Origin of the sequence: Edaphovirga cremea, from assembly GCF_003332275.1 — a bacterium.
GTDB classification, from domain to species: domain Bacteria; phylum Pseudomonadota; class Gammaproteobacteria; order Enterobacterales; family Enterobacteriaceae; genus Edaphovirga; species Edaphovirga cremea.
Genome location: NZ_QOVA01000010.1, coordinates 1 through 57671 on the forward strand (window position 1 = coordinate 1; position 57671 = coordinate 57671).

The 57671-nt window shown below is 50.6% G+C and carries 35 protein-coding genes, 1 tRNA gene and 4 pseudogenes (1 of these 40 running past the window's edge); 20 read left to right on the top strand and 20 right to left on the bottom strand.

Annotated elements, in window-relative coordinates; translation table 11 throughout:
• On the bottom strand, nt 1-1032 hold a 1032-nt coding region (locus DRI82_RS14610; RefSeq protein WP_114194739.1), incomplete at its 3' end, for an IS1182 family transposase.
• 192 nt (nt 1033-1224) lie between these two features.
• Between DRI82_RS14610 and DRI82_RS14615 the strand changes: the two genes are divergently transcribed.
• Both DRI82_RS14615 and DRI82_RS14620 read left to right on the top strand, forming a co-directional pair.
• On the top strand, nt 1225-1827 hold the full coding sequence (locus DRI82_RS14615; RefSeq protein ID WP_157968080.1) for a tyrosine-type recombinase/integrase: 603 nt from the start codon (nt 1225-1227) through the stop codon (nt 1825-1827).
• Between the two features lie 222 nt (nt 1828-2049).
• Nucleotides 2050-3068: pseudogene (locus DRI82_RS14620) on the top strand (IS630 family transposase).
• Nucleotides 3069-3115: 47 nt separating this feature from the next.
• On the opposite strand, the gene DRI82_RS14625 reads toward DRI82_RS14620, so the two are convergent.
• A complete protein-coding gene (locus DRI82_RS14625) occupies nt 3116-3607 on the bottom strand; it encodes a hypothetical protein (protein WP_114194655.1) in 492 nt (163 codons plus the stop codon).
• 348 nt (nt 3608-3955) lie between these two features.
• On the opposite strand from DRI82_RS14625, the pseudogene DRI82_RS14630 reads away from it, so the two are divergent.
• Nucleotides 3956-4547 (top strand): annotated as a pseudogene (locus DRI82_RS14630) (tyrosine-type recombinase/integrase).
• Nucleotides 4548-4590: 43 nt separating this feature from the next.
• Here the strand turns inward: DRI82_RS14630 and DRI82_RS14635 are convergent.
• The 4 genes from DRI82_RS14635 to DRI82_RS14655 form a co-directional block, all read right to left on the bottom strand.
• On the bottom strand, nt 4591-4932 hold the full coding sequence (locus tag DRI82_RS14635) for a hypothetical protein (RefSeq protein ID WP_114194656.1): 342 nt from the start codon (nt 4930-4932) through the stop codon (nt 4591-4593).
• A gap of 842 nt (nt 4933-5774) precedes the next feature.
• Nucleotides 5775-7598 (bottom strand): ATP-binding protein, encoded by a 1824-nt coding sequence (locus DRI82_RS14645; protein WP_114194658.1) that lies wholly within the window; start codon nt 7596-7598, stop codon nt 5775-5777.
• Nucleotides 7595-8785, bottom strand: coding sequence for an SIR2 family NAD-dependent protein deacylase (locus DRI82_RS14650; RefSeq protein ID WP_114194659.1), 1191 nt, complete (start codon nt 8783-8785; stop codon nt 7595-7597). The genes DRI82_RS14645 and DRI82_RS14650 overlap by 4 nt, the downstream gene beginning before the upstream one ends.
• 420 nt (nt 8786-9205) lie before the next feature.
• Nucleotides 9206-9607, bottom strand: coding sequence for a hypothetical protein (locus tag DRI82_RS14655; protein WP_114194660.1), 402 nt, complete (start codon nt 9605-9607; stop codon nt 9206-9208).
• A gap of 253 nt (nt 9608-9860) precedes the next feature.
• Between DRI82_RS14655 and DRI82_RS14660 the strand changes: the two genes are divergently transcribed.
• Entirely contained in the window at nt 9861-10898 is a 1038-nt protein-coding gene (locus tag DRI82_RS14660; RefSeq protein ID WP_114194661.1) for a hypothetical protein, read from the top strand.
• Nucleotides 10899-11287: 389 nt separating this feature from the next.
• On the opposite strand, the gene DRI82_RS14665 is transcribed toward DRI82_RS14660, so the two are convergent.
• From DRI82_RS14665 to DRI82_RS14675, 3 genes are all read right to left on the bottom strand, one after another.
• Nucleotides 11288-12295 carry a hypothetical protein gene (locus DRI82_RS14665; RefSeq protein WP_114194662.1) on the bottom strand — a complete coding sequence of 336 codons (1008 nt, stop codon included), beginning with the start codon at nt 12293-12295 and terminating at the stop codon, nt 11288-11290.
• A 655-nt stretch (nt 12296-12950) separates the two neighbouring features.
• On the bottom strand, nt 12951-14195 hold the full coding sequence (locus DRI82_RS14670) for an aromatic amino acid transport family protein (protein WP_114194663.1): 1245 nt from the start codon (nt 14193-14195) through the stop codon (nt 12951-12953).
• A gap of 57 nt (nt 14196-14252) precedes the next feature.
• Nucleotides 14253-15533 carry a 4-aminobutyrate--2-oxoglutarate transaminase gene (locus DRI82_RS14675; RefSeq protein ID WP_114194664.1) on the bottom strand — a complete coding sequence of 427 codons (1281 nt, stop codon included), beginning with the start codon at nt 15531-15533 and terminating at the stop codon, nt 14253-14255.
• Between the two features lie 121 nt (nt 15534-15654).
• Here DRI82_RS14675 and pdxR point away from each other — a divergent pair, with 121 nt between their 5' ends.
• Nucleotides 15655-17133 (top strand): MocR-like pyridoxine biosynthesis transcription factor PdxR, encoded by a 1479-nt coding sequence (pdxR, locus tag DRI82_RS14680; RefSeq protein ID WP_114194665.1) that lies wholly within the window; start codon nt 15655-15657, stop codon nt 17131-17133.
• A gap of 109 nt (nt 17134-17242) precedes the next feature.
• On the opposite strand, the gene DRI82_RS14685 is transcribed toward pdxR, so the two are convergent.
• The 3 genes from DRI82_RS14685 to DRI82_RS14695 form a co-directional block, all read right to left on the bottom strand.
• The gene (locus DRI82_RS14685; RefSeq protein ID WP_245956851.1) at nt 17243-20275 is read right to left on the bottom strand and encodes an autotransporter outer membrane beta-barrel domain-containing protein; all 3033 of its coding nucleotides are present in this window, start codon (nt 20273-20275) and stop codon (nt 17243-17245) included.
• A gap of 536 nt (nt 20276-20811) precedes the next feature.
• Complete coding sequence (locus DRI82_RS14690) at nt 20812-22131, bottom strand: ferredoxin reductase family protein (protein WP_114194666.1); 1320 nt, start codon at nt 22129-22131, stop codon at nt 20812-20814.
• 59 nt (nt 22132-22190) lie between these two features.
• Nucleotides 22191-22946: a carbonic anhydrase gene (locus tag DRI82_RS14695; protein WP_114194667.1), complete on the bottom strand. Its 756-nt coding sequence runs from the start codon at nt 22944-22946 to the stop codon at nt 22191-22193.
• An 836-nt stretch (nt 22947-23782) separates the two neighbouring features.
• Here DRI82_RS14695 and pldA point away from each other — a divergent pair.
• Nucleotides 23783-24661, top strand: coding sequence for a phospholipase A (gene pldA / locus DRI82_RS14700; RefSeq protein ID WP_114194668.1), 879 nt, complete (start codon nt 23783-23785; stop codon nt 24659-24661).
• A gap of 113 nt (nt 24662-24774) precedes the next feature.
• Here the strand turns inward: pldA and DRI82_RS14705 are convergent, their stop codons facing one another.
• Nucleotides 24775-26319 carry an alpha/beta hydrolase gene (locus tag DRI82_RS14705; RefSeq protein ID WP_114194669.1) on the bottom strand — a complete coding sequence of 515 codons (1545 nt, stop codon included), beginning with the start codon at nt 26317-26319 and terminating at the stop codon, nt 24775-24777.
• 198 nt (nt 26320-26517) lie between these two features.
• Complete coding sequence (locus DRI82_RS14710; protein WP_114194670.1) at nt 26518-26985, bottom strand: outer membrane lipoprotein; 468 nt, start codon at nt 26983-26985, stop codon at nt 26518-26520.
• Nucleotides 26986-27465: 480 nt separating this feature from the next.
• Between DRI82_RS14710 and DRI82_RS14715 the strand changes: the two genes are divergently transcribed.
• The 12 genes and pseudogenes from DRI82_RS14715 to DRI82_RS14770 form a co-directional block, all read left to right on the top strand.
• Nucleotides 27466-28443, top strand: a complete 978-nt coding sequence (locus DRI82_RS14715) for a metal ABC transporter substrate-binding protein (protein WP_114194671.1) — start codon at nt 27466-27468, stop codon at nt 28441-28443.
• Entirely contained in the window at nt 28443-29333 is an 891-nt protein-coding gene (locus tag DRI82_RS14720; protein ID WP_114194672.1) for a manganese/iron ABC transporter ATP-binding protein, read from the top strand. The genes DRI82_RS14715 and DRI82_RS14720 overlap by 1 nt, the downstream gene beginning before the upstream one ends.
• Nucleotides 29333-30199, top strand: a complete 867-nt coding sequence (locus DRI82_RS14725) for a metal ABC transporter permease (RefSeq protein ID WP_114194673.1) — start codon at nt 29333-29335, stop codon at nt 30197-30199. Before DRI82_RS14720 ends, DRI82_RS14725 begins: the two co-directional genes overlap by 1 nt.
• On the top strand, nt 30196-31044 hold the full coding sequence (locus tag DRI82_RS14730; RefSeq protein ID WP_114194674.1) for a metal ABC transporter permease: 849 nt from the start codon (nt 30196-30198) through the stop codon (nt 31042-31044). Before DRI82_RS14725 ends, DRI82_RS14730 begins: the two co-directional genes overlap by 4 nt.
• 141 nt (nt 31045-31185) lie before the next feature.
• Entirely contained in the window at nt 31186-31815 is a 630-nt protein-coding gene (locus DRI82_RS14735; protein ID WP_114194675.1) for a response regulator transcription factor, read from the top strand.
• 3 nt (nt 31816-31818) lie between these two features.
• Nucleotides 31819-33357 carry an MASE1 domain-containing sensor histidine kinase gene (locus tag DRI82_RS14740; protein ID WP_114194676.1) on the top strand — a complete coding sequence of 513 codons (1539 nt, stop codon included), beginning with the start codon at nt 31819-31821 and terminating at the stop codon, nt 33355-33357.
• Between the two features lie 89 nt (nt 33358-33446).
• Nucleotides 33447-34757 (top strand): MFS transporter family glucose-6-phosphate receptor UhpC, encoded by a 1311-nt coding sequence (uhpC, locus tag DRI82_RS14745; RefSeq protein WP_114194677.1) that lies wholly within the window; start codon nt 33447-33449, stop codon nt 34755-34757.
• A gap of 60 nt (nt 34758-34817) precedes the next feature.
• Entirely contained in the window at nt 34818-35849 is a 1032-nt protein-coding gene (locus DRI82_RS14750) for an ABC transporter substrate-binding protein (protein ID WP_114194678.1), read from the top strand.
• 82 nt (nt 35850-35931) lie between these two features.
• On the top strand, nt 35932-38010 hold the full coding sequence (locus DRI82_RS14755; RefSeq protein WP_114194679.1) for an ABC transporter permease: 2079 nt from the start codon (nt 35932-35934) through the stop codon (nt 38008-38010).
• A gap of 16 nt (nt 38011-38026) precedes the next feature.
• On the top strand, nt 38027-39100 hold the full coding sequence (fbpC, locus tag DRI82_RS14760) for a ferric ABC transporter ATP-binding protein (protein WP_114194680.1): 1074 nt from the start codon (nt 38027-38029) through the stop codon (nt 39098-39100).
• A 184-nt stretch (nt 39101-39284) separates the two neighbouring features.
• Nucleotides 39285-39360 (top strand) — tRNA-Asn (locus tag DRI82_RS14765).
• Nucleotides 39361-39521: 161 nt separating this feature from the next.
• Nucleotides 39522-39855, top strand: a pseudogene (locus DRI82_RS14770) (Arm DNA-binding domain-containing protein); the annotation flags it as partial.
• Between the two features lie 144 nt (nt 39856-39999).
• On the opposite strand, the gene DRI82_RS14775 reads toward DRI82_RS14770, so the two are convergent.
• The 3 genes and pseudogenes from DRI82_RS14775 to DRI82_RS14790 all read right to left on the bottom strand — a co-directional run.
• On the bottom strand, nt 40000-40332 hold the full coding sequence (locus DRI82_RS14775) for a type II toxin-antitoxin system PemK/MazF family toxin (RefSeq protein ID WP_114194681.1): 333 nt from the start codon (nt 40330-40332) through the stop codon (nt 40000-40002).
• Nucleotides 40333-40590 carry an AbrB/MazE/SpoVT family DNA-binding domain-containing protein gene (locus DRI82_RS14780; RefSeq protein ID WP_029991546.1) on the bottom strand — a complete coding sequence of 86 codons (258 nt, stop codon included), beginning with the start codon at nt 40588-40590 and terminating at the stop codon, nt 40333-40335.
• A gap of 352 nt (nt 40591-40942) precedes the next feature.
• A pseudogene (locus tag DRI82_RS14790) lies at nt 40943-41047 on the bottom strand (helix-turn-helix domain-containing protein); the annotation flags it as partial.
• A gap of 602 nt (nt 41048-41649) precedes the next feature.
• Between DRI82_RS14790 and DRI82_RS14795 the strand changes: the two are divergent.
• Nucleotides 41650-42066 carry a winged helix-turn-helix domain-containing protein gene (locus tag DRI82_RS14795; protein ID WP_114194682.1) on the top strand — a complete coding sequence of 139 codons (417 nt, stop codon included), beginning with the start codon at nt 41650-41652 and terminating at the stop codon, nt 42064-42066.
• A gap of 45 nt (nt 42067-42111) precedes the next feature.
• A complete protein-coding gene (locus DRI82_RS14800; protein WP_114194683.1) occupies nt 42112-42759 on the top strand; it encodes a helix-turn-helix domain-containing protein in 648 nt (215 codons plus the stop codon).
• A 231-nt stretch (nt 42760-42990) separates the two neighbouring features.
• On the opposite strand, the gene DRI82_RS14805 is transcribed toward DRI82_RS14800, so the two are convergent.
• From DRI82_RS14805 to DRI82_RS14815, 3 genes are all read right to left on the bottom strand, one after another.
• Nucleotides 42991-44166, bottom strand: a complete 1176-nt coding sequence (locus DRI82_RS14805; RefSeq protein WP_114194684.1) for a beta-barrel domain-containing protein — start codon at nt 44164-44166, stop codon at nt 42991-42993.
• Nucleotides 44167-44171: 5 nt separating this feature from the next.
• Nucleotides 44172-46421 carry a type I secretion system permease/ATPase gene (locus DRI82_RS14810; RefSeq protein ID WP_114194685.1) on the bottom strand — a complete coding sequence of 750 codons (2250 nt, stop codon included), beginning with the start codon at nt 46419-46421 and terminating at the stop codon, nt 44172-44174.
• A 221-nt stretch (nt 46422-46642) separates the two neighbouring features.
• A protein-coding gene (locus DRI82_RS14815) for an Ig-like domain-containing protein (protein WP_170138716.1) crosses the window boundary here: on the bottom strand, nt 46643-57671 show its 3' portion. It continues 22931 nt past the right edge of the window; 11029 of the gene's 33960 nt are visible here — the last part of the coding sequence; the start codon falls outside the window, past its right edge; its stop codon occupies nt 46643-46645.

Genomic DNA, 57671 nt, shown 5'->3' on the forward strand with positions numbered 1-57671 from the left:
CACATAAACATCCTTTTCCCGGTCATACCTGAACATTGAGCGGTTATAGAGACCTTTGCGTTCCGCACCAGAGGTGTCACCCTTTGGCACCAAAGCCACTGCTCCGCTATCCAGGACTGCTTTGATATCGCTACGGCTGTAATTACCTTTGTCAGCAAGTACGGTTATATCCACTCGGTCAACGGCTTCCTGAGCCAGTGTTGCCACAGAACCAAGTTGGCCCCGATCCGTTGTGTTGGTGACTTCATGAGCAACAATCAGATGGTTCTTCGTATCCACAGCTGTTTGCACGTTGTAGCAAACTTGCCGGTTCATGTTATTTGTCTTCATCAACCGGGAATCAGGGTCAGTTAAAGACAGTTGCTTGTCTGGCTGTTGCCCGACTGCTTGTTGGATCTTCTGAAGCTCCCGTAAGCGCTTTTGCAGCCATGCCAGTTTAGTCGCTGTTAACTTTGTGCTGGCATCAGGCTCCGTATTCTTGTCGGCTTCATCCAGCTTATTTAAATAATGAGTGATGCTTTGCTCAACCCGCTTAATATGATCTTTGGCTTTCTGGGGTGTGAAGTTGTTCGGTTTGCTGTTTACCGCCTTGAACTTGCTGCCGTCGATGGCAACAACCACACCGGTGAACATTTGCATCTGCCGACACAGATCAATAAAGGCCCGGCAAGCATTCTTGATACCTTTACCGTTATTTTTTCTGAAGTCGGCAATGGTTTTAAAGTCAGGCGTTAATCGCTCAAGTAACCACATCAGTTCAACGTTCCGATGGGCCTCTTTTTCTAACCTGCGGGAAGACTGAATGCGGTTCAGGTATCCATAAATGTACAGCTTCAGCATTGTTGCGGGGTGATATCCGGGCCGCCCGGTCTGCTTTGCATTAACTCTCTCGAAGCCAAGAGAATCAAGCTGTAATCCATCTACAAATATATCAACCACTCTGACAGGGTTATCTTCAGTGACAAAATCATCCAGCGCTTCAGGGAGCAAAGTAACTTGATGTCTGCCTTGACCTTTAATGTGGTGGGTCATATCTGCACCAGCAATGTTTATTCGTATGCTTTTAATTTTATTAAAAAAGGCAGGTCGCCGCATGGGTTTATCAAGAATGGTTGAACATATAAATTCATTGCTTAGACCAAAAAATGATCAGCAGTTTTCACACAGCCTGCGCTCTTGAGGGACAGTCATAATCAAATCTCCCATACCTCAGGAGGTTTGATTATGAACACGTCACCGTGGAACAAAAATCGTATCATCGGCCAAAAAAAGCCGCTTCAGATATCCCAAATCAGGGGGATCTGGATCAGACTTGAGCTGGAAGATAAAACGCGCGATTTGGCTCTGTTCAACATGGTTTTGGATAGTAAGCTTCGGAGCTGCGATCTGGTTAAGCTTAAAGTATCAGATGTTGCATATGGCAGTTCTGTTTCAAACAGAGCAACAGTGTTGCAACAAAAGACTGGTAGCCCTGCTCAGTTCGAGTTAACCAAAGGGAGAAGAGAAGCAGTTGTAGCACTGATAAAGCTGTGCAATCTGCACAGTAAAGACTACTTGTTCCAATCCCGGGTCGGTTCTTGCCAACATATCTCAACACGACAATACAGCCGTATTTTTCATGGATGGATAGCAAGGCTGGGTCTCGACGATTCACTGTACAGCACACATTCCATGAGAAGAACAAAACCTTACCTGATATACAAGAAAACCAAGAATCTCCGTGTGATCCAACTCCTGTTGGGCCATAAGAAACTGGAGAGCACAGCCCGTTATCTGGGCATTGAAGTCGATGATGCGTTAGAGATATCTGAATCGATTGAAGTCTGAGCTTATCGGGGCTGCAACAGCAGTCCTGTGCCAGAAGCGGACATTACAAACTAGGTAACGGGTATACATCAAGAGACCCTCACTGCCATTCGGATGTAATCCATCAGATATCGAGTATGCTAAATAGCTGTTCCAAATAGTAGATCACTTTGAGGGAACTCAGTCCGATTTAAACGATCTGATCAATCGCTGAATATCCCAAACCACCAACCGGACTGATTTATGCCGATCATAGCACCAATATCCGATGCCGAAAGGTCTCTGATGCAAAAAACCATCCATAAAACAGGCGACAAGAACCATGCTCGCAGACTCACCGCTATGCTGATGCTCCATCGTGGTGACTCGGTCAGTGATGTCGCCAAAACGCTTTGCTGTGCGCGTTCATCCTTGGGGCGTTGGATTAATTGGTTCACACTTTATGGGCTTGAAGGTCTGAAATCATTGCCCCAGGGCGCGCACGACGCTGGCCATTTGAGCATATCTGTGCGCTGTTACGTCAGTTGATTAGGCATTGACCGGCAGATTTTGGTTATCAGCGCTCTCGCTGGAGTACTGAGCTGTTAGCGATAAAAATCAATGAGATAACAGGTTGCATTTTGCATGCTTCAGCGGTTCGCCGCTGCCGGACTTGTCTGGCGAAGAGCAGCACCGACGCTACGAATTCGTGACCCGAATAAAGAAGAGAAGATGGCCGCTATCGCAGAAGCTCTCACCGACTGTAGCGTCGAACATCCGGTATTTTACGAGGATGAAGTCGATATCCATCTCAACCCCAAAATAGGGGCCGACTGGCAACAACGCGGTCAACAAAAGCGTGTTGTCACGCCTGGGCAAAACGAAAAATATTATCTGGCTGGTGCGTTGCACAGCGGCACGGGAAAAGTGAGTTACGTCGGCGGGAGCAGTAAAAACTCGGGGTTATTTATCAGCCTATTAATGCATCTTAAGAGTACGTATCGGCGGGCAAAACAATCACACTGATCGTTGATAACTACATCATCTACAAAAGTCATAAAACGCTTTGCTGGTTAAAGAAGAACCCGAAATTTATTGTTATTTATCAGCCGGTTTATTCGCCGTGGGTGAACCACGTAGAACGGTTGTGGCAGGCATTGCATGACACGATAACCAGAAATCATAGTTGCCGTTCGATGTGGCAATTACTGAATAAGGTACGGCACTTTATGAAAACGGTAAGCCCATTCCCTGGAGGGAAGCACGGTCAGGCAAAAGTGTAGCGGTATTAGGATCAGCTATTTAGATACTCGTCAACAGAAGTTGTCATTCACTTGCAATACTTGTTGTTCAGTTCATTAAATGATTTTATCTGTGAGTGATATTCATCAATTAAGAAACTATCATCTGATGAGTAAGCAATGGGGCGACGTGAATATTTGACGTTTAATATCAGATGATATGGCTCTGCTGAAATAAATCGAACTCCTATTTTCCGGTTAAGTTTTGTTTGTCCGGAAATGACACCACATACATAAGCCCCTTCCTCAAATTGATGTGTATTCATTTCGGAGAATGAGATTGGTTTCGAGAAATCAATATCACTATCACAGAAACCTACCATCATTTTCTTTTTTTGGTCATTCAGAGGATCTTTTGCAAGAAAGTTCTTGAATAAATCACAACTAGCCGGAGAGCCGGCCCCCTTTTTTAGAAACTCAATTACAGATGGCTTAATTTGTTCATATTGATGTTTATCTTGACCGTAAGACATTGGAACTAAGGATAATGGAATTAACACTGACAGGATTTTACGTCTCATGAGTTTGCTTCCTTGAAAACAGTCCATATTACATCGGAAAAAGCTTCAAGAACATTAGCTATCTATGATTTTCTGGCATGTAGAACCCCAAATTTACTTTGTAGTGTTATCTATAGCATTACGTCCGCTTTTCGCTCAGGCTGTGTGAAAACCCTGGCCAAAAACTGAAGTGCGCGCGTTTACGCAAAATCTGAAATTGACCGACTGGTAAGTAGAGCCGAATTTTACGTATGAGCGCGGTTTTCAGCGCTATTTTTGGCAGTCTCTGCGACCAAAAACGTTTTCACACAGCCTGCGCTCATGAGAGACAATCATAATCGAATCTCCAATATTTCAGGAGATTTGATTATGAATACGTCACCTTGGAACAAAAGCCGTATCATCGGCCAAAAACGGCCACTTCAGATATCTCATATCTGGGGGATCCGTATCAGACTCGAGCTGGAAGAAAGAGTACGTGATTTGGCTCTGTTCAACATGGCTTTAGACAGTAAGCTACGAGGCTGTGATCTGGTTAAGCTGAAAGTGTCAGATGTTGCGTATGGCAGCTCTGTTTCGAGCAGGGCGACAGTGTTGTAGCAAAAGACCGGTAGCCCTGTTCAGTTTGAATTGACTAAGGGCACCAGAGAGGCTGTAGCTGCATGGATAAAAATGGCCCATCTGCGCAATACCGACTATCTTTTCCAGTCCCAGGTCGGTTCTTCTCAACACATCTCTACCAGACAATACAACCGCATTTTTCATGGATGGATTGGAAAGCTCGGTCTGGATGATTCGCTATACAGTACGCATTCTATGCGTAGAACCAAGCCATAAGAAAACGAAGAATCTGCGGGTGATTCAACTCCTGCTAGGTCATAAAAAACTTGAAAGCACAGTTTGTTACCTGGGCATTGAAGTCGATGACGCATTGGAGATATCTGAGTCAATTGAAGTTTGAGTTTGTCAGGGCTGCTGATGCAGCCCTGTGCCAGAAGAGGACGTTATTGCGTGCATGAAGGATCATACTCCCAGTGAGATTCATCGCTATAAATCGTACCATCGTCATCCATTACTTGGGCGTTGAGACACTTTGCAATTTTCAACATTTTTCTATACAGATGCGTGTCTGGCCACTTGGCGTAAATATTACCTGCGCTCCAGTCAAGCCATGGCTCCTCATACAGTGAGGGCCCTGACCAAAGTGCGTGATAATCGCCGTTTTTAGTATCTATACTTAATTCATCATCGCTATTGATGTATGAAAGCCATTCATCAGATGTTATTTGGGCTTCGTCATTATCTGCCCAAAACTCAGCTCTTGTGATGTGAAATTCAACGCCCATAGTATCCTCTAAACACAATTTCAGATTGTGATTTCGCCTAACTGACTGCCGTTGTGATTTAACCCTCATACACTAACATAGAGACTTATTATGAATGACTATATCTCGCTCGAAGCTGCCCGAAGTCCTTGCTACGGCAGCTTCGAGCGAGGAGTTGACGCTCATGACATCCTTTCGCTTTCGTGATTAGAGGCCTGGGATCAGTCCATAAATTCCTTATAGGTGTCTGACAAACCTGTAGCGATTCATGTTCCGTACTACCTTGTAGAGGTATGAATGCAATATCCATGACATCGCATTTTGGACGATGTCAGAATGAGGGAGAATATCTGCTTACAGGAGTAATAAATGTCTCATTCTTCATCGAGAAAGAGAGTTTTAGATACAGCAAGGCCCTTGGCGAACAGAGCTTCTCACGCAAGAAGTTGCGCTAACCATGTGTCAAACAGGTTGGGAATTACCCGCATTGAGCTTTTGATAAAAGTGGAGGAAGATACCGGGTCAAGTCTGGTATCACCGCTAACTGAAGAAGATCTGCTGAAAGCGTTCCATTATATGGAGAACCTTTAGCTGAAGGCCGCCATGAGCGCAGGCTGTGTGAAAACGTTTTTGGTCGCAGAGACTGCCAAAAATAGCGCTGAAAACCGCGCTCATACGTAAAATTCGGCTCTACTTACCAGTCGGTCAATTTCAGATTTTGCGTAAACGCGCGCACTTCAGTTTTTGGCCAGGGTTTTCACACAGCCTGAGCGAGGTGCGGACATTAACGCCGCAATTTGCTGCGAGTATAGCGAGTCCGACAACATTACCTTGTTAAAGCTTTGCTTGCCGACAATATTGAATTACTCACCCGAAGTTCCACACCATCGATTTACGACTTCCATCAAATCAGCTTCTTGGGTCGCATCATTCGACCACCCACTTGCGAATTTAATATCGTTAGAATTGGGCAATTTATCAGGTGATAACTCTCGAATTCTAATCCTGCTTGGAAGTGCTGCGGCCTCCCCAACAAAAATAGCCTCTCGTCTTGTAAGGGCAGATAACATTTTAGTTAAACCGCTCAAACTGTCAGGCAAGAACCTAGAGACATGCTCTTGATCACTAGAATTCGACAATCTAAGTACTATCCAAGAGTTACACTGGGAGAGAACAGTACTTTCAACATCAGATGGTCTTTGTGAAATAAGCCCCAGCCCTAATCCATATTTACGCCCTTCTTTTGCAATACGTCGAATAGCATCTTGAGCCTCTTTGTATTGTGCTTCACCATGGTTTGGCACGTAGCGGTGCGCTTCTTCGCAGATAAATAATATGGGATCTTTCTCTCTTTCATCCCTTGTCTGCCAGAGTTTGTATTGAAAAAGAAGGCGGGATATTAATGCGGTTAATGGTCCAGCCACCTCATTTGGCAGGCCTGATATATCTATGATACGAATATCTTTTCCATTTGCTTCACCGACAAACTGCGCCAATATATCCTGTAGCTTAGGAGAATCAGCTTCACTATATTCTTTTAGCAAAAAACTAAGCTGGGGATTTGAGCGAAGGACTTTGAGTTTTTTAAGTATGTTATCGATTTTATCGCGACCTGATGATGCAGCTAACTTTTCCTGTTTCCCTTCTTTGCGCCCTTGCACCTTGTCTATGTACTTAACAAACTGCGTCAATTTGAACGGAACGGGCTTGTCTCTATCAAAATTCAAAACCTGATCTTCATTTACACCATCAGCAAATGCGGCTTCTAATCCGCCGTTTGGTTCAGCACCTACATCCTGTACGTAGCCCGCCTCTAGTAATCTAGAATAGGTAATTGCTTCATAAACAATATTATTTTGAGAGGTAGCTTCGTGTTCTGTTTTACCAATGATTAACGATCTCAACTCATCACTAGACATAAGCCAATAAGGCAACTTCAATAGCTCTGCCTCATCCTCCACTGCAGATGCGTCATTATACGCACGGAATACTTTTGCCCTATTGCCAAAAGCACTAGCATATTCACCGTGGGGATCAATCATGACAATTCTTGGCTTTAACGTGGTGCCTCTAGGTCGGTGATCTAGAACAGAGTGTAAAATTGATGCCACTGTTCCTGATTTCCCTGAACCTGTAGACCCTAATATCGCAAAGTGATGTCCAAACAGTTTATCAATATTCGCTCTGCATACCGCATTGTTGCCACCGATGTAATTCCCAATTGGAACCATGGGTGTAATGGCTTCATCTTGAGCATTTGATTCTGCAGCTTTATAAACAGCCTCTAGTTCATCGTTTAGGCAAATATAGGCGCTTTGTAATGGCAAGGGGTAAGTTTCAACACCGCGAGAAAATTCAAGTCGAGAATTCTTGTTAGACCAGACTCCCTGACCAAAGAGGTCTGCCTCTAAGATACGAGCATCATCTGCTGCGTTAATGAGTTGGTTGCTGTCTTCAGTAATCAACTCAGATCTCATTTTAAGAGACCGAACAAAAGCAAATAGCAGCTTTCTACCAAAATGCACTTTAATGATACTGCCCATTTGCCCTACAGGATAAACTTGTCCGTCAACGGCACGAATCAGTTCATTAACACTCTCATCGATCTCTATGCGTAAATTATTGCCAGACACCTCAATAATTTTACCTACCTTTAGTTCTTTCCGTGATTGAAAAATATTACTCATGGAACATCTCCTGTGCTGATGAACTGCGTTAAGCCATCAAAACGCCACCATATATACTTGCTAGTATCAAATTCAGCTAAAGGAGTTGTTGAATTATGGTAAATACCCAGTTCGCCTGCGACATACACTCTAGAACTAATTTTCGGACATCTCAGCCAAGCGTCTAAAGTCTTATTAATAACAATTCCATCTTTTGGCGACTCTTGAACAAATGCAATAACCGTCGTTTGGTTGGACTCGCTTCGCAATGCGCTTTCTATTTCAGCATTAATATGGTCATCGCCAAAACTATAACCACAAGTAATTAATGTATTTTGCTGTCCACTCATTAAGGTTTTTCTTAAACCCAAGAATAAGCTGGCGAATGGGTCTTTCTGCGTTTCAACATATTTTGTTGCCTGAGGGTAAATCATTATATTTGCGGGGTTTGACAAGTATTTAGTTCCATATCTTGCACGCACTAGACCTAAGTCGTCATCTCTGTGCCAATCTATCGAACCATGTAATTTATATAGATGGTACGTATTTGAATCCATAGCTGCATTCGAGAATTCATTTTCTGAATTCCAAAAACCTACAGCTCCACCTGAAAAGCCATCACATACTATTTTTTTGTATAGAGCTAAGGCGTCCTCAAGCAAAGCATCGTAATTAGTAGTAAAAATTGTAGTTTTTGAGCGTTGTTCTAGATTTGATTTGCTAATCAATAATGCCTCTATAAATTTACAATGAGGCTCTATTTCAACTATTGGGTTTGCTGCGCTACCAATCTCCTCCTCTATCGCGCGATCAGCATTAGCAGCGACGTATCCGTATCTGACAATCCCGCCAATAGCCTTGATAATTTCTAGATACAGCCGCCTTAGCTCTTCACTGGTATAACTATTAGCGCCAATATATGCAGACTGCCTCCTTGAACGATCAGCAATAGCTAAAAGGTCACCCAAATGACTCAAGTAGTGTTCAACATGGCAGTCATCAGATAGATCTGCTTTTAAAGCAGCCAAAATTTCTTTTTCTTTGTCCCCGGAATCTTCTTCGATAATTCGCTCAACGCGACTGGTCAATGGATACATTAAAGGTATTTTTGAACCGAAACTTATCCCAGCACCAAAAAGCCAGTTTTGTCTACTTTGGGAACTTAAAAGCTGCTTTATGTTTTCCAACCTATTATCAAATTCTTCCATAAGTTTCTCTTCATTTATTGCGGTTTGGAATACTTAATCAGGCACATACGTGAGTATGCTTTAACGCTTATTCAACGGGCCGACCCGTACTTAAACATGGATTAACCTGCATTTGTACATTTAATGCACAGAACACTACATTGCTTCTTTCAAACTTACAACAACTTATCGGTACAGCTGATAGCTGTGCTAGCGACAAAAAAGGTTAACCCGACTCGACTTACACGCGATGGCGGCATCTAGATACGAAAACTATGTACATTAAAAAGCATTAATAGACTGGCAAGGGGTAAGGAATGTCTGCTTTTGGCACCAAGCGGACAGCCTCGGTGAGCATGATGTCAACCCTGAGCGAGGTGCGGAGATAACAAACACGATAGAGCCTCAAAAACGCATATCATACCTATATGAATGCTGCATTTAGTCAAAAACATGCATCTCTTCCAACTGCTCCGTTTTCATTTCATTGCAGGAAGATAAAAATTTATCTTTAAAATCTAATGGCGGAGATTTTAGTTGCTGCACTGCCTCTTTATTTACTTCCAATTCCCGTAATTGTGCAATTGTATTTCTTCGAATCGAGGAGAGAAATTTATCACCTGCTGTCTTTTTATTCTTCTCCAGATAATTAGTCAGTATTATAGTCGATGTTTGGATGGCTTTTTCCTCAGAAAAACCCAAAGTAAAGCGGGAGTTGATGACCTCGTATTGAAATAGACATGCTGCTTCAGCCATTTGTTTCGCTTGTTCCCTCGGGGTTTCCTGACGTCCCCACGACTGGGAGGTGATGAGCAGCATGAGTATTAATAATCGTATTTTCATGCGAATAATCCATGTCCATTGGTAATATGGTATTTAAACCTATTCAGACGGACCTTGGCAACGTCTGCTTTTGGCACTTAGCCACCTTAAGGGAAGGTCTCCGGCAGTTATGAGCGAGAAGGAGACATCTTGCCACCTTCATACCCTAGACGGCAGAGAGTACTGGCAGATGGCTGAAAAAACAGATTAACTACCTTACTAAGTCCTTGCTAATGTATTTTAGGCTAATCATTTTGATACTTGGAAGCTACCAGTGACAAACGAGAAAGCATTACCGGCGCTAGATGCAGAAAAATTGCGTGAAAATTCCCTACTCTCTATACAGCTTGGTATAGAAGATTTTGAGCTATCCCAGCGAAAAGTTGAAGATGGTGGAAATCCAGCACGAGCACTATCTTCTGTAAGAAATCTTTTTGCAGGAATGCTTCTCCTGTTCAAGTACAAAATCGCAACATCTGTTGATGAACCGGAGGATGCCTATACCCTGATATATAACCCACCGAAAATACTTCCTAGATCTGATGGTAATGGTGGCGTTGAATGGGTTCCTGATGGCAATTTTAAATCCACTACCATTGATACAGAAGCAATCAAGCAGAGGTTCAAGGGTTTTAATATTGAGGTGGATTGGAAAGCGATCAAGCAACTTCAGGATTGCCGGAATGGCCTTGAGCATATGCCTCCAGAAAATACTTTGGGTGAGATTGCTGGATTTGTTGCGGATCTTTTCCCTGTACTCAGTGACTTTATTACACAGCAGCTTGAGGAAGCTCCATTCCCATTACTAGGTAGTTCTTGGGAAATCATGCTTAAACATAACACCCTTTACGAGGCTAAACGCAAAGAATGCAATGAATCATGGTCTTTTGCTGGCATCCCTAAGCACATGGAACGTTTCCTGCAAGAATGCAGATGTGACATGTGCCACTCAGATTTACTTGCTGCTTCAGACGAAAGTCTTGACGGTGGGTGCAGTGTCGAAAGTAACGAAGACGAATTTAAGTATAGGTGCCTTGCCTGCGGATTTGCGGACCTTATCGCACCATTACTCATGCAAGCACTCAATGATGAACACGATTATGACTGGCGAAGTGGTGAGGACTCGAACATTGAGGATTGCTTCCAGTGTGGACACGGCACATTTTTAATCGCAGAACAATTATGCGTTTGGTGCGGCGCAACTTTAGACCATGAGGAATGTATTTTCTGTGGTGAGCATTTGAAACAAGACGATCAAGATAATGGTGGTTTATGCGGCTATCATTATCATCTTCATACAAAAGATGACTAAGCAGTAACAGAAACTAACTTTATATGTATTAGTCGCGACTTGATCTGATAGTGCTCTATTGTGGGCCACGATGAAATCCGATAGTCGGTTATGAGCGCAGACTGTGTGAAAACGTTTTTGATCGCATAAGTTGCCAAAAAAAGAGCTGAAAACCGCGTCCCTACGTAAAATTTGACTCTGCTAACCAGCCGATCGATTTCAGATTTTGCATAGCATTATGCACTTAAGTTTTTAGTCCGGGTTTTCACACAACCTGAGCGAATAACGGACAGAAGAATGTCTTACAAAATAAACTGGCTCAGAACGCTGCCGAGTTTATATGTGTACTTTGCCGGAAGCCGCTCAAGCGATACAATCAACACGGTTACATATATTTTGCAATTGAATGGTCAATTGCGCTTTTCTAAGTCGGTCAATGCATATCTCCCACGTTCTGCTACTGATTGAGATGTGTCAGAAGCCAGTATATTTGCCAGTTTAAATGCTTCATCACCAATATTATCCAATTCTTTTATAAGCATTTCACCAGCTATACGCCGAACCATAGGGGAACGGTCGGTTGTCGCCATCCTCAAGTTCTCAATAAAGGGAGTTGTAGTAGATATTATTCGTTCTTTTAAAACAGGAAGGCGTCGCCTTATGCCGTGTACTTTGTCAACCCACTGCCATGTCAGCCCCTCAGCCCAAACAAATTTACTTTCAAACTGACAACGATAAGCTTTTGCCCGCAGGGAGGGTTGAACTGATGTTTCTGCAATCTCAGCTAAAAAGTTGTCTAAAGCTGTCGTGCGCCCAGCTTGCACAAATATTGTAGCGACAGGCCCCGAAGAGGATATTAGAAGGCGTTTTTTTAATGCCTCAGTTACTTTCTCCATTAAAATAACTTTCATAAGCGCTTCTTTCTCGATATCTCCCATTCTCCCCCAAGAATCCCAGTAGGGGAGTGTTATAAACAAGACATCAACAATAAATTCAGGGTCTGATGCTTCAGCAATTAATGGCAGAGCATCACATGCTGCAGCTCTTACCTGCGGAACCCAGTCATTTAGTTTTCGTACAACTAAAGCTAATAAAAAACTATTTGGCGCCCCACCTGATAGTGTCCTTAATGCTCTTTCCCGTCTGAAACCATCGGCGTTACATATGTCCATCCATCTGAGTGACCCGACCTGGTGGATCTCATTACCACTTTGTTTCGGACTGTATTTTCGAAGTGAATAGAAAATCTCTGCTCGAATTAAACGTTCCCAGTCATCGAGGCTTTTTAAGGACAGCTTTGAGGTGACAGCGATAAACTTGGATATATCTGGTCTTATTCTTTGATACAATATATCAAAGGTGAGTGATTTTTTTACAGATTCAATAACTTCCTGCTGAAGACTATCCTGCGGTAACATGAGCCAGCTTCCTTTATAAAATTTTATCGGCTCATTCCTCTATAAAGTGACAAAGGATCAAAGTCAACAAGCATTTGCCTACTGGATTTTTCTTTGTATATGATTCCCCTACTAAAAGGGGCTAAATTCCGTAAGATAATAGACTGCATAAGTAGACTCGGTCTGGACCTTCCAGACCTATGTAAGTCCAGACCATATGTCCGCTTCACGCACTGAGCCTGACAGTCAGTTCTGATTGGACTGAGAGTAACAAGGCTGCCAGATTAAGTACGAGTCAGTACGCCTAACATGAAAACATTTCGTGTCGTCTAACAGAGCCTCAGTCTCCGCCAAGACTATCTCAGTAGTCTCTTCATGACGCAAAAAACACCGGATATTCACTGTAGTGACCTCATCAAGATGAGATGCTCATCGCATTTATAGCGACCAAAAGTTTTAGGGGCTTTATTGGGGGCTTCGTTTTAAAATTTAATAAATAACCATAATAAATTCAATCAAATAAATCCTCGACTCCAGTCAGAAGCCAAATTCAGAAAATTCCGCTTAGGCAACCAAGCAGGCTTCTTGCATCTCTACGGCTTCACAAAAAACATCACTGACAATGACATTGCCATTCTGCGATTTAGAAACAGCCATGTTTTTTAAAGACGATCACTCACCAGCCAGTAGGCAAATAACCAAACAGTGACGCAATCGCATAGACCGCACTTCCCAGATACAGCAGCACAATGCTCACCTGCAACAGCGGATGCGTGATCCAGTTACACTGCCAGAGCGGTACCCGGTCGCCATGTTTACGGGCACCTCGCAAAATCAGCATCGGCATGATCGACAAGATCACGCCGCTGAATACACCGGCGAAATACAACGCATTGACGAATGAAACCAGGCCGCTGTAGGCCAGCGCGAACGGTGGCAAGACGACCACCAGCAACACACCGAAGCGGCGCAACGGTCGCTCGTCGTCCCCCAACCTGAACTTATCGAAAATATTGCTCACGAAACTGCCACCCAGTCCCCAGTAGGACGTCAGCATCGCACACAGCGCAAAGATATTGGCAGAGAAGAAAGCCCATTGACCAAGCGCCTGTCCCCACGAAATCGTCGCCACGTCAGAAATATTACCCAGCCCACTGAGTGCTATCACCGACATCGGCACCACGGCCAACAGCACAAAAGTCGTCACCATCCCGACAATAATCGCCTTGGGGAGTTGTTCTGGCTTATCCGCAAAACCACGCGCCATCTCAGGCACAATATATTGGGCAGAGAAGCAGAACACCACCACGCTGAACACGGGCACCATAAAGAGCCAATCGCCGTCAAGCAGGTTGCGCATCTGGGTGGTCTCTTGCAATAGCGTCGCGATGACCAGCGCACTCAGCATGACTACCATTCCGATACTGATAAACTTTTCGCCACGGCCAATGGCCTTCAAGCCGAGATACAATACCAACGCCGCCGGGATGAAAAACAGCAGGCTGCCGAGCGCGGGTGAAATGCCGAGCAGGGACTGCAATAACTTGCCGCTGCCGGACATATAGGCGGTAAGCGCGCCGACACTATTGACGCAAACTGAAGCGAACATCACCCATGAACCAAAACCGCCGACATAGCGCCGTGCCAAACCGCTAAGCTGCAGATGTTCTCGGGTACGAAGGGTGGATTCAGCGACATACAGCATCGTGATTGTGGTCAGACAGCCGACCAGCACCAACCAGAATAGCAAAGGTAAATAACCGGCTTTACTGGAAGCGTACGCGATGGAGAGCACGCCAGCACCAATGTTGGTACCGACTATCATTGCTACCCCTTCAAGAAAAGTCAGTGATTTGGCGGGTGCAAGTGTCCGTTCCCCTGCGGCAACCGCCGGGGAAATGCAGATGTTTTCGGAAGACATATATCATCCTTTGATACCCGGTAGGTTTGCTACCGGGAAGGGTTAACGTCCGGAGGATTAATTGCTCAAATCGATACGGGTCAGCACGCGGGAAAGTATTGCCAGCGCCTGCTTAAACTGGGGATCAGGAATGGTCAGCGGATACAGGAAACGGATCACATTGCCGTTCACCCCACAACTGAGCAGCAGCAACCCTGCTTCCTGTGCTTTCTGCTGTACGTGACGAGTAAACTCAGGTGACGCTTTTCCCGTAGCCGGATCGTTAAACTCCACCGCCACCATTGAACCCAATGCGCGGATATCAACAATCGCCGGGCAGTGATGGCGTGCCTGTTGCAGGACTTCCACCAAATGTTGCCCCAAACGCTGCGAGCGCTGACACAATTGTTCCTCTTCGATCACCTCCAATACCGCCAACGCAGCGGCAACAGCCAGCGGGTTACCGGCATAAGTCCCGCCAAGCCCACCCGGTGCCGGGGCATCCATCACCTCAGCGCGGCCCGCCAACGCTGACAGCGGCATCCCTCCCGCGAGACTTTTTGCCATCGTGATCAGATCCGGTTGCACGTCGTAGTGATCCATCGCGAAAAACTTGCCGGTGCGGGCAAACCCGGTCTGCACTTCATCCGCAATCAACAGAATCCCATGTCGATCGCACAACGCGCGTAGTGCCTGCATGAATTCTGCTGGGGCGATAGTGAAGCCGCCCTCACCCTGCACTGGCTCCAGCACAATCGCGGCGACCTGCGTCGGATCGATATCCGCTTTAAAAATGCGCTCCAGGCTGTTCATGGCGTCTTCTGAGCTGACGCCATACAATGCATTCGGATACTGGCCATGGAAAACCGAGCCAGGGAACGGGCCAAAACCCAGTTTGTAAGGAGCCACTTTGCCGGTCAGTGCCATGGTCATGTAGGTGCGGCCATGAAAACCGCCGCCGAAAGTGATCAAACCGGGACGACCGGTATAAGCACGGGCAATTTTGACTGCGTTCTCAACAGCCTCTGCGCCTGTAGTGAAAAAAGCCGTTTTACACGTGCCTTCAATGGGCGCTAGCTGATTGATACGCTCTGCCAGCGTGATATAGCTTTCATAGGGAACAATCTGGTAAGCAGTGTGGGTAAAAGCCTGCAATTGTTTTTCAATCGCGGCGATCACCTTCGGATGACGATGCCCGGTATTGAGCACGGCAATACCAGAAGCAAAATCAATAATTTCGTTACCTTCCACATCCCACAACGTGGCATTTTCTGCCCGATCTGCGTAAAAATCACACATCACGCCAATCCCTCGCGGGGTGGCGGCCAGACGACGTTGAGTCAGTTCTGCGTTTTTCATTCTGTTCTCTCCGTACAGGGTTAATTGTTATTTTTGTTCACAAATATGAAACAACATCATTTGTTTATACAGTGTACGGCCCTATAATCGAGTGCCAATCACGATTAATTGAGGGATCCAATTGCGCTCATTGAGTGGTGATCTATTATTGCAGCGACTCGGCGAACAGCCTGATGACAAGCTGCATCTGCGGCTTTACAACGCGATCCGCACCAGCATTCTGGATGGCAGCCTTGCCCCCTCAAGCCGCTTGCCGGCATCACGCGAATTGGCGCGAGAGCTGGGACTCTCACGTAACACGGCCTTAACCGTTTATGAACAATTACTGGCGGAAGGTTATGTTTTTTCGCGGCAGGGAAGTGGCACATTCGTTGTTGAAACGACACCCGACAGCTTTTTATCCACAACCAACCCTCCGATCGGTGCAGAGGGTGAGAAAAGGAACGCAGAACTGTCAGAGCGCGGGAGTGCGTTATTGCATCATGCCAGTGCCAGTCCGAAACAATGGGGCGCATTTATCCCCGGCGTTCCCGATGTCAATGCCTTCCCACACCCTATCTTCAGCAAGATCCAGGCTCGTATCAGCCGCCGTCCTACACCACAACAACTGACCTACAGCAATCAGGGAGGTAGCCCGGAACTTCAGCAGGCATTGGTGGAGTATTTACGTGTCGCGCGTTCGGTGCGCTGCTCACCGGAACAGATCCTGATCACCGAAGGTATTCATCAGGCTATCGATCTGGTGACACGTATGCTGTGTAATCCGGGAGATGACGCCTGGATCGAAGAACCGGGCTATTGGGGAATACGCAACATCCTGCGCATGAACGATGTGAATATTTGCCCACGGGAAGTGGATGAGGCGGGTATGGTGCCACCGGAACATCAAACAGATGCGCCACGGCTGATCTTCGTTACCCCTTCGCACCAATATCCGCTGGGCCCGGTGATGAGTCTGGCCAGGCGGCAACATTTGCTGGCGCTGGCGCGTCATGGACGTAGCTGGATTGTCGAGGATGATTATGACAGCGAGTTCCGCTTCTCCGGCCAGCCTATTCCTGCGTTGCAGGGGCTGGAAGCTGATGCACCCGTGATCTATATCGGCACCTTCAGCAAAACGCTTTATCCCGCGCTGCGGCTGGGTTACGTCGTGCTGCCAACACCACTGGTGAGCGCGTTGAAAACTGCCCACGCCGAACTTTACCGCGGCGGCCACCTGTTGATCCAAACCGCGCTGGCGCAATTTATTCAGGAAGGCCATTACACGGCCCACATCCGCCGCATGCGGCTGCTGTATGCCAAGCGTCGGGCTTTCCTTACCTCGCTGATTGAACAACATTTGGGTAAACAGGCCCTGACTGAATTCAACAGCAATGCCGGTTTACACCTGATTCTCAATTTACCCAATGATGCGGATGATGTGGCGATCGCCGCGGCGGCCAGCGCGCGAGGTGTGCTGGTACGTCCGTTGTCGCGTTATTACATGTTGCCAAGTGGTCGACGGGGTCTGCTGATGGGCTTTGCCTGCGTAGCGGAAGAACAGATGGCGGTCGCTTTCGATGTCCTTCTGGAGTGTCTCAATCCACCACAAAAAGCCTAAAAACACTCAATGACATGCTGGTGGAAAAAAGCTCGCCCAGGGATCCAGGCAGGCTTTGTGCTTTCAACCGGGAATCCGATCTCCGGAGAGATCGGATTTTATGATGCGATCAGAAACGCCAGGTAAAGCCCGCGTTGACGCGATTATCCTGATAATTTTGCGATATCAATCCGCCATAACCTAACGACAGCGTGGCATTTTTGTTGATCGCCACTTCTGCGCTGGCTTTCAGCACTGCGCCATCGCGCGACGCCGGAACGCTATTGACCACAAACTGCGAAGCGCTGCTGCTGAACATCAGTCCAGTATCCCGATCCAGTTGACCGTACTGGTGTTGCCAACCCAACTCACCACGCAGCGTTGCTGCCGTCGTCTTGCTCATCTGCCATTCGGTATCCGCACGTAATCCCAACGTCGACACCGTCGCGTCAGTATGCTGCCTGTCACCACGCAGCGCCGCAGCTCCCCCGTCTTCAGCAATACCGTTGTTTTGGAAATTGATGTACGCCAGATTGGCGAATGGCTCAAGGTTCAGCCACGCTCCTTTGACGCTATACCCGGCTTCGGCGAAAAGCTGTTCTGTGCGAGCGCTGTACTTCGCTGCCGCGCTGTCAGCGTGCGAACCATAATAAATGGAGCGTGAGGTATCAATACGATGCCATGTATAACTCCCCCCGACCCGTAATGCCAGATCGCCGAACTGCTTGCCGCCATACGCACCCAGATGATAGTTGTCGCTGTCCGCACTTGAATCGTAGCCACCGTCCAGTGAGGTACGGGTGTAACCGGTGGAGATCCCCAGACGCCAGTCATCAGCAAACGCCGAGTCCAAGCCTAACAGCACGCCATAGGTTGATGCCTGAAAACCCGTCGCATTGGCATCACCAGAAGCGTGATCCCATGCCCCCAGCAACTGCGCCCAGGCTCCGCCTTCGTCCGCCTTGATGTCCGGCGAGCTGGACAGCCCCTCAGCCTGACGCAACCGCTCGTTCAGCACATCACGCACGTAGCGACTGTCATTGACCAGCGCTGAAGCGATATCGGCATGAATTTGCCCCGACAGTTGACGGAATGCCTGACGCGCCACCCCAGCGGTATCGGTGGTCAGAATGCTTTCGTACACCGGATTACCGGCACTGAGCGCTTCTGCCGCGGCAGCGACCGCACGCTCGTTCTGTGTCAGTGCGACGTCGGCGAAGGCCGTCGCATTGCGTCCCACGTTCAGGAGAACCTGGTTGGGTTGATAGTTCAGGCTCGTGCCAAGGAACAGATAGTCAGGTTGCACACCGGCAAATTGCCCAGTGATACCCTGCTGGGCGGTCAAAATAGTGTATTGCTGCCCAAACAAACTCTGTACTTCGCTCTTGCTGAGCAAATTGCCGCGGTTCTCCAGAGATACTGCCACTTCCCCACCGTTGAGCGAGGCTGCACCGGTGCTCTGGATCAGGTCGCTGCGGCCGTCTGCCGCCACTTCTACCGCATACTGCGATCCGGCGTCGAACGTGACATTATTCAGCACGTTCAGGGTTCCAATGGAATTTCCGGGCGCGATAACCGCACCTGACAGGCCCGTCAATTCACCCACGGTACCGGAACCTGCCAGCACAGCGCCCTCACCCACCGTGACGGAAGAGTTCCCGTGATAGCCGTTGATGACCAGTGCGCCACCCGCGACATTCGTGGTTCCGGAAAAACTGTTGTTTCCGGTGAATTCGAGTACGCCCGATCCGTCTTTGACAAAGCTGCCGTTGCCGCCGATATCATTGTTCCAAATATCATAGGCATTGACGCCCCCTTGGCTTGCGTCCATGGTCACCGCAACATTGCCGTTGAATGCACCATAGCCGTCAGCCGCCGAATAGAGATCGAGGCGAGCCCAACCGGAACCGTTGTCGAGCGCATGGCCGGATTCGATTTCCGTCGTGGCAAGGACATCGCGACGCTGCTCTGCCGTCAAATAGGGGAATCGGGTCGCTATCAGTACTTCTGCGCCTTCTGGGACCACCGGGGCGAGATCCGTTGGGCCGACGGGCGAAATCCCGTAGGTCAAGCGAAAGATATAGTCAGCTTTGTCTTTTGCCGCCTGATCTGCACGCGCGGCCTTGTCGGCTGCCGCGCAGTCGGCAATGCTCGTTTGGCAGCCTTGCTCCAGCATAGTGCGCAGATCGGTTTGAGCAGACAGCATCAGGGCATTGAAATCGTTGGTAGTGACGACAGCCCCCGCCCATCCTGAGATGTTTTGCTCAAGATAATCAGGATTATTATTCAGAATTTGCGCCAACGCGTAGGTGGTCATAATACGCGCACCGATGACGTCAAACGCGTAGTGGACACCTATCGTCATCCGGCTATTGCCGTATTCAGAACCCCGTAGAATAAATTCCTGGAAACGTTCCGGAACCATTTGTGCAAAAAGAAGAGTGCTGGCAAATCCGAAGGCCGAATGGCCACTGGGGAATGAAGCATTGCTTTTAACCGTCGGAAGAATCGACGTCATACCATCGGTTTGGACGCCGAAGAAATCGACCCCGCCAAACGTCTCGATTCTGTCCGGTGCAACCTGGACAGGACGCGAGTTACCGACTGAATTCCTGTTTTCCTCTAAAGGGTGGTAGGCAAGATCGTAGACGTTATAGACCCCGCCTTCTGGCAGACTGATCCCGGTGACCGGCGTCCCAGGCGTGCCATTGGGGCTTCCATTGGCTAAATAATTCTTGGAAAAACTCGAATCCTCTTGAATAAGGGCATTGACCTGTGAAAAGAGCTTGCCGAAATTTTCGGAGAAGGTGGTGGCAGTATAGGTTGCGACGTTGATGCTATTGCTTGCCGAGAATATCGCACTCATCCTCGCACCGAGCGCATCGGCAACCAATAGGCCGTTGGTCATTGAACCGACAAGAGCCGGAATTGTATTATCAGAAATCGCCTTCGCTCGTTGGGCATCAGGGGCATTATTGTTGGTTGCAATCGTCGCTTCAAGATTCCCGACCAGGGCATTGCGCCCTTCAACGCTATTATTGAGCTGACTGAAGCCATAAATAAGTTCTGTTGCCCTGGTGGTTCTCTCCTCTTGCGCATAGGCTGTTTGCAAAGAAAAAACCACGGCAATAGCGATTACTGAGACTACTGGTTTTCTTAACATTGTTAATCATCCTTAATCAAGTTCTGTATTATCAACGCACTTTCTACCTGTTTTTGATGACATTTTTATGAACCAACGCTGTTCTCCTTAACAGCTTTTATCTTATTGAATTGCCTTGCGAGAATAGTTGCACCATGAAATTATTCAATTGATATAACACGTGCCCACTATTTTTGGATTCCATACATGAATAGTCCTTAACGATCGTTAATGCCAGCTCGTTAGGGATAATTATTTTATGGGAACAGACCACTTCGCCAGAATAAACGGCTTGTGCAGCGCAATAGCGAAATAAATTTCTTTATCGGCGTCTAATTTTTTATTAATGGGAATTTTATTAAGAAAATGGAAGTATTGACGGGGCAGAAATGGCCGGGCTCTTTCCGCTGATTTCGCTATTACAACTGCTCAACCGGCCATCGGTAAGATTTACCCTGCGACACGTAAATAAGCGAACAACAGCGCGACCAGCAGCACGATAATTCCCGTAGCCAGCGCGAGTCTCTCTGCGAAAAGTCGGCGCATCATGATTCTCCTCAGGCAAAGTTATAACGCTCGGAATGGTATTTTTCCAAAGGAACACCCATCTCGCTGAGCGCCTTTTCAATCGCGTCCATCATCACATTGGGTCCACAGATGAAATATTCATGATCGGCAAAAGGCGGCGGCAGATGACGCCTGAATACGTCCGCAGTAATGAATCCGCGCTCCCCCTGCCAATCGGCGGGAGGATCGGCCAGCACGTGAACGACTTTCAGGTTGAGCCGTCTTTGTAGCGTTTCCAACTCCTCGCGGAAGGTAATCGATTCCCAATCCTTGCTGCCATACAGCAGAATAACCGGACGTGAATCACCACGATCGGCGAAGGTGCGCAGAATACTCATCATCGGCGTAATCCCTACGCCACCGGCGATCAGAACATGCATATCCGCCGGATTCCCCACGGTAAATGCGCCATAAGGCCCATCCAGATAGACCCGTTGCCCGACAGGCACGCTGGGGATCTGTTGGGTGAAATCGCCCAGATTGCGGATAGACATCTCAACGCGGCCATCATTGGCCTCGGCACTCGATGAGAGCGAAAAAGGATGTCCGGTAATCTTAAATGGGCTGCCCCATAATGTTAACCAGGCAAACTGTCCCGGAACGAAGCGAAAACCGGAATGGCCTTCTGGCTGCATCACCAACGTTGTGGTGTCCCCGCGCTCCTTGCGTACTTCAACAATGCGATAGGGGCGACGCAGAATAAACAGCGGTTTGACCACGCGGATGTAAACCAGCAGCGCCAGCCAAAACAGGATCAGACCAATCCACAACGCTCGTTTCAACGGGTCATCAAGATAGAATCCCCAGCCCACCATATGCAGGATCCCGGCGACTACGGCGACCACCGCCAAAATGATATGGCTCAGATGCCAGATTTCGTAGCGGATTTTCAACTCCACCCGCCAGATCGCCATGATCACCAACGCAATCAAGGAATACGTGGACAACGCCGCAAAACGTGCACGCCACGGTGCATCAATCGAATTGAGAAGTGCGAGCAGTTCAGGACGGACAACGAACAGGATAAGCGGATGGGCAATAACCAGCCCAACCGCAATAAGGGAAATGCGTCGGTGAAAATGATAAATGACATCCTCGCCCCAGGGTTCTGTAACATAACGAAAACGGGCAGTAAGACCAAACTGTAACCCCATCATCGCCAGTCCTGCATACCCCAGGGCAACTGAAAATTCCGTCCAAAAGTCCCGTGCAGGCGGCAATGAACCGGACAGAAGTGCCAGCAGAGGTGCCAAAATAAAAAACAGATAAACGACTAACCAAATTATGCTTCGCAGGGAAAAGGAAAGCATTGTTTACCTCGCACCAGCATCTTCTGTTTCATTGATGCCCAAGAGAATCCGTGGTGAAATTAACTGTAAAACTCCACGGTTCCATCGGCTAAATTATACATCGCACCAACAATCTTGATTTTCCCCTCTTTCTCCAGTTTTTCGAGTATCTCACTGTTTTCACGGATCTCTTCAATGGTCAACTTGACGTTGGTCGCCGCAACCGCATCAACGAATTCGCTGTTGCTGCCCTTGCGCTCACCCGAGTATTCCGTGGCCTTGACCGCTGGCTGGATTTTATCCAGCAACCCAGTCAAATTCCCTAATTCGACTTTATCAATCGCACCCGCTACCGCACCACACGCCGTGTGGCCCAGTACCAGAATCACTTTTGCCCCTGCGGCCGCGCAGGCAAACTCCATACTGCCGAGAATATCATCATTGGAAATATTCCCCGCGATGCGAGCATTAAAGGTTTCACCAATCCCCGTATCAAACAGAATTTCTGCGGGAGCCCGTGAATCTATGCAACTGAGCAGTACTGCGGCTGGAAACTGACCCAACGCGCTGGCTCTCTTCTGCGCCAGATAATCATGTTGCGTCAATTTTCCACTGCGGAAACGGCCATTACCCTCTTTCAGGCTGGCAATAATGTCGTCAGGGCTGAGCTTGTCGCGCTCTTCCTTGGTCATTGATGCCGCATAGGAAACTCCCGGCACCGCCATACCTACACCGCCAATAACACCGGCGACGGTAAGACCCAGTACGGTTTTCAGTACAGCGCGACGGTTACTGCCAGAGAATTTGTCAGAACTAAATTTAACGAAGTTTTTCATAGCATTAGCCTTAAAACACAAAGATATTGTTTGGTAGGGTTTTACTCGAATTTCAAATTCAACAATTTAAATATAAACCAAATTCTTATTTCCACCGGAGTGGAGGGGCGGTTAACGACTAAACAGCGGATTAAATCGAAATGGGGAGAGTTGGCAAGATATTCGAATAGATATAAATCGGCTTTGGTCAGAATACTCCGGGGTGATTTCCGATTATTTAACGCTGAACACGTTAGATCTGTTCGTTTTTTGAATGTCAGGGACAAAAGCATTCGCGTCTGGGATAAACAGCTCAAAGCTATGTTGTAGCCTGCTGATCTTTGGGCAGCTTTCCTTGTCTCAATCGCAACGTGATTTTTTGTGATTCGCATCACAAAAATTATTGAAATGCCGTTTTGATCGGCGTAGAGTACAAAGCGTGACGAAGATCACATAAACTATCACTCAGAGAATGCCAGGAGCAGACAATGAAAATTGCACATAAAATCAGTAAATTGTTTGGAAAACTGGGAAATGCATACGGTGATTTCTGCCAGCGTATCGGCACAGACGTCTCGCCGTTCTAAGATATCCCCCTTTTCAAGAGGCCGCCCCTACGAGGCGGCTTTTTCATTTATTGCTTGCCGAAAACACATCCTGCCCTCCGCCGCACGTCTTGCATCGGGAAATTCCTCGACTGCTCTTGCGTTATCTTCGCGACAAAGCCCTTAAACATTTATAAAACATGGGGCTATACTGTGCATCTATTCAGAAATGATATCAGTAAGACTTTACTATAAAATACTCGGCTGTTGACTGATCCTTTTTAAAATTGACTCATGAAGATGAGGGAATCTATGCGCACTTCCTGGCTGATGCTGTTAGGCCTGTTACCTATTTCTACGCTAACCCACGCAGAGGACGCAAAAGTTACAAAAATCAACGATGCGCCTGCCGTACGCGGCAGTATCATCGCCGCAATGCTGCAAGAGCACGACAACCCTTTCCTGCTTTATCCGTATGAGACCAACTACATCCTCTACACGTATACCAGCCATATCAATAAAGACGCGATCAGCTCCTACGATTGGGCAAGTGAAGCCCGCAAGGACGAAGTGAAGTTCCAGATCAGTCTCGGCTTTCCTATTTGGCGCGGTATTGCGGGTGACAACTCTTTGCTTGGCGCGTCTTATACCCAACGTTCGTGGTGGCAATTATCCAATAGCGATGAGTCATCACCTTTTCGCGAAACCACTTATGAACCGCAGATTTTCCTCGGTTGGGCGACTGATTACCAATTTGCTGGTTGGTCACTGCGCGAAATTGAGGTAGGTTTCAACCACCAGTCCAACGGCAAAGCCGACCCCACATCACGCAGTTGGGATCGCGCCTATGCCCGCGTTATGGCGCAGCGGGGCAATTGGGAAGTCGATATCAAACCCTGGTACCGTTTCTCGGAAAGTGAGGGAAAAGACGACAATCCGGACATCACCAAATACATGGGTCATTACCGGGTGAAAGTCGGTTATGCCCTGGGTGAAAGCGTATTCAGTGTTGAAGGCCGTTATAACTGGAACACGGGCTATGGCGGTGCGGAAATGGGTTGGAGCTATCCAATCACGCCACATATCCGCTTCTACTCGCAGCTTTTCAGCGGCTATGGTGAATCAATGATTGACTATAACTTCAGGCAAACCCGGTTCGGTATCGGTATTATGCTCAACGATATTATGTAGTTAAGTGATGTTGTGTAGTTAAGCGATATTGTGTAGTTAAGTGATATTGCGCAGTAAAAAGCCAGAACCCCGGGGAAGGATTCTGGCTTTTCAATTAACCCACGCCGTGAGGGTTATTTCACTGGCGCTTCGGTCTTATCGACTGCCCCTTCGGCTTTATTTGCTGCGCCTGCCGCGCTTTTCTCTGATGCCTTCTGTTCTAACGCACGGCTTTCTGGCGTATCTATCTTGGCATCAATACGTTTGAGCATATACGGGAAGAACGGGTTGGACGAAATACGCATCAGCGAATCCAGTCCTACAACCAGTACCGCCCGCTCCCCGCGCGCCGCGAAAGTCCCCAGGCTAATGCCGTATTGGTTACGCGGATTAGGATAACGACCATACAACGAATCGCTCATCGGGAAAGGCAAGGCGACGTGAGACAGCGAGAAGATGTCCGGCAGATAGGTGATACCGAGTAACTCCGTGGTCTCCTGAGTCTGGCCCGCATCCGTAGTCCGCGCCAGGGTATCGGTAGTCTCTGACGACACATTGGTCACGATGGTGCTCTTATAGCGGCGTGGTGCCGGTGGCAACAAACGGGACAACGCGGTATACGACGACGTTCTGAGCAGTGGCCCGAAACTTACCGCCTGATTCAGGTCAAACAGCACGACTTCACTGCCGTTGGCGGGCAGATGATTATAGAGCGCCGTCACCACCGCGCGCGTACTGACCGTGGAATCAAGCACTGACTGGAAAGTCAGTACCGGTGGCAACTCATCCATCTTGTTATTACGCGCGTCACGGGCAATCTGGCTTTGCAGCGCCTGGGTCAATTGATATGACTGGCGTGCGGCATTCACCGGGAAAGAGTTGTATTTGAAAGGATTGAACTCAGGCACGATCCCCAGCCAAGCCGCCTTGGCAAAGGCAGGGAAAATTGCTGGCCAACCCGCGATGCCCGCAAATCGCGCAAAGCTGGTCACGCCGATCATGGGGGAGATAAGGATCACCCGTTGCGGTTTCGCCAGCCTACTGTCATCCAGCGCATCCAGCGTATATTTCATCGCCAACGCACCGCCATTGGAAAAACCAACGATATGCAAAGGCAGTGACGGGCCGCTGAGCCGTTTGGCTTCACGAACGGCCAACCGCGTGGCGGCCATCCAATCCTGCCAATCTACATCCGTGAGCGCTCCCGGCACCGTACCATGCGCCGGTAAACGGATCCCCACCGCCACATAACCCCGCTCGCGGTAGTTATCCGCGATGTGACGCAGGCTATAAGGGGTGTCAGTCAGGCCGTGCAGTAACACCACGGCACCTTTTGGCGTACCCTCAGGCATCAGTATGTAAGAATGGTTCCAGTTGGTCGTGAAAGTATCAGGATAGATGGGACTGCCAGCAAAATAGCGATTAAGCGGCGTCTGAACGCTGACATCCAGTTTATCGGTGACATTCTGCCGAACTTCTTTGAATATGCCGTCCTCGGCTTTCAGATAGTCAGCCCAGGTAGCGTTGTCGATGTCTTTTGCCCGCATTTCATGGGGCACGAACGTGTGCCACAACTGAAGTTGTGGCCCGCGCTGCGTATCATAAATACGTACCGCGAGTGCGCCGATGGCAAACACGAGGAACAATATAACAATCCGTTTAATCCATTTAATAAGCATATGCCGTTAACTCCGTTTTTTATTTTAATTCCAGAGGTCGGAAGCTCATTACTGTCCTTGTAAAATAGCCCACTTCTGCATTCAGAAATTTACTGCTGCGGATTTATCCTAAGCCTTATCTTATGCGAGAAGGCCAAACCAAACTTAAACGTAAGGGTAATGCATTGAAGGTGGAGATATTCAATGCATTACGCCGTGTTATCGTGGAGAAACCGTCACTGTACGGCCACTGGTTGCAATGGCAACGCGTTGACCAACGCTGAATTGGGTATTTCCTTGCGCCTGTACAACAATGATCGTTGCACCGCTGTCCTGGCGTATTTCCAGTTCAACGCCACGGCTGCGGTTCATCGCGCTCTGAACGCCTTGCCCTGCCATGCCACCAGCTACGACGCCCCCCGCCGTTGCCAGATTTTGACCGCGTCCCCCGCCAATGGTGTTCCCGAGGAACCCACCGACTACGGCACCACCAATGGCACCCGCGACATTATTTTCATCCCCGCCCTGAATGGTAACTGCGCGAACTGAAACCAGCGTTCCGTAAGTAACTGTTTGAACTTGTCGGGCCTGAGAGGCCGTGAAAGTATCGCCTGAAGAAGTTCGATTGTTAGCGCACCCGCTCAAAACAGCAGCTGCAATCGCAATGACAATGAATGTTTTAGTCATAATTGATCCCGATAGTTTTTGATCCAAAGGGTGAAAGTGAAAACTCTCATAAGCAAGTATGGCAGGAAGTCCATATTATTCAGGGGTAGAAGAGAAATATTTTATGGTCTGGAATATTGTTCTTTATTCGTGATTTCAACGGGTAATGATAGGGGATTTACGCCCAAAACTTGTTTTATCTATATTGATGCCATAACGGGCATTCATGGGAGCCAATAAGTACAGGAGACTGGCTCGCTATTCCCCTGATCTTTCCAGGTTCTTCTATACTCATTCCAGTCAGCGCGCCACGTTCTTGATAGCATCGCTTTGATCTGGCTTCAAGATCTGTAAAGAATTATCTGAACCGTCGACATATGCAAATGTTACTGTCACCATCCAATCAACTGAAAAGATAATAATAATCTGATGGCTTGACAATTTATTAAGTGATAACGATACTCATTTTCATTTAAGATTGAGTTTATAAGGAACGTGGTTATGTCTCAAATTTCTCTGCCCCGGCTATTCTCCCCCTCTGCGAAATCAACACGCTGGCTCCTTTCCAGTACACCGATCGCACGGATATTACTGAGCGGCCTGGTTCTGAGTAGCCTGATTTTCAGCAACATGGTTCTGAGCAGCAGTGCGCAGGCCAAAGAAAAGCTCAAGGTCGTCACCACCTTCACCATTATTCAGGATATCGCGCAAAACGTGGCGGGTGACGCGGCGATTGTTGAATCAATCACCAAGCCCGGCGCAGAAATTCATGACTATCAGCCCACTCCGCGTGACATTGTCAAAGCGCAATCTGCCGATCTGATTCTGTGGAATGGCATGAACCTTGAGCGCTGGTTCCAACGTTTTTTTGAGAATCTCGATGACGTGCCTGCGGTCGTGGTCACTGACGGCATCACTCCCTTACCCATCCGTGAAGGCCCGTACAACGGCAATCCCAATCCCCACGCGTGGATGTCCTCTTCCAACGCGCTGATTTATATTGAAAACATCCGCCAGGGTTTGGTGAAACACGATCCGGATAATGCGGAAACCTATAATCGTAACGCCAGGGATTATGCAGAAAAGATCAAAGCGCTGGATGCCCCGCTGCGTGCCCGGCTGGCGCTCATCCCCGAATCACAACGTTGGTTGGTAACCAGCGAAGGTGCCTTCAGCTATTTAACGAAAGACTATAATCTGAAAGAAGTTTATTTGTGGCCAATCAATGCCGATGAGCAAGGCTCGCCACAGCAGGTTCGCCGGGTGATCGACACGGTACGCGCGGAAAAAATTCCAGTGGTCTTCAGCGAAAGCACCATTTCAGACAAATCATCCAAACAGGTCGCCAAGGAAACCGGGGCAAAATATGGCGGAGTGTTGTACGTCGACTCCCTCTCAAGCGAAAGTGGCCCGGTGCCCACCTATATTGATCTGTTAAATGTCACTGTCGACACCATCGCCAAAGGATTCGGTCAATAATGAGTCAACCTGAGTTTACCCGTCCGCACCTGATCGTTGATGACGTTTCTGTCACCTATCGCAACGGGCATCGCGCAATGAGCAACGCCAGTTTCGAACTGCACGGCGGGTCGATTTGTGCACTGGTTGGGGCGAATGGCAGCGGAAAATCGACGCTGTTCAAAAGTATTATGGGATTGGTCAAACCTACCAGCGGATCGGTGACGCTCAACGGGTCGTCGGTAAGCCAGGCGCTGAAACAGAATCTGATCGCTTACGTGCCGCAGACCGAAGACGTCGACTGGAACTTTCCCGTGCTGGTTGAAGATGTGGTGATGATGGGCTGCTATGGCAAGATGAATTTCCTGCGCATCCCGTCCCGCGAGCACAAAGAGCAGGTGAGCAAGGCGCTGGATCGCGTGAGTCTGACACCCCTGCGCTCCCGCCAAATCGGTGAACTCTCCGGCGGGCAGAAGAAGCGTGTTTTTCTCGCACGGGCGCTGGCGCAGCAGGGCCGGGTTCTGTTGCTGGACGAACCCTTTACCGGTGTCGATTTAAAAACAGAGAACGCTATCATCGATCTGTTGCGGGCATTGCGTGACGAGGGGCATCTGATTTTGGTCTCTACCCACAATCTCGGTAGCGTACCGGAATTTTGCGACCGGGTGATTCTCATCAATCGCACGGTGTTGGCCGCTGGGCCCATTGCGGAAACCTTCACTCAGGAAAACCTCGAACACGCTTTTGGTGGCGTGTTGCGACACATCGATCTGTCCGGCGCGGCGCTGCATGACGATAACGATCCGCGTGCCGTGACGGTGATTACCGATGATGAACGTCCGGCGGTCTTCTACGGTCACGGCAAAAAAGAGCCGCCCAAGCAGAGTCAGTCGAAGGAGAAATCATCCTGATGCTCGAAATCCTGCTGCAACCCTTTAACTACAACTACATGGTCAAGGCCATTTGGGTCAGCGCACTGGTCGGGGCGGTCTGCGCCTTTCTGTCTGCCTATCTGATCCTGAAAGGCTGGTCGCTGATGGGCGATGCACTCTCCCACTCGGTGGTTCCCGGCGTGGCTGGCGCCTATGCGCTGGGGTTGCCTTACGCCGCTGGCGCTTTTTTTACCGGGATGCTGGCCGCACTGGCGATGGCGTTGATCCGCCACCTGACGCGCCTGCGGGAGGATGCGATTATCGGCTTTATCTTTTCCACCTTTTTCGCCGCCGGTCTGCTGATCGTTTCATTGAACCCGACCGCTGTGAATGTTCAGTCGATTATCTTCGGCAATATTCTGGGAATCGCTGATGAAGATGTCATTCAGGTGGTGGTTATTGTCGGGATCTCATTCGCTATTCTCTGCCTGACCTGGAAAGATCTGCTGGTGGTATTTTTCGACGAGAACCATGCCATGTCGATTGGCCTGTCGCCCCTTAAACTGAAAATCCTGTTCTTCACCCTGCTCAGTGCCTGTACGGTTGCCGCCTTGCAAACCGTTGGCGCAATTCTGGTGATCGCGATGGTCATTACCCCGGGCGCCACCGCCTATCTACTGACGGATCGTTTTGGCCGGATGCTGATTCTTTCCTGCATTATCGGCGGTGTTACCAGCATGGTTGGAGCTTATATCAGCTTTTTTCTCAACGGTGCCACCGGCGGTATTATCGTCACGCTACAGACGCTGGTTTTCCTGCTGGCATTTGTGTTTGCGCCAAAGCATGGGATGTTGGCGGCACGTTTACGCCGTCAGCAACCACAGCCTGCCGGGGAGGATCTATGAGCGACTGGTGGAATCTGTTGGTCGAGCCTTTTGCCTATCCGTTTATGCAGCGCGCCATTCTGGCCGCGGTAGTCAGCGGCGCGGTCTGCGCCGTGCTCTCGTGTTTTTTGGTGCTGAAAGGCTGGTCGCTGATGGGTGACGCCATTTCCCACGCGGTATTACCCGGTATCGTCGTCTCCTTCTGGGCAGGTATTCCGTTGGTGATTGGTGCCTTTGCCTCCGGGATTTTCTGTGCGCTGGCGACCGGATATCTCAAAGAAAACAGCCGCGTCAAAGAAGACACGGTTATGGGGATCGTCTTTTCCGGCATGTTTGCGCTGGGTTTGGTGATGTTTTCCCGTATGGATACCGATCAGCATCTCAGCCATATTCTGTTTGGTAACGTGCTGGGCATCACCCGTAGCGAATTGATGCAAACGCTGATCATTGCGACGGTCACATTGCTGATTGTGGTGCTCAAGCGCCGCGATCTGATGCTGTATTGCTTCGATCCGAACCACGCCAAAGTGATTGGTTTGCCCGTCAAGCGACTGCATTACGGCCTGCTCTGCCTGTTGGCCTTGACCATTGTCGCCTCGCTACAGGCGGTGGGGGTCATTCTGGTTATCGCCATGCTGATCGCGCCCGGTATTATCGGTTTTATGCTGACCCGCCGTTTCGATCGTATGTTGCTGATTGCGACCACCGTTTCCGTTGCTTCCTGCGTGTTGGGCACGGTAATCAGTTTCCAAATAGACGGGGCTACCGGTCCCTGTATCGTGCTGATCCAGGCGATGTTCTTCCTGATTGCCCTGTTGATCGAAAAACTCAAATCCCCTGCAGCGCAACCGCTCTCAGACGCCTGATACCAACGGTCAAGCCTCCCCTCTCGGAGTATTGACCGCACTCCAATTATGTTAACAGCGTGGCATTTTCGGATTTCCCTGTTGCCTAAAACGCCCATTCATGACCATGATGCAAATTATTTCATATCTCGTTACAGGCTTATGATTAACGTTGCACTGATAGACGATCACGTAGTTGTCCGCTCCGGTTTTGCTCAACTCCTCACGCTTGAACAGGATATCCAAATTGTTGGGCAGTACGCTTCGGCGGCCAGCGCATGGTCCTCGTTGCTAAAGCTGAACATTGATGTCGCAGTCATGGATATCGCCATGCCGGATGAGAGCGGGCTTAGCCTTCTGGCGCGCCTGCGCCAACAACGTCCTGACTTCAGAGCCATTATCCTCAGTATTTATGACACCACCGCCTTTGTGCAAAGCGCACTCGATGCCGGGGCCAGCGGTTACCTGACCAAACGTTGCGGGCCGGAAGAGTTGGTACAGGCCGTGCGCACCGTGTATGCCGGTGGCCGTTATCTGTGTTCCGATGCCTTGCTGGCCCTGCGCCAGAGTCAGCAAATCCCCAAAGTATTGCAGTCATTGACGCCACGCGAGAAAGAGATATTTGACCTGCTGGTTGGCGGGATGAGCGTGAAAGCGATCGCGGAACAACTGGCGCTAAGCCATAAAACGGTCCACGTACACCGCGCCAATATCCTCGGTAAATTACAGTGCGAAACTACCGTCGAACTGGTTCATTTTGCGTTGCATAACCATTTGCTGGCGGGAAGTTGAGACATGCGGCAATTACGTCGTAGCGGGCTGGTTATTTTTCTCGTCATGTTTTACAGCCTGTGCTGGCTGGCGCTGTGGACCATCAGTTTTTACCTGACGCATAATGGACAGCAGGCCATTCTGCTGCTGCCGCAGGGATTGCGTCTGGCCCTGATGATCCTCTTTGCCCGCCGCTACTTACCGGCCATGCTGATTGCAGAATCCGGGATCATTGTCTGGCTGCATATGGAACAGTTGCAGACCCAGTGGCTCATCCTGTTGTCGCCCTGGCTGAGTCTGATCCCTGCCCTGCTCGCACAAGAATATTGGCACCACTGCATCCACTATTGGCAGCGCCTGTTGTTACTGGTCACGGCTGTTGCAACCAACAGCCTGTTGCAGATGCTGATCCCGGGTTATTGGCTGAACGCGACGCTGGCGCAGACTTTCCTGGCCAGTTTTACCGGCGGCGTACTGCTGACACCGTTTATTTATCTGATCTACGAATATCTCAAGCAACAAAACCTGCAAGGTCTGCTGGCACAAGAAGCCGCCGATCCGCCTTTGCGCGCTTCCTTGTTGATCTGGTGCTCGCTGTTTTTCGCCATTGCGGTTTGCGTGCAGATCACGCTGTCACCTGAAGTCGAACGGCTGTTACTGATTGTCGTGTTCCTGCCGAATGTGATGATGGCCTACGCTTTTGGTTGGCAAGGCGGAGTGCTGGCGGCAATCCTCGGCAGTCTGACCATTGCCGCCACCCGTCAAATGGGCGGCGCGTTTCATGACCTGCTCGAACTTGAACTGTTCCTCTCCACCCAGGCATTGCTCGGGATAGGGCTGGGCATCGCCATCAGCCGCCAGCAACAATTGGCTTCGCACCTGCATCGCTATCGCCAGCAACTTGAGCTGGAATTGCACACCCGCCGCAAATTGATGGAGCGACTGGTGCATACCGAAGAAGCGGTACGCAAAGATATCGCTCGTGAGTTGCACGACGAAATTGGGCAGAACATTACGGCCATTCAGATTCAGGCGATGCTGGTCAATCGCAGTCCGCCGGGTGAGGCTGCGCAGTTGGCCGCCCGTCAGATTGGTGAGCTTTCACAACGTATCCACCAAACCACGCGCCAACTCCTGCGACAACTTCGCCCGCCGGTTCTGGACGAAATGAGCCTTGAAAAATCATTGCGCCATCTCGCCGATGAATTTTCCTTTCACCAGCAGGGAATCGATTTTCGTCTCGATTACGAATTCGAGGCCGATCCTGCCGATGAGACGCTGGTTTTCACCCTCTACCGGATTGTTCAGGAACTGCTGAATAACATCAATAAACACGCCGGGGCGCGACACATTGTGGTGCGTCTTTTCCAGCAGCAACATATGCTGGTGCTGGACGTTCGCGACGATGGTATCGGCATGCCTGAACACGCCAAAGAAGGGTTTGGGATGCGGGGTATTGAGGAGCGGGTACGGGCTTTGGGTGGAGAATGGGTGTTACAACGACGTAAAGGAACTCGCGTAATTGTTAAGTTACCCACAGATTTTGATCAAAGTACCCCCTGAGTAGGAAAAATTCCTAGTCAGCTAAAACCTTGTCTCATCCGTAAGCCCTTTTCCCTCCTTACACTCGGAGCACATTCTCGGAGAACGCTATGACAGCGACGCCGTTGTCCCCGGAAGATATCAGCCAACGCTACCGTTACTGGCGTGTTCGCCTGATGTTTTCGATGGTTATTGGCTATGCCGCGTTTTATCTGACGCGCAAGAGCATCAATTTTGTGATGCCCGTGATGCAGATAGAATTGGGATTGAGCAAAGGCGATATCGGCCTGCTCGGCACGCTGTTTTATCTGGCCTACGGCATATCGAAATTTGTTTCGGGCATCGTCAGTGACCGTACCGGTGCCCGCTGGTTTATGGGTGTTGGGTTGTTGATGACCGGCGTACTGAACATCCTGTTCGCCTTCAGTCATTCCCTCACCGCCCTGTTGGTGGTCTGGACATTGAACGGTTTTTTCCAGGGTTGGGGCTGGCCCCCCTGCGCACGAATACTGACCCATTGGTATTCACGCAATGAGCGTGGTTTCTGGTGGGGATGCTGGAACACATCGATCAACATTGGCGGAGCCGCAGTGCCACTGCTGTCGGGACTACTGGCAGCGACCTGGGGTTGGCAGGCCGCACTGCTGGTACCTGGTGCCATCGGGATCGTACTGGGTATCTGGCTGTGCTGGCAATTATGCGGTACTCCGCAACAGCAAGGATTGCCCAGCGTCGGCAAGTGGCGTCGCGATCCGCTGGAGTTGCGGCATGAGCAGCAAAGTCCGCCGATGGGCATGTTGCAAATCCTGCGGCAGACGATTTTGCAGAACCGGACGATCTGGTTGTTGGGCGTGTCATACGTGCTGGTCTATCTGATTCGCATCGCGCTGAATGACTGGGGCAATATCTGGCTGGCGGAGAGCCACGGCGTGAATCTGCTCAGTGCCAATGCCACGTTGTCGCTGTTCGAGTTGGGCGGCTTGCTCGGCGCACTGTTTGCCGGATGGGGTTCGGATATGCTGTTTCGTGGCCAGCGCGCACCGATGATCCTGCTGTTTTCGTTGGGGCTGTTTCTTTCGGTCACCGCGTTATGGTTGGCACCGGTTCACCACTACGCCCTGTTGGCACTGTGTTTTTTCAGTATCGGATTTTTTGTCTTCGGCCCACAGATGTTGATTGGGTTGGCCGCAACGGAGTACGCGCACAAAGACGCCGCGGGTACGGTAACCGGATTTCTCGGGTTGTTCGCCTACCTCGGGGCGGCGCTGGCGGGATGGCCGCTGGCGCAGTTGATGCAGCAATACGGTTGGCCCGGATTTTTTGCCGCGCTGACCCTGGCTTCAGCCTTCATCGGGCTGTTGCTGATGCCACTACTGATGGCGGGGATCAGTAAACGTGATCTGCATTCGGTCTCATCGTAGCGGCGATTTTACGCAAGTACACAGACGTTTGACCCTCTGATGATAATAAAAGGAAAGACAATGAAACTGACCTTAATCAACACCGTTATTGCTGCTGGACTGGCGGTTGCCACGTTCTCCGGGGCAGCGCATGCCGAAGGCCGTTTGGTAATCTATTGCAGCGCCACCAATGCCTTCTGTGAAGAAGAGGCGAATGCCTTTGGTAAAAAGTACGATGTAAAAACCTCCTTCATCCGCAATGGTTCCGGCAGTACGCTGGCAAAAGTCGAAGCAGAAAAGAAAAACCCGCAGGCTGATGTCTGGTACGGTGGCACGCTCGATCCGCAATCCCAAGCGGGTGAAATGGATCTGTTGCAGCCCTATCAATCCGCTAACCTCGATCAAATCATGCCGCAGTTCCGTGATCCAGCGAAACGCAAAGGGAATTACTCCTCTGCGGTCTACGTCGGCATTCTCGGTTTTGGCGTGAATACCGATCGTCTGAAAGAGAAAAATCTGCCCGTGCCGAAATGCTGGAAAGATCTGATTGATCCGATCTATAAAGGCGAAATCCAGATTGCCGATCCACAAAGTTCTGGTACTGCCTATACCGCTCTCGCCACATTTGCCCAGTTATGGGGCCAGGATCAGGCGTTCGATTACCTGAAAAAACTGAATAACAACGTCTCCCAGTACACTAAATCGGGTATTGCCCCGGCACGTAACGCCGCCCGTGGCGAAACGGCTATCGGTATCGGTTTCCTGCACGACTATTCCCTTGAAAAAGAGAAAGGTGCGCCACTGACACTGATCTCTCCATGTGAAGGCTCGGGCTATGAAGTCGGCGGCATCAGTATCCTGCAAGGCGCGCGCAATCTGGATAACGCCAAACTGTTCGTTGATTGGGCGCTGTCAAAAGAAGCACAGGAACTGGCGTGGAAGAAAGGTCAGTCCTACCAGATTCTGACCAACACCACCGCCGAAACGTCGCCAAACTCGCTGAAACTGGATGACCTGAAACTCATTAATTACGACATGGATAAGTACGGCGCGTCAGATATGCGCAAAGAGTTGATCTCAAAATGGGTTAACGAAGTGAAGATGGGTAAATAGCCCACAGCATCCGGGCCAGGCAACTGCGCCCGGATTGCCTTAAACCCTGAATCTGATTTTTTACATACACTGAGGGAATCCCATGTCTCATTCATTAGCTCTGCGTTCCGCGCAGAGCCGGGATACTGTATTCATTTGGCTGGGTATTTTGTTGGTAGCCTATGCGCTGCTGCCCGCCTGGAGCCTGGATTACGGCATTCAGGAATCGTCCGGCGAAGAGATTTTCGCCGCTTACGGTTGGTCCGGTCTCAACGTCAGCCTGTTATGGCTGCTGCTGCCGATGGCTTTGCTTTTCAGGCCACTGATCCCCGCTGGTCGGGAGCACCGCAATCGCCATGTGTTTGATGCCGGGTACGCCCTCTTCTGCGCACTGTTCATGTTGGTGAGCGCCACGCTGATTGGCCGCGGCCTGGGTTATGCCAGTATCGGGATGTTTATCGCACTGGGCGCGATCATCACTCTCGCCCTGTCCCGGCTGGAATGGCTCGGCGGCGATCGCTTTGTTCTCGGATCGCTGGTGTGCATCGTTGCGCTGATCGGCGTATTTATCCTCTACCCAAGCATCGCCATTTTTATTCCGATGTTCACCAATGATGTGGGCGAGTTCGCACCGTTGCAATTTATGGTGGTTCTCGGTCAGTCGCATATTCTGCAGGTGATTTGGAACTCCTTCATGCTGTCGATTGCCGTGGGCATCGGCTGTACTTTCTTTGGCCTGGTTCTGGCGATCTATACCACCCGCATCGCCAAGCGCTCCGCGATTATTGGCCGCGTGTTCTCGATTCTGCCGATTGTTACCCCGCCATTCATCGTTGGTCTGGGTGTCACACTGATGATGGGACGCTCCGGGTATGTCACCGAGCTGATGGTGACGTGGTTTGGCCTGACCAACACCAACTGGCTGTATGGTTTCACCGGTATCTGGCTGGCGCAGGTGCTGGCGTTTACCCCGATGGCCTTCATGATCCTCGATGGCGCGATCAAAACCATTCACCCGTCGCTGGAAGAGGCATCGTATACGCTGCGCGCCAACCGCTACCAGACTTTCCGCCGGGTATTCCTGCCGCTGCTGAAACCGGCATTGGCCAACGCATTTTTGATTGTGATTGTGCAATCCCTGGCCGACTTCAGTAACCCGCTGGTGTTGGGCGGCAACTTCGACGTTCTGGCGACCCAGATCTACTTCTACATTACGGGCGCACAGCTTGACTATCAGGCGGCCAGCACCCTCGGTGTAATTCTGTTGGTATTCTCACTGCTGGTATTCTGCATCCAGTACATGTGGATCGGTAAACGTTCATACGTCACGATCTCCGGTAAATCCACGCGCGGTGATGTACAACCACTGCCGGTCTCAATGGTATGGATCGTTACCGCGATTCTGGCGATATGGGTCACATTCAATGGCCTGCTCTACGGCAGCATTTTCTACGGCAGCTTTACCGTCAACTGGGGCGTGGACTACACGCTGACGCTGGATAACTTCACCAACCTGTTTGGTCGCGGATTCAGTGACGGTGCCTGGCCATCGCTGATCGATACGCTGCTGTTCGCCGGTATTGCCGCGCCGATCACTGCGCTGTTCGGCTTGTTGATTGCCTATATCGTAGTTCGCCAACAGTTCCGCGGTAAAAAAACCATCGAGTTCACCACCATGCTGTGCTTTGCCGTTCCAGGCACCGTGGCGGGGATCTCGTATATTCTGGCGTTCAACAGTGCGCCGGTTTATCTGACCGGTACCGCCGCGATCGTCATCATCTCCATGGTAATGCGTAATGTGCCCGTCGGTATCCGCGCCGGTATTGCCGGTCTGGGGCAACTGGATAAATCACTGGATGAAGCCTCGCTCAGCCTGCGCGCCGGGTCGATGCGCACGGTGATGTATATCCTTCTACCGCTGCTGCGTCCGGCAATTCTCTCCGCCCTGATTTACAGCTTTGTGCGCGCTATCACCACCGTCAGCGCCATTGTCTTCCTGGTTACGCCGGATACCCGTGTCGCCACGGCGTACATCCTCAACCGGGTCGAGGATGGGGAATACGGTGTGGCCATTGCCTACGGCTCAATTCTGATTGTGGTCATGCTGGCCATTATCTTCCTGTTTGACTACCTGGTTGGTGAAGCGCGTGTTGCCCGCTCAAAAGCCAAAACCAACCAATAATCATGGAGTGACGACGGTGAATAATCCTGTTCAAGAAAAAAACTTTGTAGAACTGAAACACGTCGCCAAACGTTTTGGTGATAACAGCGTACTGGAAGATTTGAGTCTGGCGATCCCCAAAGGTCATATGGTGACCCTTCTCGGGCCGTCCGGCTGCGGTAAAACCACCGTACTGCGACTGGTGGCCGGATTGGAAAAACCCAGCGACGGACGCATTTTTATCGACGGCGAAGACGTTACCGATCGCTCCATCCAGCAGCGTGATATCTGTATGGTGTTCCAGTCCTACGCGCTGTTCCCGCACATGTCATTGGGCGAAAACATTGGTTACGGATTGAGAATGCTTGGCCGACCCAAAAGCGAGATCCGCGATCGGGTACGTGAAGCACTGGCGCTGGTCGATCTGGAAGGATTTGAAGAACGCTACGTCGACCAGATCTCCGGTGGGCAACAGCAGCGCGTGGCCTTGGCGCGCGCGCTGATCCTCAAACCGAAGGTTCTGCTGTTTGACGAACCGTTGAGTAACCTGGATGCCAACCTGCGCCGCAGCATGCGTGAAAAAATCCGCGAATTGCAGCAGCAGTTCAACATTACGTCGCTTTATGTGACTCACGACCAGAGCGAAGCCTTTGCCGTGTCAGACACAGTGCTGGTCATGAATAAAGGCAAAATCATGCAGATGGGCGCGCCGCAGAATGTTTACCGCCAGCCGGTTTCGCGCTTTATGGCCAGCTTTATGGGTGACGCCAACGTATTCCCGGCAAAACTGCACGTCGACAGCGTCGAGATTTTCGGTTACCGCCTACCAAAACCCGATGGCTTCGCAGCGGGTTTGCAGGAGTGCACGGTGGGCGTGAGGCCAGAAGCGATCACACTAGGCTTGCAAGGCGAAGAGAGCCAGCGCTGCACAATCAGTCACGTCGCATATATGGGACCGCAATATGAAGTGACCGTCAACTGGCACGGACAATCACTGCTATTGCAAGTCAATGCCACCCAACTTCAGCCTACTGAGGGCGATCATTTTTATCTGCAAATTCACCCCTACGGGATGTTTGTGCTGGTGGATGAGAACGGCGACAAGATGTGATTGAGGTGAAAGTCAGGGCGGGATCACCGCCCTTTGACTTATATAAACGCCACCTTAAGAAATAGCGCATAAAATCGTCATAAAACAGCACGTTGACTAATGTTGCAGCAAACGAACGCCTTCAGGCATTGTCGGCTTTGACAAGCACGCCGCAGATAGCTATTATTCGCCCCGTTCACACGATTCCTCTGTAGTTCAGTCGGTAGAACGGCGGACTGTTAATCCGTATGTCACTGGTTCGAGTCCAGTCAGAGGAGCCAAATTCTTGTTTTCATGCATCCCTGCGAATCCTTATTTAATTCTGATTCAATGAGTTGGCATGAAAATCCTTCCCGATGTGTATTCATTTATCCGCATGCATCGGAAGAAATTGGTGGTCAGATCTGGGGTCTGTTCAGTTCGATGATGGAGTGACCCCCAAATGTCTCTTAATGATTCAAAAATCCGCAACTTAAAACCTTCATCTAAACCCGTAAAACTATCCGATTCACACGGTCTGTATCTGCTGATTAATCCCGGCGGTTCACGCATCTGTTATCTCAAATATCGCTTTAACAGAAAGGAATCCAGAGTCAGTCTGGGCGAATATCCGCTGGTTTCTCTCGCGGAGGCTCGGCAGCAGCGTGATATCTTGCGCAAACAACTGGTGCAGAATATCAATCCCGTGCAACAACGTATTGCTGAAAAACCGCAGCTTCACCGGAAAAATGTTTTAAATTCGTGGCGCTCGGCTGGCGCATAAGACCAACAAAAAATGATAGATTAATTCCGGATATCCAGCGCAGAAAGGAAAAACTGTTTCTACCTGAAAAAGAATTTTTAACCGCTTTTCGTTATGGAATTTAAAAAGCGAGGGCACTGTGCGTGATAGCACCCTCATTCAACTGAGATAAAAAGCATCAGGTCAGAATGGCTTCCAGTCTGGCCAACACTTCATTCACAATAGCGTTAGGTATACGTTCCAGTCGCTTGCCGTTTCGGGCCCCTATATCAATGGTTCTGGGCTGGTCGCAGCGAATGACACCCGTTGTTTTTGTTCCCGCTCCGTCCAGTGAAACAGTAAAACCGGCTGCACGGGCGAAGTTCCCGCCACTGGTGACGGGAACAATGACAGGTAACCGGGTCAACTTGTTGAACGATGCCGGAGAAACGATGAGTACCGGACGTTTTCCGCTTTGCTCGTGACCGGCAATCGGATCCAGTGAAACGAGCCAGATTTCCCCTCTGTCCATTTACAAGATCTCCTTACCCACCGCAGGCGCATCAATCCATTCCCGATCCTCTTCGCTCATTTCGGCGTGCGGATCGCACTGCGCCAGCAGTTCGTCAAGCGAATAGCGGGGGCGTTTTTGAGGTTCAATAATCAGGCAGCCATTATCAATGGTCATGCCCACTTCGCTGTCTGTCGACAGCGCCAGCGTTTTCAACACAGCGGGAGGAACCGCCAGCATGACGGATCCGCCGACTTTTTTCAGGCGAGTGGTATACATAGAGCACCTCCGAATATTATATTTTAATATAACATCCATGGTGGGTTGTGCGCAATTTTTAGTCAAATTCATTGTGGCTGGTTTCCTTAGCGTAACGAAGCGTGAAGAGAGCCTTAATCCATCCGAAAATAGATCCGGCAGTTTTCAAAGGCGACATTGCCGGTAAAAAGGCAACCGTCCTGATACATCAGGCGCTTCTTTCAGGTCATGAAGCATTTTGTGCAGGCGGGAGCTTAATTCGCGACAAAGAAGGCCGATGGTAGAAAACTGTTTTTGTGGTTCAAAGAATTATTACGAATCAGATAAACAAAATGCGGCGCAGCTTCCGAATCGGATCTGCGCCGTAGGGACATCAGCGATAGCGCGAAGGCCAGATTTGCTCTGGTGCTACACCCAGAGCTTCGGCAATCAGCCTTTCGCCTTTGGGCCAGTGCCACGTCAGTGCGTTTGCCAGCGTAAGTGTCAGCGCGCAAGCGCCTCATTATCGACTGGGAAATATATCGCCGGATAAATATCAACGACGATTAAGACAATGCCTAAATCGGTGTGTGAAATTACTTCATAATTATGCCGCCCGGCCTTATTTTCAAGAAAAATCCTATACATTTTTTATAAGAAACGCTTGATTAAAGTTAATTTTCATCGACAACTCAAGAATATGAAATATATGTAAAAGGTATTGCACGCCCTTGAAACCCTCAGGCAGGGTACGTGGTTATGTTTTCATTTTATTAAAAAAGTCAACTATTTCCACCAATACTTACAATAACTAATTTAAACAATCACAAACAATTTAAAATAGATACTATCACTATAAAGCAATAAAAATTACACAAAATATCAACACATTGACAAATACACTTTTAGATTATAAAATTATCAATTGCTGATAGAAACGAAAAGGCATTTATTAATTAGCATATCAAAAAAAGCATTTTAGCAGCGGCTGTTTTATTTACTACTTATCAAAAAACCACTTAAAACGCCTTCACATTAATACATACATTTACTTATGCACTGCTATCGATAGGAAGCTCATATACCAGCAAGGAGCACAACATGTTAAAAAAAGAAAATCTTTATGGATATATAATAAAATTTGATAATGGATACCATATCCAGGTTGATTTGTTATCCGGACAATTGCTGATGATACCCGTCACCAAAAAATCACAACCCCAGGTTATATCGGCAAAACGCACAAAAATGAAATTACTTTGCTATCTCCTTGAAAAGGCCAATAACAATTATGTAAGTAGGGAAGAGTTATTGCGAGAGGTTTGGGAAGCCAGCAATCTGAGTTCTTCCTACCAGCGATTATCACAGGTGACAACCAAACTCACGGAAGAGCTTTTATATCTGAATGCCCCTATCGACTTTATTATCTATTGCCGTGGAAAAGGTTACACCATCAACTGTAGCCAAATCCTTCGCCTACACTTTAATGCTATCAATTGTAATGAAATCAGCTCTTAACTTGCCGTCACAGGGATCTATAATCGTTAAGCAAAGGGATATAGTATGGGCAAAAACAGAACATTCAGAGTCGCCATTCTTGATGAAGATAAAATGAGCTGTTACGGCATGAGGATGCTGGTTGACAAAACATTCAGTGGTTGCGTGTTAGTCGATACGTTTTACATATTCGATGAATTAATAACCGCGTCTTTAACAAAAAAATGGGATCTGATTATCACCGGCATAGATAGTAAAGAATTTAGCATATTAGATTTTTTAATATGGTTAGATACGTTACACAGAAACAAAGAGGAGATCCCCAATATCCTTTTCTCACATAATTTTGGACTGAACCCATTCCCTATGGAGATTGTCAACTTTTACTCTCATAATATTTTTTGCAAAAATGACAGTATTCCTATTTTCCTCCACATGATAACCAATATCCTCTACGAGAAAAGTATCGCGAAGCCTAGTATACCAAGTATTACCAAAGCTGAATGCGAAGTGTTACTCGAACTCTCCATACAGAGAAGCGTACATTTTTTGAGCCAAACGAGAGGCAATAAAAGAAAGACGATCTACAGCCACAAAAACTCGGCGTTGAGCAAACTAGGTGTAAAATCAGCGAACCATTTTTTCGCAACCTACAATAGAAATCAAGTCGCCAGTTTGATGCAGCTTTCCTGTTTCATCGAGCAAAGTGAATAGATAGTACCGAGCGCAATATCACATATTATCATCTATGTTATATAAATAAGTGAATCAGTATCGCTGGCCTCTTTTTGCCAATGAGCTTTTCAAGCAATATTCGTAAATTAAAAAATGCTCTAAAACAACCAGACATTAAACACTTGACCGGTTGTTATATTCCATTGAAATTAGGTAAACATATTAAAAGCCGCAAACGCGGCTTTTAATATAAGAGGAGTTACTTTACGACTATCGCTCACGCAATGCTTCATTAGCCTTATTAAATGGTTTGAGAATATAGTCCAATATACTCTTACTGCCGGTACTGATATCGACGGTAGCGATCATGCCAGGAAAAATAGGGAAAGTGGTTCCAGACTTGTTTTTTAGAAAGCTAACGTCGGTACGGATATAAACTCGATAGTAGTAAACATCCCGTTTAACTTCATCCTGAATAGTATCCGGAGAAATGGTATCTACCACCCCGTTGATGCCGCCATAAATCGAATAATCATAAGCAGTAATTTTTACTATGGCCTTTTGCCCTGGATGAATAAAAGCCACATCTCTTGGTGAAATTTTGGCCTCAACCAACATCTGATCGTCCAAGGGTACCATCGTCATCAGTTTGCCATTCGGCGGGATCACGCCCCCCACGGTGGTCACTTCAATATCCTTTACAATACCGCGCACCGGTGACGTAAACTGTAAACGGGTGAGGGAGTCCTGACGCCCCAAGATCACCGATCGCTGTGCTTCCACTTCCGCATTGGCTTTTGCCAACTCTTCACGCGCACGTACGTAATATTGTGTTTTCAAGTCAGAGGATTTGCTTTGCATCTCATTAAGTTGACGTTGTAAACGCAAGACTTCTACGCTACTTGCCGCCCCCTGGCGCACCAAAGGTTGGGTCATCGCCAACTCGCGCTGGATTAATTCGATCCCCTGCGCCAATCCCTTCAAACTACTTTCCAGGCTTTCACGACGAGATTGATACAGTGCTGTCTCTGCATGGATCAGCACCGCTTCACTATCCAGTTCCGTAGGAAACGCCAATGGGGTATCGCTCACCTCTGCCTGCAAGCGAGCCGAGGTGGCCAGTGCGGCACGTAAACGTGACTGGCTCTCCTGTACACCTGATTCAGTTTTGGTGCGATCCAATTGCGCAAGGATCTGCCCTTTTTCAACGATATCCCCTTCTCGAACGCTGAGTTGATAGAGGATGCCGCCTTCCAGCGATTGAACCACTTGTTCGTGTACTGACGGCACAACTTTGCCGCTACCCGTTGTCACCTCATCAAGCTTGAAAAAATTAGCCCATGCCAGAAAGCCGAACAATAATGCACAAACCAACCATACCAATACACTCGAACGCGGTAACTTGTGTTCTATCAATATGTTGTTTCTTAATTTATTCTCTGACATGACTGCTACAATGCTCCCTGCTCTTTCCCGGCAAACTGTGCCTTTTTGGGCGCTATTGCTGGCTGTTCCACCGCTTGTCGGTAATGTTGCTGCAAGATGGTTTCTTTTGGTCCATCAAGCACGATTTTGCCGTTATCCAGCACAATGATACGGTCAACGATTTTGAGCATCGCCAGCCGATGAGTAGCGACAACCAGGGTACGATTCCCCATCCAATGATGCAGATGTTCGATAAGGTGCTGTTCGCTCATTTCGTCCAACCAGGCAGTTGGCTCATCCAACAGCAAAATATTGGGTTGCAGGATCAAATTACGCGCCAGAAGCAAAGCCTGACGCTGCCCACCGGACAGCCCATTGCCCCCTTCCATGATCATATAATTCAAACCATTTTTTTGCTTTTGCACAAAGCTCAGGGCACCACTCAGCATCAACGCCCGTTGAATATCCTCATCACTGGCCTGCGGTTTCCCCATGGTGATGTTTTCTCTGATGGAACCAAAGAACAGGCGTGCATTCTGGTTGAGCAATCCCATATCACGACGGACATCTGCCGGGTCCAGTTGATTGATGCTGATATTGTCAAGCAATACCTGCCCTTGCTGCACTGTCTGCATGCCGGAAAGCAATTGCAGCAAGGTGGATTTCCCTGCGCCGTTGCGCCCCAATACCGCGATTTTTTCACCCGCTTTAATATTAAGTTGAGCAATCGACAAATCGGCAATTTTCTCTTCTTCGTCGTAGTAGAACACCGTGTTTTTCAACACATAATTGCCATGTAGCACGGCTTTGTGTACTACCTTGTTGTTTTCCGGCATATCGGTAGGGCGCTGCATCAGTTCATCAAGTCCCTTACGGGCGACTTTGGCCTGCTGCCAGCGGGATAACACACCCGAGATCTGCGCCAACGGCGCAATGGTGCGTGAAGCCAGAATAGTCGTTCCCACCAGCGCACCGGTCGTCATATCGCCTGCCATGACCATATAGCAACCGATCAGGAGCACGACGGCATAAACGATTGATTGCACTTCCTGTGTCCAGGACATCAGCAAACTGGTGATAAAGCGCTGACGCATGCTGATCGTTGCCGCCACATCGTTACTGTTATTCCATTGGTTTTGAAAACGCTGCTCGGCCCGCATCAGTTTGATATCTTCAATCGACTCTACCGCCTCCACCAGCGTGGCATTACGTACGGCAGACTCACGCATCCCCTCATTGGAGAGGCGCGCCAAAGGGCGTTGAATCAACAGGCCGGGTATCAATAACAGCGGTAAGGCCAGCAGTACCACATACACCAACGGGCCGCCGATCATCCACAGAATAAAGGTAAACAGCAGGAAGAAAGGTATATCCGCCATCGCGCTGAGCGTGGTAGAGGTAATCAAGTCACGTATCGACTCCAGTTCCCTGATTTGTGAAATAAAAGAACCGGTTGATTTGGAGCGCGCATTATTCTTGATACGCAATGCATGCCCGAAAACGCGATCGGAAATACGCAGATCGGCGCGTTTCCCGATCATGTCAGAGATATGTACGCGCACCATGCGCATGGAAAACTCGAACAGAATGGCCAGCATCACGCCACCGAAAAGCACCCACAAGGTCGGCAAGGATTGCGCAGGCACCACGCGGTCATAAACCTGCATGGAAAATAACATACCCGCCAGAGCCAGCACGTTGGCAACCATCGAAGCCAACATCACATCGCCGTAACGCTTCCAGTCGCGCAGCGCAATGCTCCAAAACCAGTCTTTTTTGTAGGGCTTGATATAGTCATCGACGCGCGAATCCGGGAAGGATTGCAGTGGCCGCAAAATCGCCAGCGAAGTGATCCGCTCAAGAACCTCATCGGCAGGTAATGTGACTTCCAGCCCGGCATCACCGCTGAAAGCAACGCTGACATTGCCTTCATTATCCATTTTGTTCAGTACGCCGATCTGGCCTTTGCTGAACTCGGCAATCAACGGCATGCGCCACGGATCCAGCTTCAGTGAACGCACATCAATGAATACCAGAGCCATCCCCAGTTGACGTGCCATATCTTCCAGCAGCACATCCTTGGGCATCCTGCTTTCCCAAGTGATGGCAACGCGCACATTCTCCTCGGAAAAATCGAGACGAAAATGTTTGGCCACCAGGACCATCGCTGTCAGCCAAGGCTCGAATTGGGTATCAGACGCTGCCGCTGATGCAGATTGATTAGCACCGTCCGTGTTGCTGCCCACGGGTTCGGCAGAAAAAGTCTGATTAATCATGATTAACACATCCTGTATAAAACATCGTTTTGCTTCTTGCACAATTCGGCAAAGCTAAATCGGCCCCACTGCCATGCCAGGTATTATTCATAGCTGTATCTTGTTGATATCTTTACTTTATTGATAACTAACAATTTGAAATGGCGGATCCAATAACAGCGACCCGCCTGACTTCATCGTTTGGCAAAGAAATGGGCACAGTTCCCTGTGCCCGTATTATTTTAAATCACAGTCAATTGATGGTTAGCCAGCAACGTTGCCAGGTCGGTTTGCACCCCACTCAGCGTTACCACGGTGGTCATCGCGTAACTGCTGCCACTGCCGTCACGATCGATTTGCAGTACGGTGTCGCTGCCGTTGGTTACCACGTTGATGTAATCACCGATGTTCCCAGCGCTATCATCCAGTGTGGCGACATCATTGGCGTAACTTGCCGAGGCGGTGCCGGTATACCCACTGCCCTGTAACAACTCACTGATATCGATACGATCGGTGTCCTGGGTATTTTCGAAACTGCCGACGGTGAAACCGTTGACCATCGTTTCTGTATTGCCCCCCGTGGCACTTTCGCTGTTAAGCAGTTTGTACAACAGCGTGTCATGCCCACCGTTACCAATATTCAAGGTCTCATATGCCGGGTCCATGGTAATGACATCGGTATCGGTACTGCCTTGCAGCAGCATGCTAACCCCCTGTATAGCTGCCCCTTGGTTGACACTGATACCCTGTTGGACCCACAGCGAGGCGTTACTGTCATGCAGGTTTTCCAGGACCTGATAAGTATCACCACGCCAGATCTGGTTACCCACCACACTCCAGCCACCATCCGTCAGCGTGACTGCATCTGTACTCCCGCCCTGCACCACCAGAACATCGGTGGTGTCGGATGTGGCAAGTACATCTGCCAGAGACAGCGTCAAGGTGTTGGCGTAGTTGTCACCCAGGTGGATGGCCTCAATGCCCGTAACCTTGCCGCTGACCTCACTGAAGTTCAAATTAGCGGCGGAGTCCCAAACCAGCGTGTCGAAACCACTGCCACCGTCGACTGAGCTGAACCCGGTGTTGCCGATCAGAATGTAGTCATTGCCTGCCCCCGCATTCATCACCTGAGCACCGTGGCGACCATCCAGCGTGTTCACCGCCGCATCGCCGTTCAGCGTACCGGATATTGCATCCAGATAGCTGGCGGTGGTGGCATAGGCCGTGTTGTCGCCTTTACCACGAATCGTCCCGTCGGCGTTGACAATGATGCTGTACACATCATTCTTCAACGTCCCCCAGTAGGCTCCAGTGGTCGTCATGTGATCCCAGGAAACCACATATCCGCCGTCGAGCAATGCCGTCACCGAAGGTTGCGTGTCGAGGTTGGCGCTGTTGGTAGAGATCAGCGTTTCCCCCCCGAGTTTGTTACCTGCGGCATCAAAGGACTGGGCGTAAACCTCGGACTTGCTGGTTGAGGTAAACTTACTCCACACCACCACGTAACCACCTTGCTCCAACGCAGCCACGCCCATGTTGACGCTCAGACGGTCAAACGCCACACCGTTGACCCCGTTGGTGGTGGTGTTGACCAACACATCGGCAGCGTCGAGCGCCACCATTTTCTGCTGTGTGGCATCCCAGGTGAAACGGCGGGCATAAACATCAAAGCCATCCATGCTTCCAGCGGAAGTGCCTGTCGCCGAGGCGGCATTGGAAGCCCAAACCGTAATAAAACCACCGCTTTTCAGCGCGACCGTATTGGAACCGATCTGGTAGCCTGTGGTCTGGGTGTTGACCCGTATTTCACTGCCAGCGATTTCTTGACCGGTGGTGAAATCGAAGACCTTCATATAGAGATCAGTCTTGATCGATCCTGACTTGCTGCTCATGTAAATCATGGCGTATTTGCCATCACCCACATCCACACCAGACATCCCTTGGGTGGTGGTCCCTGTAGTCCCACCTGTCGGGGTCCCTTGGTTAGCCGCCAGAGTATAAGAGAAACCATTGTTCAGGCTGCCCCCGGTAGTAAGCGCTACCGATGCAGAGTCCAGCGCGACCCCGGCTGCGTTATATCGGATGGAATAGACGTTGTAGTTATAAACCGTACCGGACGAGTACAACAGCACATAACTGCCGTCCGCCATGTTTACGTAACTCGGCGTTAATTCGTAGGTCTGGCTATTGCTGAGCGCAACACTCGTCCCTACCTTAGTACCATTTGCGTCATAATTCTGCAGATAAGGTCTCGTTGCATTGTTGTCTGCCGAGTAGAACACGCTGAACGAACCATCTGCTTTCATATACACGTCATACAGGCGGATATACTGCAGGTAATCGTTGTTAGCCTGCCCGGTTCCTGAGGCGATCGACACCACTGCGCCTATGGCTGTACCGTTTTGTGAATACCGCTGGGCTTGCAGATTATAGTTGTTCGCTATTGCGCTAGTTCCCGTGGCCCAGAACATCCAGTAGCCACCGTCTGCCGTCGCATAAACACGCGATGAACTGTCGTCATTGGTATTCGCCGCGTTTATCTTGGTGACAGGTTCAATCACTGTGAAGTTTTGCACAGTGGAATACTGCCCACCGCTACCATCCGCCACGGTAACCGCTGACGAAATGCTGTAACTCCCCGACACCAGCGCAGAGGTTCCCCAACCGGCCGAGTTAACCAACCAGTTACCGCCTTCGGTCTGGGTCATCGAACCATCATTGCTGTTGAACACCTTCACCACGTTGCCGAGGCTGTCTTTGATGGTGACCACCAAGACCTCACCCGTTCCCGGCTGGCCACGGATGATGAACACCGGCTGGGTTTCCGCCATGTAGTCGAAGCTTGGCGAACGGATAATTGCCGTGTCACGATATACCGTCAGTTCATTGCTGGTACTATCGGTAAAGTAGTTCCCTGCCTGGTCAGCAATGCGCGCTTCAACGCTATAGACAGCATTCAGTGCCGAGTCAACGTTCATCGCCACACTATCCGGGATCTTCAGCGACCAGACTGTCCCAACAATGGTCAGCTCTGCATCCACACCATAGTTATAAACAATGCCGTTCACCTTCACCTGCAGACGGTTACCGTCCGCGACACCGAAGACCGTACCGGTAATGGTCGGCGTAGTATCGGCGGTCAACAGGGTGTTTACCGTCACCGTCCCTTGAGTTGGTGCAATGGTATCGACGGTCATCACGAAGCCGGAGGATCTCACGCCCTCGTTACCCACGGCATCCGAGACTACTGCCGTGTAGGTGTAGGTGGCATCCGTCAGACCGGATAGTTGCAGCGTCCAATTGAGATCGCCATCAACGGTTGCGTTACCCACCAGAACACCATTCTGGTAAATACGCAGCATTTCCCCCTCTCTCAGAGCCGCACTCAGCGTGCCCTTCAACAGCGGAGCGATATCGTTGGTATAGCTGTTATTGCCGTATTCCCCCACCTGCTCAATCACGTCATCGTAGTAACTGACGATGGTTGCCGTCTGATCCGGCGGCGTGGTGTCAACACTAAGGGCAAACTCGGCCGAAGGTGTTGCCAGGTTACCGGCCACATCGGTCACGACTGCCGTGTATTTATAGGTCGTTGCGTCGCTCAGGGCCGTTGGGACCTGGAAGGTCCAGTTGCTGCCCGAGACCACCGCATTGCCAATAAATACCTCATCCTGATAGATGCGCACGGTATCCGTCGGCAAAATTGCGCCGCTGAGGGAGCCGTTAAGCAATGGCAACGTATCATCGGTTGCCGCACCGTTAAGGTAGGTCCCCTGTAGAGTCCCCACGTTATCGGTGAAGCTATTGATGGTCGCGGTTTGCGCAGGTGCAATCGTATCTACCGTCAGGCTGAAGGTTGAAGATGGTGTGCCTTCATTCCCCGCCAGATCGGTAATCACTGCCGTCAGGTTATATCTGCCGTCCGTCAGGTCATGCAGATCAAACGACCATGCCGTGCCATTCACCGTCGCCACGCCTAACAGCGTTGCACCACTGTAGATACGCACGATTGAGGTCTCAGGGATCGCACTGCCCAGCGTGCCGTTTATTACCGGCGATGTATCGTCGGTTGACGTACCGCTGGTGAAGTTCCCCTGATACAGACCCACATTGTCGGTATAGTTGACAATGGTAATCGCCTGTTCAGGCTCAGCGGTATCCACCACCACGGTCTGTTGTGTAACCACCCCGGCGTTACCTGCCAGATCGACCACTCGTACAAAGTAGTTATAGTTACCGTCAGCCAGGGCCGTCTGGTTTGCCAACGACCACAGGCCGTTGATCAACACCAATCCCTGCCAGGTACTGCCACCATCCAGACTGATCTGTGCCGTTTCGCCCGATCCCAGCGCACCCGTGATGTGACCGGACAGCGTGAAGGTGTTATCCGCAGTGACAAAGTCCGTGCTGCTCAGGCCGGTATCGGTGGTAATGGCATCAATACTCACCGTCGCCACCGGAACCGTCAGGTCAACCTCAATGCTGCGGGTAGTACTTGCACTATTACCCAGGGTGTTGGTGGTTTGCGCCGAAATCACCGCCGCCCCTTCACTCAGCGCCAACATGTCGCTAGAGCTGACCATCACTGACCATCTGCCCAGTTCGCTTACCTGCCCGGTGTAATCATGGCCGTTCAAAGTGACCGTGACCGTTTGGCCGATGGCGTCGCTGGTACCGGTAATGTATTGCAACAACCCGTGTTCATTGATGTTCACCCTATCGTCACCGGCGAAGACATCGATACTGATCGCCGGTGGTTGGGAGAAGATAGCCACTTCTTTCGATGCGGAACCGGCGTTGCCCGCCACATCGTTGACCGCTACTGACACGCTATAGTTGCCGTCAATAACTCCACTGAAGTGTGAAGGTGGCACATCAACCGACCAGGTGCCCCCTGCATTCACCGTGGTGACGTAGTTACGACCATTGAAGGTCACGGTCAACATCTGACCGGCCTCTGCCGTGGTTGTCCCTATAATGCTGATGCCGATGTCCTGCTCATCCGAAGTGATAATGTCATCACCGGTAATCGCAGCGATCACCACCACTGGGCTGATGGTATCAACACCCAGTGGGTGGGTGACGGTAACGGTATTATTCGCTACGTCACTCAGGCTGACGATGACGTTATGGTTGCCATCGGCCAGGGCACGCACATCCGCCGCCGGGACGGTAATGCTCCAGACTCCCCCGGTACCGTTGGTGGTAACCTGGTACTGTTTCCCATTCAACTCGGCCACAATCGTCTGCCCGCTTTCCACGTTACCGTAGGTGCCGGACAGCACAACTGCTGCACCCTGTTCCTGGGCGTTAATGATGTCATCACCGGCGATGGTATTCACGGTCAGCGCTGGTGGTTGGGTGTCTACCGCAATCTGCTTGGCAGTATTTGCACTGTTCTGTGCGTCATCGCTGGCGTTGGCCGTGATCTGGTATCTACCGTCACTGAGCTCAGCCAGTTTGTCTGCCGGGACAATAACGCTCCAGTTACCAGTACTGTCGATCTCGGCGGTGTAAGACTGCTCATTGAATCTCACCTCCACCTGCTGGTTGTAAAGGGTGCTGCTGGCCGTACCACTGATGGTGAGTGGCTGCCCTTGCTCCAGCCTATTGATAATATTATCCATTGCCACCGTATTAATGGTCAGGCTAGGCAAGCCTGACGCAACCTCGAACTGATGATCCAGAGCAATGCTATTGCCTGCCAGGTCGCTGACCGTGGCATGAACGGTATTGGTACCTTCACCCAGACTGTTGATTACCAGGGAAGGCACCCCGATAACCCAGGTCTTATCAATACGAACCTCGGTGGTGTAGGTTTCACCGCCAACGGTGACTGAAATCACCTGGCCCACGGCGTCACTGGTACCAGTGATGACCTGTGCCTGACCATGTTCAGCCGCGTTGATAATGTTATCTGCGGTGATGTTGTCGATAGTCACCGTCGGCAACTGGGTATCAACCAGCAGATTGCTTTGAACAGCAGCCGGGTTGCCCGCGAGATCCGAGGAGGATACCGCCACGGTCAATGGACCCTCGGGCAAGTCCATCACATCAACCGCAGGCACAGTCAGCGCCCAGCTACCGTCGTTACCCACGGTGGCGGTGTAACTGTTACCGTTTAACGTCACCGTCACCCTCTGCCCGCTTTCCAACCCATTGCTGTTACCCGCAATCGTCAGTGGCTGATCGTGCTCAACCGCATTGAGCCGGTTGTCAGTAGACAGGGCATTAATGCTGAGGATCGGTGGCATGCTGTCAACGATGACCGCATGGGACGAGCTTGAGGAATTGCCAGCCTGATTGGTTACGCTGGCCGCGATGGCCAAACTGCCTTCGCCCAGAGCCGATATCACAGCAACAGGGACCGTATAACTCCAGGTGTTACCGCTCAATACGGTGGTAATGAACGTTTGTCCGCCAAAGTTCAGCGTCACAGTTTGCCCAACTTCAACACCGGCCACTTCACCGGTCAGCGTCAGGGACTGCCCTTTTTCGACTCTGTTGATGATATCGTCGGTTGCCACCGTGTTGATGCTGATCGCCACACTGTTGAGATCGACCGTCGCCAGATGGGTGTTGGCTACCTGGTTACCAATGGCATTGGTCCCCTCGGCTACCACTCTCAGTTCACCCGCAGGGAAGTCCTGTACATCTTCCGCCGGTATCTGGACCAACCAATTGCCGCCCTGCGCGATAGCCGCATGGTAAGTCACACCGTTAATAACGATGTTAATGGTGTCACCCAGATTGAAACCTTCGCTGGTTCCCGTCACGACCAAAGGTTGAGCGTGTTCCAGTGAGTTAATCACATCATCGCCAGACACCGTGTTAATACGCAGCCCTGGCAGATTGGCATCTATCACGAAGCTGTGGCTGCTATTGCCCACGTTGCCGTGCACGTTGGTCACGCTGGCGGTAATGGTTTGGCTGCCATTGCCGAGCAGTAACAGATCGCTGGACGATATGTTAACGCTCCAGCTCAGATCGCTTCCAACCTGCGCCGTGTAGGCGTTACTGCCAACCGTTATCGTGACGGTATCCCCGGCAGCCGCGCCAACTACCCTGCCAGATATGGCTTGTGCTATTGCCACCTCCTGAGCATTCAGTATGTTGTCGCTGGTCACGGTATTAATCACCACTGACGGATTCACGCTATCCACCAACAGATTGTGAACCACGCTGCCGTGGTTACCGTTGGAGTCCGTCGTGTTTGCCGTCAGCGTATAAACAGCCTCACCCAGTTTCGCCACATCCGAGGCAGGTACGTTCAATGTCCAAACACCGCCAATGACCGCAGCCTGATAGCTGATCCCATTGAGTGTAACGCTGACCATTGCCCCATCAATCTGCGTGCTGGTACCGCTAACGGTCAGCGGCTGACCCTTCTCAACGGCATTGATCACGTCGTCCTGAGCCAGGGTATTTATCGTCAACACCGGCAGTTGTGTATTGACCACTACCTGATGTGATGTACTGCCCACGTTACCAGCACTGTCAGTGATGGTCGCAGTAACGGTATAACTGTTATCTGCCAGGCCGTTGATGACATCAGCCGGTACCCCGACACTCCAGTTACCGCTGGCATCCACCTCGGTGAGATAAGTCTTGCCGTCAATCATCACAGAGACTTTATCGCCCAACACGGTTCTCGTACTGCCGCCACTGACGATCTGCGCCACACCGTGCTCGGTCGCATTGATGATGTCATCATATGCAATGGTCGCAATGGTGACTCTTGGTGCCAGAGTATCAACCAGAACATCACGCGAAGCCTGCGTGGTATTACCGGCCTGATCGTTAACGCTGGCACTGACGGTAAGATCACCCTGTGCGAGACGGGCAATGTCAAAAGCAGGGACGGTAGTGCCCCAACGGCCGCTACCCTCTACAACCGCCTCATAACTGATGCCATTCAGCATAACGGTAACTATCTGGCCCGCTTGCGCCGTGCTGGTGCCGCTCAGCAGCAGATCGCCGCCTACCTCCGCCGCATTCAGCACGTTGTCGCTGGTGATGTTGTCGATAGTCAGCGCCGGAGCGCTCAGATCCACATGCACGCCTTGCGCCGCACTGGCACCGTTACCGGCGGCGTTCACCACGCTAACCTGCACCTGCACGTCGCCGTCGGTCAGGGTACGCAGGTCCGCAGACGGTACCGTTACACTCCAACTGCCATTGGCCTGCACCGTCGCGGTGTAGCCGTGACCAGCGAACTGCACGTTCACCGTCTGGCCCGCCTCCACATTCTGGCTGCTGCCGCTCAGCAGCAGATCACTGCCTTTCTCCAGCGCATTGATCACGTTGTCGCCGGTCACCGCGTTGATAGACACTGCCACTGCGTTCAGATCGACCGTAATGCCGTGTTGGATCCCTACCGGGTTGCCCGCCGTACTGGTGCCGCTGGCCGTGATAATCACCGCCCCGGCATGCAGTGCCGCCACGTCTGCGGCCGGAACCGCTGCACTCCAACTGCCGTCGGCGTTGATGCTCGCCGTATAGTCGATACCGTTAAGGGTAACCAGAATACTGCTGCCCGCTTCCAGGCTGCTGCTGGTACCGCTGACGATCAGGTTCTGACCGTGTTCGATGGCGTTGATGATGTCATCGCCTGCCACCGTATCGATACGCAGCCCCGGCAGGTTGGCATCGACCGTGATATCACGGCTACCGTGCCCGGTGTTGCCGTGGCCGTTGGTCACGGAAGCGCTGACGGTCAAGCCGCCATTGCCCAGTGCGGTCAGGTCTTGCGCCGAAACGTTCACGCTCCAGCTCAGATCGCCGTTCACCTGAGTGGCATAGCTCATGCCACCCAGCATTACGGTGACGGTATCGCCCGCCGCCGCACCCGTCACACGACCGCTCAGTGTCTGCCCGCTGTCAATTTCTGCCGCGTTCAGCACGTCATCGCTGGTCACCGGATTGATCAACACCGCCGGGATGGCGCTGTCAACCAACACCAGATGGTCAACGCTGACGCTATTACCCACCCCATCCGTCGCCTTGGCCGTCACGGTGTAGCTGGCTTCACCCAACTGCGCCACATCGGCTGCCGGGACCGTCAGACTCCACTGACCACCGTTGACCTCGGTGGTGTAATTCTTGCCATTCAGGCTCACCGTGACGGTGATGCCGTTAGCCAGGTTACTGCCGCCGCTCAGCAGCAGATCGCTGCCTTTTTCCACCGCGTTAATCACGTCGTCCTGAGCCAGGGTATTGATGCTCAGCTGTGGTGCGGTGGTGTTGACCACCACATTATGGCTGGCGCTGCCAGTGTTGCCCGCTGCATCGGTGATACTGACATCGATACGGTAAGTATTGTTACTCAGCCCGCTCACCACGCTGGCTGGGACGCCCACGCTCCAGTTGCCGGACGCATCCAGCACGGTAATGTAGGTGTGCCCGTCAATCACCACCGTGACGTTGTCGCCCGCCGCCGCACCGCTGCTGCTGCCGCTGATGATCTGTGCCATGCCGTGTTCGGTGGCATTGATGATGTTGTCACCCGCTACCGCATGGATGGTGAGGGTCGGCAAGGTAACATCCACCAGAACGTTGCGATCGGCGCTGCTGATATTGCCCGCTTTATCACTGACGCTGGCACTGACGATGATGTTGCTATCCGTCAGGCTCACCAGATCGACGGCCGGTATCATCACACTCCAGGTGCCGTTAGCCTGCACCTGGGCCAGGTAATCGTTGCCGTTAAAGATCACGGTAACCATCTGGCCCACTTCCGCCGTGCTGGTGCCGCTCAGTTGCAGATCGCTGCCCACCTCCGCCGCATTCAACACGTTGTCGCTGGTCACATTGTCGATAGTCAGCGCCGGGGCGCTCAGATCCACATGCACGCCCTGCGCCGCGCTGGCACCGTTACCGGCGGCGTTCACCACGCTGACCTGCACCTGCACATCGCCATCGGTCAGGTTATGCAGGTCCGCTGACGGTACCGTCACGCTCCAACTACCGTCGGCCTGTACCGTCGCGGTGTAACCATGACCGGCGAACTGCACGTTCACCGTCTGGCCTTCCTCCACACTCTGGCTGCTGCCGCTCAGCAGCAGGTCACTATCTTTCTCCAGCGCGTTCAGTACGTTGTCGCCGGTCACCGCGTCGATGGACACCGCCACCACGTTCAGATCGACCGTGACGTTGTGCTGGATCCCCACCGGGTTGCCCGCCGTACTGGTGCCGCTGGCCGTGATGCTCACCACCCCGGCATGCAGTGCCGCCACGTCCGTTGCCGGAACCGCTGCACTCCAACTGCCGTCGGCGTTGATGCTCGCCGTATAGTCGATACCGTTAAGGGTAACCAGAATACTGCTGCCCGCTTCCAGGCCGCTGCTGGTGCCGCTGACGATCAGGTTCTGACCGTGTTCGATGGCGTTGATGATGTCATCGCCCGCCACGGTAGCGATACGCAGCCCCGGCAGGTTGGCATCGACCGTGATATCACGGCTGCCGTGCCCGGTGTTGCCATGGCCGTTGGTCACCGACGCGCTGACGGTCAAACCGCCATTGCCCAGTGCGGTCAGGTCTTGCGCCGCAACGTTCACGCTCCAGCTCAGATCGGCATTCACCTGGGTGGTGTAGGCTACGCCGCCCAGCACTACGGTGACGGTATCGCCCGCCGCCGCCCCGCTCACGCGGCCGCTCAGTGTCTGCCCACTGTCGATTTCTGCCGCGTTCAGCACGTCGTCGCTGGTCACCGGATTGATCAACACCGTCGGGATGGCGCTGTCGACCAACACCAGATGGTCAACGCTACCGCTATTGCCCAACCCGTCCGTTGCCTTGGCCGTCACGGTGTAGCTGGCTTCACCCAACTGCGCCACATCGGCTGCCGGGACCGTCAGGTTCCACAGGCCACCGTTGACCTCAGTGGTGTAATTCTTGCCATTCAGGCTCACCGTGACGGTGATGCCGTTAGCCAGGTTACTGCCGCCGCTCAGCAGCAGATCGCTGCCTTTCTCCACCGCGTTGATCACGTCGTCCTGAGCCAGGGTATTGATGCTCAGCTGTGGTGCCGTCGTATTGACCACCACAACATGTTGGCCGCTGCCGGTATTGCCTGCCGCGTCGGTCAGGCTGGCCGTCAGCGATGCGTTACCGTTATCCAGGTCGTTGATCGTGCTGGCTGGCACACCTATGCTCCAATTACCCGCAGTGTCTACCGTGGTGGTATAAGTATGGGTACCTACGGTCAGCGTCAGGATATCCCCGGCAGCCGCACCGCTGCTGCTGCCGCTGATGATCTGCGCCTGACCGTGC

What these genes read in the sequence shown, in the direction of transcription:
- DRI82_RS14720 (WP_114194672.1), top strand. Translation starts at nt 28,443, where the DNA reads ATGAGTCAACCTGAGTTTACCCGTCCGCACCTGATCGTTGATGACGTT.
- DRI82_RS14670 (WP_114194663.1), bottom strand. Translation starts at nt 14,195, where the DNA reads ATGTCTTCCGAAAACATCTGCATTTCCCCGGCGGTTGCCGCAGGGGAA.
- DRI82_RS14685 (WP_245956851.1), bottom strand. Translation starts at nt 20,275, where the DNA reads ATGTTAAGAAAACCAGTAGTCTCAGTAATCGCTATTGCCGTGGTTTTT.
- uhpC (WP_114194677.1), top strand. Translation starts at nt 33,447, where the DNA reads ATGACAGCGACGCCGTTGTCCCCGGAAGATATCAGCCAACGCTACCGT.
- DRI82_RS14810 (WP_114194685.1), bottom strand. Translation starts at nt 46,421, where the DNA reads ATGATTAATCAGACTTTTTCTGCCGAACCCGTGGGCAGCAACACGGAC.
- DRI82_RS14695 (WP_114194667.1), bottom strand. Translation starts at nt 22,946, where the DNA reads ATGAAAAACTTCGTTAAATTTAGTTCTGACAAATTCTCTGGCAGTAAC.
- DRI82_RS14775 (WP_114194681.1), bottom strand. Translation starts at nt 40,332, where the DNA reads ATGGACAGAGGGGAAATCTGGCTCGTTTCACTGGATCCGATTGCCGGT.
- DRI82_RS14715 (WP_114194671.1), top strand. Translation starts at nt 27,466, where the DNA reads ATGTCTCAAATTTCTCTGCCCCGGCTATTCTCCCCCTCTGCGAAATCA.
- DRI82_RS14645 (WP_114194658.1), bottom strand. Translation starts at nt 7,598, where the DNA reads ATGAGTAATATTTTTCAATCACGGAAAGAACTAAAGGTAGGTAAAATT.
- DRI82_RS14655 (WP_114194660.1), bottom strand. Translation starts at nt 9,607, where the DNA reads ATGAAAATACGATTATTAATACTCATGCTGCTCATCACCTCCCAGTCG.
- DRI82_RS14615 (WP_157968080.1), top strand. Translation starts at nt 1,225, where the DNA reads ATGAACACGTCACCGTGGAACAAAAATCGTATCATCGGCCAAAAAAAG.
- DRI82_RS14705 (WP_114194669.1), bottom strand. Translation starts at nt 26,319, where the DNA reads ATGCTTATTAAATGGATTAAACGGATTGTTATATTGTTCCTCGTGTTT.
- DRI82_RS14665 (WP_114194662.1), bottom strand. Translation starts at nt 12,295, where the DNA reads ATGTTACCGCAGGATAGTCTTCAGCAGGAAGTTATTGAATCTGTAAAA.
- DRI82_RS14795 (WP_114194682.1), top strand. Translation starts at nt 41,650, where the DNA reads ATGTTAAAAAAAGAAAATCTTTATGGATATATAATAAAATTTGATAAT.
- DRI82_RS14730 (WP_114194674.1), top strand. Translation starts at nt 30,196, where the DNA reads ATGAGCGACTGGTGGAATCTGTTGGTCGAGCCTTTTGCCTATCCGTTT.
- DRI82_RS14740 (WP_114194676.1), top strand. Translation starts at nt 31,819, where the DNA reads ATGCGGCAATTACGTCGTAGCGGGCTGGTTATTTTTCTCGTCATGTTT.
- DRI82_RS14650 (WP_114194659.1), bottom strand. Translation starts at nt 8,785, where the DNA reads ATGGAAGAATTTGATAATAGGTTGGAAAACATAAAGCAGCTTTTAAGT.
- DRI82_RS14800 (WP_114194683.1), top strand. Translation starts at nt 42,112, where the DNA reads ATGGGCAAAAACAGAACATTCAGAGTCGCCATTCTTGATGAAGATAAA.
- DRI82_RS14710 (WP_114194670.1), bottom strand. Translation starts at nt 26,985, where the DNA reads ATGACTAAAACATTCATTGTCATTGCGATTGCAGCTGCTGTTTTGAGC.
- DRI82_RS14735 (WP_114194675.1), top strand. Translation starts at nt 31,186, where the DNA reads ATGATTAACGTTGCACTGATAGACGATCACGTAGTTGTCCGCTCCGGT.
- DRI82_RS14725 (WP_114194673.1), top strand. Translation starts at nt 29,333, where the DNA reads ATGCTCGAAATCCTGCTGCAACCCTTTAACTACAACTACATGGTCAAG.
- DRI82_RS14690 (WP_114194666.1), bottom strand. Translation starts at nt 22,131, where the DNA reads ATGCTTTCCTTTTCCCTGCGAAGCATAATTTGGTTAGTCGTTTATCTG.
- DRI82_RS14635 (WP_114194656.1), bottom strand. Translation starts at nt 4,932, where the DNA reads ATGGGCGTTGAATTTCACATCACAAGAGCTGAGTTTTGGGCAGATAAT.
- DRI82_RS14780 (WP_029991546.1), bottom strand. Translation starts at nt 40,590, where the DNA reads ATGTATACCACTCGCCTGAAAAAAGTCGGCGGATCCGTCATGCTGGCG.
- DRI82_RS14805 (WP_114194684.1), bottom strand. Translation starts at nt 44,166, where the DNA reads ATGTCAGAGAATAAATTAAGAAACAACATATTGATAGAACACAAGTTA.
- pldA (WP_114194668.1), top strand. Translation starts at nt 23,783, where the DNA reads ATGCGCACTTCCTGGCTGATGCTGTTAGGCCTGTTACCTATTTCTACG.
- DRI82_RS14750 (WP_114194678.1), top strand. Translation starts at nt 34,818, where the DNA reads ATGAAACTGACCTTAATCAACACCGTTATTGCTGCTGGACTGGCGGTT.
- DRI82_RS14755 (WP_114194679.1), top strand. Translation starts at nt 35,932, where the DNA reads ATGTCTCATTCATTAGCTCTGCGTTCCGCGCAGAGCCGGGATACTGTA.
- DRI82_RS14675 (WP_114194664.1), bottom strand. Translation starts at nt 15,533, where the DNA reads ATGAAAAACGCAGAACTGACTCAACGTCGTCTGGCCGCCACCCCGCGA.
- DRI82_RS14625 (WP_114194655.1), bottom strand. Translation starts at nt 3,607, where the DNA reads ATGAGACGTAAAATCCTGTCAGTGTTAATTCCATTATCCTTAGTTCCA.